The sequence below is a fragment of the Thalassotalea sp. Y01 genome (assembly GCF_012932945.1).
Lineage (GTDB): Bacteria > Pseudomonadota > Gammaproteobacteria > Enterobacterales > Alteromonadaceae > Thalassotalea_A.
Genome location: NZ_JABBXG010000001.1, coordinates 288,357 through 346,027, shown reverse-complemented (window position 1 = coordinate 346,027; position 57,671 = coordinate 288,357). Strand labels below are relative to the sequence as shown.

General features: G+C 43.3%; 44 protein-coding genes and 2 pseudogenes (2 of these 46 cut by a window edge). 35 read left to right on the top strand and 11 right to left on the bottom strand.

All coding sequences use genetic code 11. The features are described 5' to 3' along the window. The 14 genes and pseudogenes from galU to HII16_RS01265 form a co-directional block, all read left to right on the top strand. Window positions 1-693, top strand: partial view of a UTP--glucose-1-phosphate uridylyltransferase GalU gene (gene galU, locus HII16_RS01325; protein WP_169126743.1) — the 3' portion only. 219 nt of this gene lie to the left of the window's left edge; the window shows 693 of its 912 coding nt (coding positions 220-912); its start codon lies beyond the left edge, outside the window; its stop codon occupies window positions 691-693. Between the two features lie 268 nt (window positions 694-961). Then, complete coding sequence (locus tag HII16_RS01320) at window positions 962-1,510, top strand: acyloxyacyl hydrolase (RefSeq protein WP_169126741.1); 549 nt, start codon at window positions 962-964, stop codon at window positions 1,508-1,510. Between the two features lie 136 nt (window positions 1,511-1,646). Then, window positions 1,647-2,165, top strand: a complete 519-nt coding sequence (locus tag HII16_RS16740; protein WP_211183359.1) for a hypothetical protein — start codon at window positions 1,647-1,649, stop codon at window positions 2,163-2,165. Beyond that, window positions 2,113-3,195, top strand: coding sequence for a phospholipase D-like domain-containing protein (locus tag HII16_RS01315; protein WP_211183358.1), 1,083 nt, complete (start codon window positions 2,113-2,115; stop codon window positions 3,193-3,195). Before HII16_RS16740 ends, HII16_RS01315 begins: the two co-directional genes overlap by 53 nt. A 103-nt stretch (window positions 3,196-3,298) precedes the next feature. Further along, window positions 3,299-3,700, top strand: coding sequence for a hypothetical protein (locus HII16_RS01310; RefSeq protein WP_169126739.1), 402 nt, complete (start codon window positions 3,299-3,301; stop codon window positions 3,698-3,700). A gap of 99 nt (window positions 3,701-3,799) precedes the next feature. Further along, the gene (locus tag HII16_RS01305; protein ID WP_169126737.1) at window positions 3,800-4,309 is read left to right on the top strand and encodes a DUF411 domain-containing protein; all 510 of its coding nucleotides are present in this window, start codon (window positions 3,800-3,802) and stop codon (window positions 4,307-4,309) included. Between the two features lie 5 nt (window positions 4,310-4,314). Beyond that, window positions 4,315-5,664 (top strand): TolC family protein, encoded by a 1,350-nt coding sequence (locus HII16_RS01300; protein WP_248289481.1) that lies wholly within the window; start codon window positions 4,315-4,317, stop codon window positions 5,662-5,664. A gap of 13 nt (window positions 5,665-5,677) precedes the next feature. Continuing rightward, window positions 5,678-7,408, top strand: coding sequence for an efflux RND transporter periplasmic adaptor subunit (locus tag HII16_RS01295; RefSeq protein WP_169126733.1), 1,731 nt, complete (start codon window positions 5,678-5,680; stop codon window positions 7,406-7,408). A gap of 11 nt (window positions 7,409-7,419) precedes the next feature. After that, window positions 7,420-10,521: pseudogene (locus tag HII16_RS01290) on the top strand (efflux RND transporter permease subunit); the annotation flags it as partial. A gap of 758 nt (window positions 10,522-11,279) precedes the next feature. Continuing rightward, window positions 11,280-13,103, top strand: a complete 1,824-nt coding sequence (locus tag HII16_RS01285; protein ID WP_169126730.1) for a 2Fe-2S iron-sulfur cluster-binding protein — start codon at window positions 11,280-11,282, stop codon at window positions 13,101-13,103. Between the two features lie 109 nt (window positions 13,104-13,212). Beyond that, window positions 13,213-13,632, top strand: a complete 420-nt coding sequence (locus tag HII16_RS01280; protein WP_169126729.1) for a MerR family transcriptional regulator — start codon at window positions 13,213-13,215, stop codon at window positions 13,630-13,632. 25 nt (window positions 13,633-13,657) lie between these two features. After that, complete coding sequence (locus HII16_RS01275; protein WP_169126728.1) at window positions 13,658-15,889, top strand: heavy metal translocating P-type ATPase; 2,232 nt, start codon at window positions 13,658-13,660, stop codon at window positions 15,887-15,889. Between the two features lie 9 nt (window positions 15,890-15,898). Beyond that, window positions 15,899-16,252, top strand: a complete 354-nt coding sequence (locus tag HII16_RS01270) for a cupredoxin domain-containing protein (RefSeq protein ID WP_169126727.1) — start codon at window positions 15,899-15,901, stop codon at window positions 16,250-16,252. A 114-nt stretch (window positions 16,253-16,366) separates the two neighbouring features. After that, window positions 16,367-18,196 carry an ABC transporter ATP-binding protein gene (locus tag HII16_RS01265; protein ID WP_169126726.1) on the top strand — a complete coding sequence of 610 codons (1,830 nt, stop codon included), beginning with the start codon at window positions 16,367-16,369 and terminating at the stop codon, window positions 18,194-18,196. Window positions 18,197-18,199: 3 nt separating this feature from the next. Here the strand turns inward: HII16_RS01265 and HII16_RS01260 are convergent, their stop codons facing one another. Beyond that, window positions 18,200-19,087 carry a hypothetical protein gene (locus HII16_RS01260; RefSeq protein ID WP_169126725.1) on the bottom strand — a complete coding sequence of 296 codons (888 nt, stop codon included), beginning with the start codon at window positions 19,085-19,087 and terminating at the stop codon, window positions 18,200-18,202. Window positions 19,088-19,270: 183 nt separating this feature from the next. Here HII16_RS01260 and HII16_RS01255 point away from each other — a divergent pair, with 183 nt between their 5' ends. Next, window positions 19,271-20,800, top strand: coding sequence for a phospholipase D family protein (locus HII16_RS01255; protein WP_169126724.1), 1,530 nt, complete (start codon window positions 19,271-19,273; stop codon window positions 20,798-20,800). A 15-nt stretch (window positions 20,801-20,815) separates the two neighbouring features. Beyond that, window positions 20,816-21,745: a M14 family metallocarboxypeptidase gene (locus HII16_RS01250; protein ID WP_169126723.1), complete on the top strand. Its 930-nt coding sequence runs from the start codon at window positions 20,816-20,818 to the stop codon at window positions 21,743-21,745. A 114-nt stretch (window positions 21,746-21,859) separates the two neighbouring features. On the opposite strand, the gene HII16_RS17010 is transcribed toward HII16_RS01250, so the two are convergent. Then, window positions 21,860-27,205: a S8 family serine peptidase gene (locus HII16_RS17010; protein ID WP_169126721.1), complete on the bottom strand. Its 5,346-nt coding sequence runs from the start codon at window positions 27,203-27,205 to the stop codon at window positions 21,860-21,862. 427 nt (window positions 27,206-27,632) lie between these two features. On the opposite strand from HII16_RS17010, the gene HII16_RS01240 reads away from it, so the two are divergent. The 4 genes from HII16_RS01240 to HII16_RS01225 are packed head-to-tail and all read left to right on the top strand — an operon-like array spanning window position 27,633 to window position 30,770. Continuing rightward, window positions 27,633-28,436, top strand: coding sequence for a MipA/OmpV family protein (locus tag HII16_RS01240; protein ID WP_169126719.1), 804 nt, complete (start codon window positions 27,633-27,635; stop codon window positions 28,434-28,436). Next, complete coding sequence (locus tag HII16_RS01235) at window positions 28,436-28,855, top strand: DUF3019 domain-containing protein (RefSeq protein ID WP_169126717.1); 420 nt, start codon at window positions 28,436-28,438, stop codon at window positions 28,853-28,855. The genes HII16_RS01240 and HII16_RS01235 overlap by 1 nt, the downstream gene beginning before the upstream one ends. A 27-nt stretch (window positions 28,856-28,882) precedes the next feature. Next, a complete protein-coding gene (locus HII16_RS01230) occupies window positions 28,883-29,569 on the top strand; it encodes a response regulator transcription factor (protein WP_169126715.1) in 687 nt (228 codons plus the stop codon). 1 nt (window position 29,570) lies between these two features. After that, window positions 29,571-30,770 (top strand): ATP-binding protein, encoded by a 1,200-nt coding sequence (locus HII16_RS01225; protein ID WP_169126713.1) that lies wholly within the window; start codon window positions 29,571-29,573, stop codon window positions 30,768-30,770. Window positions 30,771-30,821: 51 nt separating this feature from the next. Here HII16_RS01225 and HII16_RS01220 read toward each other — a convergent pair whose 3' ends face one another. Continuing rightward, on the bottom strand, window positions 30,822-31,349 hold the full coding sequence (locus HII16_RS01220; protein ID WP_169126711.1) for a hypothetical protein: 528 nt from the start codon (window positions 31,347-31,349) through the stop codon (window positions 30,822-30,824). 386 nt (window positions 31,350-31,735) lie between these two features. On the opposite strand from HII16_RS01220, the gene HII16_RS01215 reads away from it, so the two are divergent. Next, window positions 31,736-32,623 (top strand): LysR family transcriptional regulator, encoded by an 888-nt coding sequence (locus tag HII16_RS01215; RefSeq protein WP_169126709.1) that lies wholly within the window; start codon window positions 31,736-31,738, stop codon window positions 32,621-32,623. 173 nt (window positions 32,624-32,796) lie between these two features. Further along, entirely contained in the window at window positions 32,797-33,807 is a 1,011-nt protein-coding gene (locus HII16_RS01210; RefSeq protein ID WP_169126707.1) for an oxidoreductase family protein, read from the top strand. 26 nt (window positions 33,808-33,833) lie between these two features. Here HII16_RS01210 and HII16_RS01205 read toward each other — a convergent pair whose 3' ends face one another. Continuing rightward, a complete protein-coding gene (locus HII16_RS01205; protein WP_169126705.1) occupies window positions 33,834-34,361 on the bottom strand; it encodes an NAD(P)H-dependent oxidoreductase in 528 nt (175 codons plus the stop codon). Window positions 34,362-34,514: 153 nt separating this feature from the next. On the opposite strand from HII16_RS01205, the gene HII16_RS01200 reads away from it, so the two are divergent. The 4 genes from HII16_RS01200 (at window position 34,515) to HII16_RS01190 (ending at window position 37,015) form a co-directional block, all read left to right on the top strand. Next, complete coding sequence (locus tag HII16_RS01200; RefSeq protein ID WP_169126703.1) at window positions 34,515-35,489, top strand: MipA/OmpV family protein; 975 nt, start codon at window positions 34,515-34,517, stop codon at window positions 35,487-35,489. A gap of 86 nt (window positions 35,490-35,575) precedes the next feature. Beyond that, entirely contained in the window at window positions 35,576-35,971 is a 396-nt protein-coding gene (locus HII16_RS16735) for an alpha/beta fold hydrolase (RefSeq protein ID WP_211183357.1), read from the top strand. Continuing rightward, complete coding sequence (locus HII16_RS16730) at window positions 35,941-36,486, top strand: hypothetical protein (RefSeq protein ID WP_211183356.1); 546 nt, start codon at window positions 35,941-35,943, stop codon at window positions 36,484-36,486. Before HII16_RS16735 ends, HII16_RS16730 begins: the two co-directional genes overlap by 31 nt. A gap of 100 nt (window positions 36,487-36,586) precedes the next feature. Further along, window positions 36,587-37,015 carry a hotdog domain-containing protein gene (locus HII16_RS01190; RefSeq protein ID WP_169126701.1) on the top strand — a complete coding sequence of 143 codons (429 nt, stop codon included), beginning with the start codon at window positions 36,587-36,589 and terminating at the stop codon, window positions 37,013-37,015. Between the two features lie 22 nt (window positions 37,016-37,037). Here the strand turns inward: HII16_RS01190 and rlmF are convergent, their stop codons facing one another. From rlmF to HII16_RS01170, 4 genes are all read right to left on the bottom strand, one after another. Continuing rightward, a complete protein-coding gene (rlmF, locus tag HII16_RS01185) occupies window positions 37,038-37,967 on the bottom strand; it encodes a 23S rRNA (adenine(1618)-N(6))-methyltransferase RlmF (RefSeq protein ID WP_169126699.1) in 930 nt (309 codons plus the stop codon). Between the two features lie 30 nt (window positions 37,968-37,997). Beyond that, window positions 37,998-38,471: a DUF2947 family protein gene (locus HII16_RS01180; protein WP_169126697.1), complete on the bottom strand. Its 474-nt coding sequence runs from the start codon at window positions 38,469-38,471 to the stop codon at window positions 37,998-38,000. Window positions 38,472-38,558: 87 nt separating this feature from the next. Next, window positions 38,559-39,068 (bottom strand): M48 family metallopeptidase, encoded by a 510-nt coding sequence (locus HII16_RS01175; protein WP_211183355.1) that lies wholly within the window; start codon window positions 39,066-39,068, stop codon window positions 38,559-38,561. A gap of 27 nt (window positions 39,069-39,095) precedes the next feature. Then, the gene (locus HII16_RS01170; protein WP_169126693.1) at window positions 39,096-40,271 is read right to left on the bottom strand and encodes a hypothetical protein; all 1,176 of its coding nucleotides are present in this window, start codon (window positions 40,269-40,271) and stop codon (window positions 39,096-39,098) included. 281 nt (window positions 40,272-40,552) lie between these two features. Here HII16_RS01170 and HII16_RS17105 point away from each other — a divergent pair. The 8 genes and pseudogenes from HII16_RS17105 (at window position 40,553) to HII16_RS01130 (ending at window position 53,367) form a co-directional block, all read left to right on the top strand. Then, window positions 40,553-41,715: pseudogene (locus HII16_RS17105) on the top strand (MFS transporter). Between the two features lie 317 nt (window positions 41,716-42,032). After that, a complete protein-coding gene (locus HII16_RS01160; RefSeq protein ID WP_169126691.1) occupies window positions 42,033-47,126 on the top strand; it encodes a response regulator in 5,094 nt (1,697 codons plus the stop codon). Further along, window positions 47,126-48,181 carry a two-component system response regulator gene (locus HII16_RS01155; RefSeq protein WP_169126689.1) on the top strand — a complete coding sequence of 352 codons (1,056 nt, stop codon included), beginning with the start codon at window positions 47,126-47,128 and terminating at the stop codon, window positions 48,179-48,181. The genes HII16_RS01160 and HII16_RS01155 overlap by 1 nt, the downstream gene beginning before the upstream one ends. 172 nt (window positions 48,182-48,353) lie before the next feature. Continuing rightward, complete coding sequence (dnaK, locus tag HII16_RS01150; protein WP_169126687.1) at window positions 48,354-50,282, top strand: molecular chaperone DnaK; 1,929 nt, start codon at window positions 48,354-48,356, stop codon at window positions 50,280-50,282. Window positions 50,283-50,399: 117 nt separating this feature from the next. Next, complete coding sequence (gene dnaJ, locus HII16_RS01145) at window positions 50,400-51,533, top strand: molecular chaperone DnaJ (protein ID WP_169126685.1); 1,134 nt, start codon at window positions 50,400-50,402, stop codon at window positions 51,531-51,533. 128 nt (window positions 51,534-51,661) lie between these two features. Then, window positions 51,662-52,123, top strand: a complete 462-nt coding sequence (locus HII16_RS01140) for an RNA methyltransferase (RefSeq protein ID WP_169126683.1) — start codon at window positions 51,662-51,664, stop codon at window positions 52,121-52,123. Between the two features lie 173 nt (window positions 52,124-52,296). Further along, on the top strand, window positions 52,297-53,019 hold the full coding sequence (locus HII16_RS01135) for a tetratricopeptide repeat protein (protein WP_169126681.1): 723 nt from the start codon (window positions 52,297-52,299) through the stop codon (window positions 53,017-53,019). A gap of 12 nt (window positions 53,020-53,031) precedes the next feature. Continuing rightward, window positions 53,032-53,367 carry a gamma-glutamylcyclotransferase family protein gene (locus HII16_RS01130; RefSeq protein WP_169126679.1) on the top strand — a complete coding sequence of 112 codons (336 nt, stop codon included), beginning with the start codon at window positions 53,032-53,034 and terminating at the stop codon, window positions 53,365-53,367. A 43-nt stretch (window positions 53,368-53,410) separates the two neighbouring features. Here the strand turns inward: HII16_RS01130 and dxs are convergent, their stop codons facing one another. Genes dxs through xseB form a run of 3 tightly spaced genes read right to left on the bottom strand, consistent with a single transcriptional unit; the run spans window position 53,411 to window position 56,432 of the window. Further along, the gene (gene dxs / locus HII16_RS01125; protein WP_169126677.1) at window positions 53,411-55,282 is read right to left on the bottom strand and encodes a 1-deoxy-D-xylulose-5-phosphate synthase; all 1,872 of its coding nucleotides are present in this window, start codon (window positions 55,280-55,282) and stop codon (window positions 53,411-53,413) included. A 14-nt stretch (window positions 55,283-55,296) separates the two neighbouring features. After that, window positions 55,297-56,184 carry a (2E,6E)-farnesyl diphosphate synthase gene (ispA, locus tag HII16_RS01120; RefSeq protein WP_169126675.1) on the bottom strand — a complete coding sequence of 296 codons (888 nt, stop codon included), beginning with the start codon at window positions 56,182-56,184 and terminating at the stop codon, window positions 55,297-55,299. Continuing rightward, a complete protein-coding gene (xseB, locus tag HII16_RS01115; protein ID WP_135437762.1) occupies window positions 56,184-56,432 on the bottom strand; it encodes an exodeoxyribonuclease VII small subunit in 249 nt (82 codons plus the stop codon). Before xseB ends, ispA begins: the two co-directional genes overlap by 1 nt. A gap of 167 nt (window positions 56,433-56,599) precedes the next feature. Here xseB and thiI point away from each other — a divergent pair, with 167 nt between their 5' ends. Then, window positions 56,600-57,671 carry the 5' portion of a tRNA uracil 4-sulfurtransferase ThiI gene (gene thiI, locus HII16_RS01110; RefSeq protein WP_169126673.1) on the top strand. Its footprint extends 392 nt past the window's final position, so the window shows 1,072 of its 1,464 coding nt (coding positions 1-1,072); it begins with the start codon at window positions 56,600-56,602; the stop codon falls past the right edge of the window.

Sequence of the window (57,671 nt, the reverse complement as noted above, 5' to 3'; positions counted from 1 at the left end):
TTTGATAAGCAATTTGAGCTTGAAACTACGTTGGAAAAACGTGTTAAACGCCAACTATTGGACGAAGTACAATCCATTTGTCCAAAAGGTGTCACTATCATGCATGTGCGCCAAGGCGAGGCGAAAGGTCTTGGGCATGCGGTATTAAAAGCCTTACCTATCGTTGGCAATGAGCCGTTTGCGGTTGTGCTGCCAGATGTACTAATTGATGACGTGGCAAGCAACCCTAAAACTGAGAACTTAGCAGCAATGCTAAATCGTTTTAATGAAACCGGCGTAAGCCAAATCATGGTTGAGCCGGTCGCGCAAGAATTGGTCAGCAGTTATGGTGTGGTTGATTGTGGCGGCAGGAGTGTTGCGGCAGGTGAATCTTGCACCATGACACAAATCGTTGAAAAGCCTGCTATAGAGGATGCTCCATCTAACCTAGCAGTTGTTGGTCGTTATATTTTATCGAGTAACATTTGGCAACTATTGGAAATGACACCACCGGGTGCTGGAGATGAAATTCAACTTACCGATGCTATTGCAACCTTGATGAAGTTGGAAAATGTCGAGGCATTTCATATGGCCGGTAAATCTCACGATTGTGGCTCTAAATTGGGTTATATGAAAGCAAATGTGGAATATGGTTTACGTCACCCAGAGCTAGGTGAAGAATATAAAGCCTTTTTAGAAAGTTTGTCGTTTTAGTTGTAAGTTACTAATTCATAAGAACAAACCAGAGTGATAACTCTCGTTTTTTTATGCCCGGTAGTTAATTTTTCTATTACCAATTTGCGCTGCAAGCCTTTGTTTACTAGGGTTAAAACTGTACCTACATGGAAGTCTAAGGGCGGTATTACTGGAGCCGTTTTTTGGTGATTGCTGCGCGGCATATCGCCATCTATCTTTACCTGTATATCGCAAAACAAATTTTTATTAGGGATTCATTCCAACAATAAGAATAGAGGTTTTGCATATGAAAGGTGTTATTCACACCACAAGACGGGTGTCTTGTATTTTACTGGGCCTATCAGGCCTTTTTTTAACGAGTGCTCATGCGATAGATGAGCATCAGGTTGCTGTGTCATACGGGTATCCAACAACAGATCAGAACTTGGATATACAAAAAGTAGAGGTCAGTTATTTGTTTCCTGAATTACCTGCATTAAAGCGAGAGCCACTGTATTGGTATCCTGTGGTCAATGCCGGTCAGATCCAAACTTCAGAAGGCGATAGCGAGATTCTCGGTGGTGGTCTTGGCTTAAGTTGGTATATGTCCAACGAGTTCAAAGTCGCTGTCGAAGGCGGTATGTATTGGTATAGCGATTACGAATTTGGCGAGCAAGGTGTTGCCTATAAAGACTACGGCGGGCCGATACAGTTTTATTACCGACTAGGTCCTGTCTACAGCTTTGATAAAGACACACGTGCCGGATTTGCATTTCAGCATATTTCCAATGCCAATCGTTACGATTCAAATCCAGCGTTTGATTCTTACCAACTTTATTTTGCTTACGACTTTTAAGCAAAGTAATATGTACTTCAAGTAAAAAGCGAGCTCTGGCTCGCTTTTTTTATATCTTTTTCCTATATTTTTCAGTGAACTAACGGATAGATTTAGGTGGTTTTTCGTTAGCGGTTTTCTCATTAGGATGTGATTTATGCCGCAAAAATCATTGTCTACTTCACTGCTACTTGTATTAGCCATGCTGATACTGGTCGCCTCTTGTTCCTATCCTAGCTTATCGTCATTGAGCGTGGATGAAGACTATTGTGCCTCTATTCCTGAAATTAAAAATGATGTTACTTTAACCGAGTTACTGCAAGACGATCTCGATAACATGCGGCAGAAAACCGGTGTTTATGTGCTTGAGCGTGGCAGTGAAGCGGTGCTATCAAGAGCTTGGTTATCAGCGCATGCGGAAAAGAGTATTGATGTTCAATATTTTATTTTTTCTGCCGACAACATAGGCTTGTTGGCTGCTCAATATATGGTTGCGGCGGCGGAGCGCGGTGTAAAAGTCAGAGTCATCATTGACGATATACTGGTTGATGCCAAAGCTAAGGATTTATTGATTGTCGATTCACACCCCAATATTGAGATTAAAATATACAATCCGGTCGCCAATGTCGGCAAAAACATTGTTGAGAAGTTTTTCAATATCACCAAAAATTTATAACCTCAATCAACGCATGCACAATAAAAGCTTTATCGTTGATGGGCGAGTCAGTATCACCGGTGGTCGCAACATTGCCAATGAATATTATGGCTTTGATCGTGAGTTTAATTTTCGCGATCGTGATGTGCTAATGATGGGTGGCGAAGCTCGTTCGGTGCAAAACTCATTCGAGCAATTTTGGTATAGTCCTTATTCGGTGCCAGTAAGTGAGCTGGTAAAACTAAGAGATGACATTAAAGTCCATCTCGACGTTGAAGCTTTGAAGCAATACGCCTGTAACCCGGAGGATTTTTATCCCAGCGTGCGAGAACGTATTAATCAGGTACCGGAATTTTATCAACGATTAAAACAGCAAAAGCAATTGCTTTGGCTCGATAAGGTAGAGTATTTATCAGATTTTCCAGGCAAAAATACCGATACCAAAGGCTGGTATGGCAGCGGCCACACCACAGATAAAATTAGGAAGCTGATCAGAGAGGCGCAACATTCTGTTGTTATTCATACCCCATATCTGGTTACTAAGAGCCGCACCAAAAAACTATACAAACAGCTCATTGAACGCGGCGTTAAGGTGTCGATTCTAACCAACAGCCTAGCGTCAACAGATAACATCGAAGCATTTAGCGGTTATCATCGTGACAGAGAGCGCTTGCTCAATATTGGAATTGAACTCTATGAATTCAGACCTGATGCGGCAATACGTGAGCAGGTAATGATGGAAGAAATCATGGCGGAAGAGCCGGAAATGCCGGTATTCAGCCTACACTCTAAGTCTATCGTTATTGATGACAAAATTGCCATTATCGGTACTCATAATCTCGATCCTCGTAGTGATAACCTTAATACTGAAGCGATCACCATCATTGAATCAGAAGACGTAGCGAAAAAACTGAAAAGTTATATGCAAGAAGAAATGCAGCCGCGAAACGCCTGGCGCATAAGTCATGATTTTAACCCGGATGATGAGTCCAGCTTGTTTAAAAGACTGCGCATGCGCTTGCGAAAACTGATCCCAAAATCAATTTTATAAAGATTTTCTTACAGTGTGAAATAATAGATTGCCTGTCAAGGTCTTTACAGATAGTGCGAGTGCCATTACACTTTGCAATGAAAATATATGAAAGGTAAGTAACTTGTCGTTTTTTAAGGTGTTTTTAGTATTGGTGTTGGTTGTTGCTCAATTAGGGCAGGCTGGTGCTATGCAAAAACATCAGTGTGAACATGAGGTTACACCACTAGCAGTTGGTGAAAATAGTCACCAACTGCATGACATGGGCATGTCTGAAGATGCTCATCATCAACATATGGGACATTCAGTTGATGAATCGCAGACCAGTCAATTAGCTACAGCGAATATGGATTGTTGTGGTGATGATTGTGTATGTCCTGCCAATGCCTGCTCAAGCACTTTATTTGTCGCCACCCAATTGCAACAAGACGAGGTGCATTTCCATCCATTAAAGATTGCTTTGACTGATTCTACTCAGTTATTACGTCAACAAAGCAGCCTGTTTCGCCCGCCTATTATCAGCTAAACACAGGGTAGATCTGCCCAAAATTTGACACGATTATCGTGTTTTTAAATTTTTTGTTTTGCAATTGGTCTTTAGACCACAATGAATAATAGGTTCGCAATGAATTATTCTATATTAAAGCCATTTTTACTTTTGTTGGCATGTTTTAGTTTCAACCTGGCTGTCGCTTCGGAAAACGCACAGGCGCCAGTTAACAAAAACACGGCTGATGCAGTGCAGTTGCTTGTTTTTAAATCGCCAAGTTGTGGTTGTTGTCAAAAGTGGATTGATCACATCAATAACAACCATTTTCAAACTCAAGTCGAAGATACCGACGCTATGGATTTAGTAAAAAATAAGCTTGGTATCACTCCCAATATGCGTTCATGTCATACCGCAGTAAGTCGCGATGGCTTTGCCTTTGAAGGACATGTACCAGCCAAATACATTCATAAATTCTTAAATGAGAGCCATGCCAATGCCATTGGCTTGTCAGTACCGGCTATGCCTGTTGGATCTCCTGGAATGGAAGTAGGCGATAAATTTATGCCATATCAAATAATGATCCTTTTCAAGGATGGTAGTAGCAAGGTATACGCTCGAATAAACAGTTACGAGGAGCAATTTTAATGCGTATGTTTAAACGGTTTGCTTGTCTTGGTGCGCTTGCGCCTATTTTTTCTCTGATGGCTGCAAATGCTAACGCAGAGCAAGGTATCAGCTTGGAACAAGCTGTTTCTTTAGCACAACAAAATGACCCCTGGTTACGTGGTAGTCAGTTACAGCAATCTGCAGTAGAGGCGCGAAGCACTGCGTCTGCGACTATGCCTGATCCGCAAATCTCCATTAGCGCGATGAACTTACCTACGGATAGTTGGGAGTTTGACCAAGAACCCATGACTCAGCTAAAGGTTGGCGTTAGTCAAATGTTTCCTCGTGGTGACACGTTAACGATTAAAAATTCGCAGCTGAAAACTGAGGCGACAAAATTCCCATTACTGCGTGAAAACCGCAATGCGCAAGTCAAACGTCAGGTTTCACAGTTGTGGCTCGATGCCTATTTAGCGCAAACGACAGTGGACTTAATTAATAAAGATAAAGCCTTATTTGAGCAAATGGTAGATATCGCCAAAGCCAGTTACTCTAGTGCTGTAGGGAAAACCAGGCAGCAAGATGTGATTCGTGCACAACTTGAATTATTGCGCCTTGATGATCGCCTTATGAGTGAGCAACAAAAATTAGAAGCAGCTAGTGCGGCATTGTCTGAATGGTTTTATCAATCAAATGAACAACAAAACAGCGCCTATTTTCAGCAAGCTTATGCGGAAATAACGCTATCAAGCGCCTTACCTAAGTTGAATGTTAATAACCCCCAGTTGTTAAAACAGCATCGCCCAACCGTTAATCAGCTTGCACAACTCTTGGCAACGCACCCGGCGGTATTGGCTATCGACGTAAAGGAGAAAGTTGCTAAAAAAGGGGTTGAGCTTGCTAATCAACAATATCAGCCGCAGTGGGGCGTAAATGCTAGCTATGGCTACCGAGATGATGCTCCGGATGGTATGGATAGAGCAGACTTTTTCTCGGTAGGTGTCACCTTTGATTTGCCTTTATTCACCGAGAATAGACAAGACCAGCAAGTTGCTGCGTCCATTGCGGAATCGGAAGCGGTTAAAACTGAAAAGCTGCTGTTAATTCGCAATATGATTGCTGAAGTCGATAAAGAGATGAATAACTTACAACGCTTGTCGCAGCGACAAGCTTTATATGATCAGCAATTACTTAAACAAACTCATGAGCAAGCTGAGGCAGCATTAACAGCCTATACCAATGACGATGGTGACTTTGCGGAAGTTGTTCAGGCAAGAATTGCCGAATTAAATACCACCATTGAAAAGGTGAAGATAGACGTAGACACATTAAAGACGGTGTCACGTTTGAATTATTTTCTTACCCAAGCGCAGCAGACGCAATCAGTCAGGTAATCGGAGAACCGTGATGTCAAATAATCAAAAAACATTAATCGCAGTCGTTGCTGGCGTAGTTATTGGCGCTGGCGCAATGGCCTTATTGCAACCTGTAGGTTCAGGCGATAGCTCAGCAGATGCGGACTCAGGAGAGAAGAAGCCGCTTTATTGGGTGGCGCCAATGGATTCAAATTATCGTCGAGATAAACCGGGCAAATCACCTATGGGCATGGACCTAGTTCCTGTTTATGAAGAAGATAGTGGTGCAGATGATTTTGGTCCAGGTGCGGTCAAAATTGCGCCGCACGTGGTTAATAATTTAGGTGTAAAAACCGCATTGGTTAAAACCGCTCCTTTGACTAAGATGATTTCTACCGTTGGTTATGTGCAATACGATGAAGACAAACTGCTGCATATACACCCTAGAGTAGAAGGTTGGGTTGAAAATCTTTATGTCAAAGCTGAAGGTGATCCGGTCGAGAAGGGCCAAGCACTCTACACCTTATATTCACCTGAGCTTGTTAATGCTCAGGAGGAATTTTTAATTGCTCTAAAACATAACAACGCGACATTAATCAAAGCCGCTACACAGCGTTTGGCGACGTTACAGCTGCCTGCTCAATATATCGCAGATATTGAGAAAACGCGTCGAGTGAAACAAAGCATTACCTTCTATGCGCCACAGTCTGGTGTTCTTGATGGCTTAAAAATTCGCGAGGGTTTCTATGTTAAGCCGGGTAATACGTTAATGAGTATTGGTCAGCTTGAGCAAGTGTGGGTTGAAGCGGAAGTATTCGAGCGCGATGCCACACAAGTTAAATCTGGTTTGCCAGTAATCATGACTCTTGATTATTTGCCAGGTAAGTCCTGGCAAGGCACGGTTGATTACGTATACCCCAGTCTGAATGAACAAAACCGCACCTTGCGTGTGCGTTTAAAATTCAACAATGAAGATTATCAATTAAAACCTAACATGTTTGCGCAAGTGTCTATTGCCACTGAAAGCAAACCCGATGCTCTCATTGTTCCTAAAGAAGCGGTTATTCGCACAGGAAAACAAGACAGAGTGGTACTTGATTTAGGTGACGGCCAATTTAAATCTATCGCCGTAGAGCTCGGTGCTATTGTTGAAGATCAAGCTGAGATATTAGAAGGGCTTGTCGAAGGAGATCGCGTCGTAACCTCAGCTCAATTTCTTATCGACTCTGAATCCAGCATTAACTCCGATTTTAAACGCATGGTACATGATGAAGAACCAGCATCTGTTTGGATGGAAGGTGAAGTTAATAGCGTAATGGCGGGGCATGGCATGGTAAATATTACTCATGGGCCAGCTGACGCTTGGGGTTGGCCGGAAATGACCATGGACTTTATGGTGTCGGGTAGTGTTGATATCAACGAATTAAACGCCGGCCAAATACTGCACTTCGAAGTCACTAAAACGGACGACGGTGATTATCAGGTTACTGGTATTCATATTATGTCTGAAGGCACGGTTTCCTCAGCGACAGTTAATGGGGTTATTAACTCTCTAAATGCGGATAGCCGAGTTGTGAATATCAGTCGTGATGCCATTAAAAAATGGGATCGTCCAGCAGCTACGATGGACTTTATTGCAGGCGATGATATTTCACTGACTGATTTTAGTGTGGGTGATGAGATTACTTTCACCTTTGAAGTACACGATGATTTGATTATCGTTGAGATGGCTCCTCGCGATGACTCAGCATCGCAAGACATTGATCACAGTAATCATCACTAAGCGAGACTGACATGATTGAACGTATTATTCATTGGTCGGTCTTTAATCGCTTTTTCGTATTACTGACCACCTTTATCTTAATTGGTGCTGGCTTGTTTGCCTTTAAAAACACGCCAGTCGACGCTATCCCTGATTTATCTGATGTTCAGGTGATCATAAAAACCTCGTATCCGGGACAAGCGCCTCAGGTTGTTGAGGATCAGGTCACATACCCTTTGACGACGGCTATGCTGTCGGTTCCTGGGGCACAAACTGTTCGTGGCTATTCATTCTTTGGTGACTCTTATGTCTATATCATTTTTGATGATGATACCGATATTTACTGGGCTCGTTCGCGAGTATTGGAATACTTGTCGCAAGTGGCACCGAGTTTACCATCCGCAGCCAAACCGCAACTAGGGCCTGATGCGACCGGTGTAGGCTGGGTTTATCTTTATGCACTCGTCGATAAAACCGGTCAACACGACTTAAGTCAATTGCGCAGTATTCAGGATTGGTTTTTAAAGTACGAGTTACAAACCGTCAATGGCGTGTCTGAAGTAGCAGCTATAGGTGGCATGGTTAAGCAGTACCAAGTGGTGGTTAACCCAGACAAATTGCGTGCTTATGATATTCCTTTGAGCCTTATCCAAACCGCCATAAAGCAAGGTAACCAAGAAGTCGGTGCTTCAGTTGTGGAAATGGCTGAAGCCGAATACATGGTGACGGCTTCAGGCTATATTCAATCCATCAGTGATTTAGAGTCAATCCCGCTTGGCTTGAATGTGAAAGGTACGCCTTTGCTGCTTGGCTATGTCGCTGAAATAAACCTTGGTCCGCAAATGCGCCGAGGTGTTGCTGAGCTTAATGGTGAAGGGGAAACCGTCGGTGGCGTGGTAGTCATGCGTTTTGGTGAAAACGCGCAGAAAACCATAGAAGGGGTTAAGAAGAAACTCACCGAACTTAAACGTGGTCTTCCTGACGGTGTAGAAATTGTCACTGTATACGATCGTTCTGGCTTAATCGAAAGTGCCGTTGATAACTTATGGTCAAAATTGATGGAAGAGTTAGCGGTTGTTGCCATCGTTTGTGTGGTGTTTCTATTCCACGTGCGCTCATCCATTGTTGCTATTGTCAGTTTGCCACTGGGTATATTGGTGTCATTTATCATCATGTACTTTCAAGGCATCAACGCCAATATAATGTCTCTTGGTGGTATCGCCATCGCCATTGGTGCAATGACTGATGGTGCTATCGTGATGATAGAAAATATGCACAAGCATATGGAAAAAACGCCATTAACCAGTGAGAACCGTTGGCAAATCGTCGCAAAATCCGCATCTGAAGTAGGCCCAGCTTTATTCTTTAGTTTGCTGATTATTACCGTCAGCTTCTTACCTGTGTTTATTCTTGAAGCGCAGGAAGGGCGCATGTTTGCTCCATTGGCGTATACAAAAACTTATGCCATGGCAGCATCAGCGGGTTTAGCTATTACCTTGATCCCGGTTCTAATGGGCTACTTTATCCGCGGTAAGGTGATTTCGGAACATAAAAACCCGGTGAATCGCGTCTTAATTGCCGGTTATAAACCTCTGCTTAAGTTGGTGCTCAGTTACCCTAAAGCAACTATTGTCGCGGCTTTAGTTGTGACCTGGATTGGCTTTTCACCTATCGATAAAATTGGTAGTGAGTTTATCCCACCTCTCGATGAAGGTGACCTTATGTATATGCCAACAACATACCCAGGTATATCTATAGGTAAAGCGAGGGAGCTTTTGCAGCAAACCGATAAACTGATTCGCACCGTACCCGAAGTTGAAAATGTTTTTGGTAAAGTCGGTCGTGCGGAAACAGCGACGGATCCGGCACCGCTTACCATGATTGAAACCTTTATTCAGTTAAAGCCGCAATCTGAATGGCGTGAAGGCGTAACGACAGATACCTTAAAACAAGAGTTCGATAATTTGGTGCAATTTCCGGGGTTGACTAATGCTTGGGTTATGCCGATCAAAACTCGTATCGATATGCTTGCTACCGGTATCAAAACTCCGGTGGGTATCAAGGTTGCAGGTGCCGATCTAGACGTTATTCAAGATATCGGACAACAATTGGAGACGGTACTTAAAGATTACCCGGGTACAGCATCCGTATACTCAGAGCGTGTTGCCGGTGGCCGTTATATCAAAGTAGATATCGACCGGGTAAAAGCGGCACGTTATGGTTTAAATATTGCTGATGTACAACAGGTGGTTGCCACCGCGATTGGCGGTATGAATGTGGCGCAGACGGTTGAAGGTTTGGAGCGTTATCCGGTCAACTTACGCTATCCACAGGATTATCGAGACTCACCGGAGCAATTGCAAAAATTACCGGTTATCACGCCAAAAGGTCAGCGTATTTCATTGGCCGATGTGGCAAACGTTTATGTTGAAGATGGCCCGCCTGGGATCAAAAGTGAAAATGCCCGTATCAATGGCTGGACCTTTATCGATATTGATGGTGTCGATATCGGTAGTTATGTCGAAGGAGCCAAAGCAAAAGTTGCCAATGAAATTGAGTTGCCTGCCGGTTACTCAATTAATTGGGCTGGCCAATATGAATACATGCAGCGAGCTCAGGAAAAGTTAAGTTACGTATTGCCACTTACGTTGGCCATCATTATCGTCTTGCTGTACTTAAACTTTCGCAGTTTTGCTGAAGTGGCCATCATCATGGGTACCTTACCGCTGGCAATGATTGGCGGTATTTGGTTGATGTATTTAGAAGGCTTTAATTTCTCGGTGGCTGTAGGGGTTGGTTTTATTGCCCTTGCTGGGGTTGCGGTAGAAATAGGCGTGATCATGCTTGTCTACTTAAACCAAGCCTATAAAGAGGCGGTTGAACGTGCTAAGCAAGAAAATCGTCCGTTCGATCACAGTGCGTTAATAGATGCCATTATGCAGGGGGCTGGCTTGCGTGTACGCCCAGTTATGATGACAGTTGCCACCATTATCATTGGTTTAATGCCTATTTTGTATGGCAGCGGTACCGGTTCTGAAGTGATGAGTCGTATTGCTGCGCCTATGGTTGGTGGTATGGCAAGTGCCGTTATTCTCACACTTTTGGTATTGCCTGCGGTATACCTGTTATGGAAAGCAAGGTCGTTGGACGATGCAAATAAAGCACCATTTAGCCTGTTAAAGTCGAGCCGTAAATACCATAAATGGTTAATGGCTTTTATTGGTATTCAGTTCATGATCTGGTCTATCACCGGTGCCTATATGGTGTTTTTTGACATCGATTACATCCACGGCGATTCTTTGGTAGAAAATCATCAAACCAAGATCCCTTATCAACAGGTGTCTGTTTCCATTGATGACTTACGTAATCAATATGATGAGATAAGCAATTTATCGGTTGCGATGTTAATGGATAAGCCGGTTTATCGATTTCAGGCCGGCGATAACAAGTATTTAGTGGACGCCAGCAATGGTGACGTATTGTCACCATTGGCTGAGCAACACGCAGTAAAGCTTGCCAAACATGAATATACCGGTGATGGCGAGGTATTATCCGCAACTTTAATCGAAGAAAATCCACCTTTTGAACTGAGCGAAAGGCGTTTACCTGCTTGGCGCATAGACTTTGATGACTTTGGTGCACCGGCAATTTATATCTCTGCGGTAAGTGGAGACGTGGTGGCAAAACGTCATGAATGGTGGCGTTTATTTGATTGGATGTTTCGCTTCCATGTCATGGATTATGAAGACAGTGAAATCGATAACAGCTTGCTTTTTTGGGTTGTACTTTTCGGCATCGTAGCGGGCGTTAGTGGTTTGTTATTAACCTTTTATCGCATATTCAAAAGCAATCCTGAACAACTGACTGCAGACCCTACTGGAGGACGTGCTTAATGATTTGGGTACGAAAGATCCACAAATGGGTATCATTAGTCGTTGGTATTCAATTTCTATTGTGGTTACTGTCGGGTTTTTACTTCAATTTGATGAACCATCATAAAGCGGGCGGCCATCAATATCGAGCTCATATGCATCATGAGAGTCAGCTCGATATAAGCAAGGTTGTTGATGTTAAAGAGATTTTATCGCAAGCCAAGCTGGCAACTTCTGCAACTTTGATTGAGCTACTTGGGCAACCTTATTATTTGCTTAACCACGAAAAGGGCTTATACCCGTATTTCCCCAATCGATTCAGCCTTTATCATGCCTACACAGGTGAGCCTACTGAAATTGATAAAGAATTTGCCAGTAAGCTTGCCTTGCAATCTTATAATGGTCCTGGGGAATTGATGTCAGTTTCATACCTTGCTGAAAAACTTGACGATATCCCGAAACAAAAGAATGCCAGTTGGCGAATTGATTTTAACGATGACGTAAATACCAGTGTCTATGTCGAAGCCGAGACAGGACGAATTGTCGGTCACAGCGATGATGACAAACGATTTGCTGACATTTTCTTTATGCTGCATTTCATGGATTACGGTAATCATGGCAACTTCAACAGCGTACAAATGATCCTGTTTGCTTTTGGCACGTTATGGCTATCCACTACCGGCATCATCTGGACCGTCGATTTAGCCTTACGAGGTCAATATAAGCTGAAGTGGTTATCAACAAATCGTAAGGTGAAATTATTTGATAAACATCAGCACAGTCTCGGTGAGGTGGTGCTATCGACACATGGAAATTTATTAAGTGAGCTTGAGCACGAAGGTATTATCTTACCGTCGAGTTGCGGCGGTGGTGGTACCTGTGGCCGTTGCCAAGTCATGATGAGTCCAAATAGTAAAGTGACATCAGCCGATATCGCCCAATTTAATCAAGAGCAGTTGGATGAAGGTTATAGATTGGCTTGCCAACATTTTGCCAATGATGTCGAACATATGACCTTAATGGACGTTACAGACGCGAAAAAAGTAATATTAGAAGTCCTAGAAAATCGCTTTGTCAGTCCAGATATCAAAGAGCTCAGGTTTAAAGTCAAAAACGCAGAATTTAACTATAAGGCTGGTGCCTTTATGCGTTTTTTGATACCCGCAGGGCAGGTTAAATCTTTACCCGTTAACATTCCTGAGCAATATCAATCACATTGGCAACATACGGAATATAACCTGTTTGACTTCGCGGCTTGCTCACGCAGCTATTCTATTGCTAATGTCGCTAATTGTGAAAACGAATTGAGTTTCATCATTAAAATGCAAAAGGCCTCCAGTAACTCACATTTGCCTGGTGTTGGCTCTAATTTTATGGGTAACTTGCAAGTCGGTGAAAGCATAGAAGCGCTGGGTCCTTTTGAAGACTTCTTTGTTAACAATGAACAGGCTAAAATAGTGGTGTTAGTCGGTGCAGGTTCTGGGATGGCGCCATTAAAAGCCATCATTGAGGAGCAACTGGCATTTGATGGCCATAAATCGATCGTATTTATATACGGTGCTCGCAGTGAGCAAGATTTGATTTATCAGGATGAGTTTTATCAATTGGCTAACACAGATGAACGATTCACTTACCTGCCGACGTTATCTCAACCTGGAGCCGATTGGTCGGGAGCTCAAGGGTATGCTCAGCAAATTCTTGAATTGAATTTATCGAGCTTTGGTGAGCTTGATGACTTGGATTTTTATTTATGTGGTCCTAAGGGCATGATGGAAGCTACTATCGATTTGCTTAAACGTCATAATGTTGACGAAGAGCGCATATCATTTGATGATTTTAGTTAATCCTCTCGAAAGTTTTCCTAGCAAAATTAAATAAATCTTGACCTGTGTCTTAGACACAGGTCTACACTCTAGTTCATAAAGTTTATTTTAACCAATACCGGGAACTAGAATGACCGTCACTGAACTTGCTAATTATCTGGCGACAACCGCGGATACCGTTAGATATTACACCCGCCTAAAGTTACTAAACCCCACTAAGTCTGCTAATGGATATAAAGCCTATTCGGGTAGAGATGTTAAACGATTAAAGTTCATTCTCAGTGCCCGTCATTTAGGTTTTACTGTATCTGATATCGAAACCATTCTTGCTGAAGCGGATCATGGAAAAACAGTTTGCTCATTGGCTCGAGAGCTTATTAAGCGTCGACTCGAAGAAACAGAGAAGCAATTTCAAGCGATGTTGCAATTGCGAGAAAGGGTGACATTAGCGCTGGAGAAATGGCAAGACATGGATAACCGTGCACCATCGTCCGACATGGTGTGCCATCTAATTGAAGGCTCAGATAAGTCTACGATTCAACAGCAATAACGAATTAAATTGTGCAGATAGTGATATGAAAACGATACAGTTAATGATTGACGGTGCAGGGTGCGCCAGTTGCGTTGGCAAAATTGAATCAGCATTAAAAGCTACTCCTGGCGTGGTAAGGGCAGAGATGAATTTTGCCGACAGGACGGTATTGGTTAGCGGCAGTGCTCAGACCGGCGAGCTTATAAAAGCGATAGAAGCAATAGGATATAGCGCAAGTGTATTACAGCATCAGGTGGGGACCGAAGCTCTTGAAACAAAAGAGTTAGCGGATAAGGCGTATCAGAGTAAGCTAATGAAGCATACCTGGCTGGCTTTAGGTTTAGGGATCCCGTTAATGGTTTATGGTTTATTTATCGGTGAAATGACTGTAAATACTCAGATTGAACGTGTTTCCTGGCTAACGGTAGGAATGCTGACTCTGGCGGTAATGTACTTTTCAGGCAAGCATTTTTATCTTGGCGCATGGAAAAGTTTTAAAAATCACAGTGCCAATATGGATACACTGATTGCTTTAGGAACCAGTACAGCGTGGATTTACTCCATGGTCGTCGTGCTTGTTCCACAGTTTATACCTATGATGGGGCGACATTTGTATTTCGAAGCCACGGCAATGATTATTGGTTTAATCAATCTTGGGCTAGCTTTGGAAGTTAAAGCTCGTGGAAAAACGTCTCAAGCAATTAAGCGGTTAATCGGGTTGCAAGTAAAAAAGGCTACAGTAGTGCGCAATGATGATGAAATAATCATCAATATTGAAGATGTTTTGCTAAATGATGTGGTTAAAGTTAGGCCCGGAGAAAAGATCCCCGTTGATGGTATCGTGCTTGAAGGAACGACCTTTGTTGATGAATCTATGTTAACAGGAGAGCCTATTCCGGTAGAGAAAAGCTCTGGCGATCAGGTCGTTTCAGGCACCTTAAACAAGTCAGGCCTTATTTACTTCAAAGCGAAAAGTGTCGGCAAAGATACTGCGTTGGCACGTATTATTACCATGGTGAAACATGCGCAAAACTCAAAGCCATCAATTGGCCGTTTGGCAGATGTGATTTCCGCATACTTTGTACCTGGTGTAATGATTATCTCCATATTAACCGTATTGGCATGGTTAAATTTTGGACCTGATCAGGCCGTTGTGTTTGCGGTTATTTGTGCGACTACGGTGTTGATTATCGCTTGCCCTTGTGCGCTTGGTTTGGCGACACCTATGTCGGTTATGGTAGGAGTCGGAAAAGCAGCTGAGTCTGGTGTATTAATCCGAAATGGTGAAGCGTTACAAACAGCTTCTAAAATAGACACCATGGTGTTAGATAAAACAGGCACAATTACCGAGGGTAAGCCAGAAGTGACTGACATCATCGCTCTCAATAATATGCAGCAAGCCGATATATTGCTATTGGCAGCTAGTTTGGAATCTGGCTCGGAACATCCTTTAGGAGAAGCCATTGTTGCCTGTGCTAAACAACAAAACATCAGCTTGCTACCAATTCATTCTTTTCATTCGATAAGTGGTCATGGGGTAGAAGCGACGTGTGACGGTAAACAATTAGTGTTTGGCAACGAGAAACTGATGAATTCCAAAGGGGTCGATATTAGCAATGCTAACAATAAAATTGAGCAATTAGCCGAACAAGCAAAAACCCCCATGTACTTTTCTGTGGATGGCATACTAGCAGCAATCATTGCCGTATCAGATCCAATTAAGGCAGATTCAATTTCTGCAATAGCGCGCCTTAAAGCCAATGGTATTCGCGTTATTATGTTAACCGGTGACAATCAAAAAACAGCCGACGTTGTCGCGAAACAAGCTGGTGTTAGTGAAGTGTTTGCTGAAGTATTACCTGAAGAAAAAGCACATAAAGTTAAAGAATTGCAGTCATTGGGGCATATTGTAGGAATGACTGGCGATGGCATAAACGATGCTCCGGCATTGGCGTTATCTGATGTTGGATTTGCCATTGGAACCGGAACGGATGTAGCGATTGAAAGTGCAGATGTTACGTTAATGAGAGGTTCATTACATGGGCTGGCTGACGCTATAGCAATAAGTAAAGCGACATTAAAGAATATAAAACAAAATCTTGTCGGTGCGTTCATGTATAACGTAGCAGGCATACCGATAGCCGCAGGTCTACTGTATCCAGTATTTGGTGTTCTCTTGAGCCCGGTCATAGCTGGGGCGGCGATGGCTTTTTCATCAGTTACTGTCGTTTCAAATGCCAATAGACTGCGCTTTTTTAAAGCGCAGCAGCATTAAGGAGGGCAGATGTTGTTAATTAATTTATTGGGTGTAACTCTTATCGGCTTTATCATTTGGTGGTTCTGGCTTTATAAGCCGGATTCTAAAGTAATGAGTGATGAAAATATTATTGTTGAAGTCAAAGATGGAGTATATACGCCGTCGTCAATTCGAATTCCAGCAGGTAAAAATATAGCCTTACGTTTCTTGAGAAAAGATCCATCGCCATGTTCTGAAATATTACAAATTCCATCGCTAGGTATCAGCAAGACCCTACCTCTGGATGAAATAACCAAAGTACAATTAAAGTCGGTTCAGGCTGGTGAACATGAATTTCATTGTCAAATGCAGATGTATCGTGGGGTCATAGTCGCTAAATAGATAATTAACCATTGAGTTAATAGAAAATATCTCGTAATAACAAAGACTTTATCTCATAATTAATTCGAAGTTTGCAGGCTAGCTGCAAAGCCTTTTCCTTAAAAGAGTTTTTCGATGTTCAAACTATTTGAATCTTGGGTAGCAGCTCTACCTGATAACAAAGTTAGTCAACCTCCGGGTAAACTTTGGAAGTTTTGTCGCCATTACACCAAAGGTTTTGAAATGCCTTTGGTGTTTATGTCTATTTTAACCGCAGCTCTGGCCATTCTTGAGGTGTCATTGTTTGGTGTGATGGGACAATTAGTCGATATGCTCTCTAGCAACAGTCCTGACACGCTGTGGCAAAACGAAGGTGGTAGGTTATTAACCTATGGCCTGATTGTTGTCGTGGTCATCCCAGTTTTGGTGTTGTTACACGCGTTGATAATCTATCAAGGTCTGCTTGGTAACTATCCGATGTCAATTCGCTGGTCAGCGCATCGTTATATGCTCAGACAAAGTGTGTCGTTTTATCAAGACGATTTTGCCGGACGAGTGGCCACCAAGGTGATGCAAACCGCACTCGCGGTGCGCGAAACCGTCACAAAATTATTGGATGTGTTGGTGTATATCACCATATACGTGGTCACTATGGCGGTGATGATGGCGGATGCTGATTTACGGCTACTGTGGCCAATGCTGATATGGATGGTGGCTTATGCGATATTGCAAGTGTATTTCCTACCCCGCTTAAAGCGAGTATCGACCGAACAGGCTGATGCGCGCTCGTTAATGACGGGGCGCATAGTTGACAGTTACACCAATATTCAAACCGTGAAGTTGTTCGCCCATACCGACCAAGAAGCAGCCTACGCTAAACAGAGTATGGAAGGTTTTCTTGATACCGTTTATCGACAAATGCGCATGGTAACTGGCATTAATTTTTCTGTGCAGTTAATCAATTACTTATTGATTTTCAGCGTTGCCGCGATAGCCATTTACTTATGGACTATTGAAGCGATAAGCGTTGGCGCGATAGCCGTTGCCATCGCGTTGGTATTGCGCTTAAGTAGCATGTCACAATGGATCATGTGGGAAGTCAGCGGTTTGTTTGAAAACATCGGCACAGTCGCTGATGGCATGAATACCTTGTCTAAACCAACGGCTGTGCAAGATACGGCGGACGCTAGCGATTTACACGTGAGCCAAGGGGCGATTTCATTTACCAATGTCAGTTTTCACTATGGTGAAAATGTCGGTGTTATCGATGGCCTTGATTTGCAAATAAAACCGGGGGAAAAAGTTGGTTTAGTAGGGCGTTCTGGCGCTGGCAAGTCAACCATGGTCAACTTATTGATGCGATTTTACGATCTGGAACAAGGTCGAATTAGTATTGATGAACAAGATATCAGTCAAGTAAAACAAGATTCATTACGTGCCCATATTGGTATGGTGACTCAAGATACTTCGTTATTGCATCGTTCTATTCGTGAAAACATTCTTTATGGCAAACCGGATGCCAGCGATGAAGAACTCATGGCCGCAATTGAGCAGGCGGAAGCAAGCGAATTTATTGCGACCCTGACTGACCCGCATGGCAATAAGGGCTTAGATGCGCAGGTTGGTGAACGCGGGGTTAAGCTGTCTGGTGGTCAGCGTCAACGTATTGCCATCGCTCGCGTGTTATTGAAAAATGCGCCAATATTATTATTGGATGAAGCAACATCGGCGCTTGATTCTGAAGTCGAAGCAGCGATTCAGGCAAGCTTATATCAATTAATGGAAGGTAAGACGGTGATTGCTATTGCTCATCGCCTGTCAACCATTGCCGCCATGGATCGTTTGATTGTACTGGATCAGGGTAAAATTGTTGAGCAAGGTAATCATCAACAATTAGTCGAGAAAAAGGGCATATATGCGCAATTATGGGCGCACCAGACCGGTGGTTTCCTCGGGGTAGAGTAATTGTTATCTGGTGTTAGTAGGCTGATTGTTTTGCTGATAATAACTGGCCACTTGCTCTATAAGTGTGTTATCGACAATCGGAAAGTCTTTGCGTAAATGATATTGCTCGAAAGTGGTGGAGAATAAGTCCGTCTTGCTGACCTTATCTAGCTGCCGAGCCAATGCTTCACCGGTTTGATAGGTTTGCAAACAGCACTGATAGTAATCGCGAACCACCTTCGCTAACGAGCTTCCTTGTTGTTGCAATTGATTGTCTATGGTCAGGTAGTAGGCCACACCTGACCAGTGTACTCGGCGGAACGCCCGTTTTTGCCACATATCATCACTGACTTCTGCCAATGTTCCTGGTGCGCGCTGCCAATTACTTTTACCACGCTTAAATCCGTCTTTTATCTTGTAGATAAAAGTGTCTTTATCATAAACATTGGCCTGCAACATAATGACGTTTTGCATATAAGACGCAAAGCCTTCGCTCATCCAAAATGACGGATAGTCCATGTAAGGGAGAAACAGGTGCGCCATCTCATGATACACGGTCCAGTCATTTTGCATTTGCGTCAAACTGGCACGGCCGCCGACAACAAAATTCAAGGTGTCATATTCTTGCTTACCACGAAAGGCCCGTTTTACTTCACCCCAAGGCACGGGCTCCGTACCCCAAGTGTTTACTTTCACGGTGATTGGTAATTCCGGTTGCTTAATCTCAGTTAGCGTTGATTCCGTCGCTGTCTTTGCAAACGTAAGCCACTGTTCGACTTTGGCATTTTGATTACTATTGCTGCTGTTACTTTTTATGGTGAGGGTGGCCGCCAGCGTCGAGCACGACAGCAGACATAGAAACGACAAAGCGCTGAATTGTGCTTTTAATGTGTGACACGAACCCTTGAACATAACTATTTACTCGGCAATCTGGTATACGACGATAATGTATCAACGCATAGGGAGCGTCTGTAGATCATAGTCGAGCATTTGCTAACTCAACAAGGTCGACATATGGATATCGCTCAGGCAATATGAGAACAATTACTGATTAAGTTAAACAAAAGTACAAAAATAATAAAGTGGGACCAGGCCATGCAAACCCTCGCCGTTAAACATATTCCTTTACTTGTTAAGCCCTTGCTTTTGCTAGGTTGTTCATTCGTTTCTTGGACGCTGAGCGCGCAACAACAATGCCAAACCCACCAACAAACCGATGCCAGTTTGTCGCAACTTGTTGCGCAACACGCTGACAAAATGGCAACAAAAACCGGTGTTTACGTATTGGAAAAGGGCAGTGAAGCCATGCTATCTCGTGCCTGGTTGACCTCTAAGGCTGAAAAAAGCATTGATATTCAATATTTTATTTTCACTGCCGACAATATAGGCCTGATTGCGTCTGATTATTTGGTGCAAGCAGCAGACCGCGGCGTTAAAGTCCGTTTATTGGTCGACGATATTATGATTGATGCCAGTGACGATGAGCTGCTAAAGATTGATTCGCACCCAAATATTGAGATCCGAATCTACAACCCGCTTGCCAATGTCGGTAAAAATTTAGCGCAAAAAGTTTATCACCTTGCTACCGATTTTCATGATTTTAATCAACGTATGCACAATAAAGCCTTTATCGTTGATTCGAAAATGGTGATAACCGGTGGTCGCAATGTTGCCGATGAATATTTTGGTTATGACCAAGAATACAATTTTCGCGACCGTGATGTATTTTTACTGGGCGGCGTCAGTAAGCAGATACAGTCCTCGTTTGATCAATATTGGCAACACGCGCTTAGCGTTCCTGTGGCTAAATTACTGGAAAAAAGTAAAAATTTTAACCAATTAAGCTTTAGTCAATTGCATCAATATGCCTGTGATCCTGAAAACTTTTTGCCCATTATTCGTGAACGGATTGGTAAAGTGCCTGAGGTGTTCGAGCAAGTGCAACATCAAGAAAAATTACATTGGCTCAACGGCGTGCAGTATATCGCCGATATACCGGGTAAAAACGATGCCAACACCTTTCTCGGTGGTTCAGGTAAATCAACGCAAAGCCTTATCGATTTGGTTAATAATGCCAAATCATCGATTTTGATCCAGACGCCGTATTTGATCACCTCAGACAAAGGTAAAAAATTAATGCAAGCGGCGGTTAACCGAGGTGTTGAGGTGAAAATACTCACCAACAGTTTGGCATCGACGGATAATCTAGAGGCGTTTAGCGGTTATAAACGGGATAGAAAAAAGCTATTGGCAACCGGAGTTGAGATCTATGAATTTAAACCGGATGCGCAAATACGCCAGAATGTCATGGCACTTGATTTAAAAGCTAATTCGCAAGCGGCGCCAATATTTGGTCTGCACGCGAAAACCATGGTCATTGACGATAACATTACCGTCATAGGTACTTTTAATATGGATCCTCGCAGTGCCAATCTAAATACAGAAAGTGTTACTGTGATCCCATCGAAACAAATCACCGCAGATGTCAGACAAGAAATCTTAACGGAAATGGCACCAGAGAATGCATGGCGTACTGATGAGGATTTTAATCCTGATAGTGAGGCAGGTATACTTAAGCGATTACGACTCACCTGGCGACGGGTGATCCCAAAAAGTATTCTATAAAAAGGTATACATGCGATGAGTTCAGAACAAGCATACGATATTGGTACAACTGGTGAAAAATGGGGCGAGGCGGAAGTCGCGCAATGGTTAGCAAGGCAACAAATTAAACGCAGCTATCAAGAGCAGGTAGTAGAAAAAATTAATGCATTAGCCGACACCTATTTGGTTGAACAATATGGCGAGCTTATCTACCCAGCCAACGATTACCCTCTCTATGCCATTAAAATCAGTGCCCTTGGCGAAAATAAGCCATGGGTTTTGGTTACCGGCGGTGTGCATGGTTATGAAACCTCTGGCGTACAAGGCGCCATTCGTTTTGTTGAGAGCAAGGCCGAGCAATATCGCCAACATTTTAACTTATTGGTGTTGCCATGCATCAGTCCATGGGGTTATGAAACGATAAACCGTTGGAATGTTGACGCCATAGATCCAAACCGTTCTTTTTATGCCAATTCACCAGCACCAGAGTCAGCACTGGTGATGAAATATGTACATGGCTTTGCCGAAGATGAGGCCCATGAATTTATCATGCACATTGATTTGCATGAAACGACGGACACCGATAATAGCGAGTTTCGACCAGCCTTAGCGGCGCGTGATGCGATAGTGCAAAAGACCTGGAATATTCCTGACGGATTTTACTTAGTCGGTGATACCACCAAACCTGAAGCGGACTTTCAAAAAGCCATCGTTGATAATGTTGCCAAGGTTACTCATATTGCACCGGCGGACGGCGAAAATAAATTAATTGGTGTCGATCTTGAGCAATTTGGTGTCATCAATTATGCCGCTCGAGAACTTGGGCTGTGTATGGGGCTTACCGATGCCCAATTTGTCACCACCACAGAAGTCTACCCAGACAGTCCATTGGTAGATGACGAGAATTGTATCCTTGCTCAAGTTGCCGCTGTAACTGGTGGCTTGGATTATATTCTCAATCAATAAACTGATTTTACATTTTTACATACAGTAATAAAAAAGGCCGATGTGACTGTCACATCGGCCTTTTCAGTTGACTGCGCTTAAGGGAGAATAAGCGCAGCCGTTTTGCACAAAGCGTTATGCTTTACGGCGCATTGCTAACGGAAGCAATAATAGTAAGAAGTAAAGCGCACCACCTGATGAGCCATCATCGTCTGATTTCTCTTGTAGGTTGTTTTGCTCAGCTTCGATCTCGACTTCAACTTCTAATACAGTTGTTTCGATACCATCACTGATGGTTAGCGTAAAGGTATGAGTCCCAGCACTCAAACCTGTTACTTCAGTCACTACCCATTCAGGGTTGTTAATCTCACCCGGACCTTCCCATAGGTAGGTTAGGTTGTCACCGTCAACGTCAGTTGAGTCTGAGGCATCAAGGTAAACTGTGGTGTTATCTTCAACTTCTGTAACGACTTCTGCTTTAGGCGCTGTATTCTTACCGTTTACAGTAAGCATAAAGCTTGCGCTGGCATCATCATTTGGATTTTCAACATCAGCAACGGTTACTGTTACTTCTGTTTCACCAATGAAGTTTTGCAGTGGCGTGATGGTAATAATTGAACCTGATTCGTGTGATTCAATTGAGTACTCGATACCTTCACCTGAAGCACTGATTTCGTTCACTGAGTTTTCTTCGTCTGCGTAGTAAACAGGGAAGCTTACAGCGACTTTACGATCAGTTTCCATGTCGTCTAGTGCACCAATCGTTAGGTTACCAGCTACTTCAAGCGTATGAGTCAATTCAATATCTTGCATGCCTTCAACACTTGATACGGCGTCAAATACCAACACGCTACCAGCGGCTGATGCAGCAACGTCAAACCAAGCTGTCACTTCAAACTGTGACGACTCAGGCCCAACATAGTCATAACAAACAACCAGGTCGTCAGAGACATTTTCTGAAAGGTTGTTAAAACTGTATTCAGCACCTAGGTACGCAGACAGTGGACCACGGTTATAAATTGGACCTTTAAAGCCTTGTAGACCAATTGAACCACGGTCGTCATAGCTACCAAAATCGATGTTGTCGTAAGCCATGTACATTTCGTATTGACCTTTGCCGAAGCGTGTATCCTTGTGGATAATCATCTCAAAGTCAAAGCTGTTGTCGGCTTTGGTCCAGCTGTAGCTGCGAGTCATACGATCGTATACAGGGTCGGTATAATCTGAGGCATTATCCCACTCGATGATGCTCCAGGTACCGGTACTTGCAATACTTACACCGGAATTAGCAGACAACTCGGTTGCGAAGAAGTCGTTGTTCCAGTTGCCGTCACTGTCTGGACCCCAACCACGCCATAGCACGCCAATACCTTCATAAGGGAATGAATCGTATGGGAATGGACGGAAGTCTGCCCAAAAGTTTGGTTGGCCCCACAAATCAACGAAACCATTTGAACGGATGCCCATAACTTTGTTATCTGCATTTAACTGGTCAAGGTTATTGAACAGATGGTAAGTATCTGTGCCGCCATTGAATACCAGTTCTGTTGGCAAAATGGTACCTGAGCGATAATCTGGTTGTTTGCGCTCGTCGAAACCACCGAATAGCGGTGGGATACCAAATTCAGACAAGTCGACATAACCGCCTGGAGTAGAATTACCAAAATTTGGTGTACGACACATAGCGTCAGTCAAATTTGTGGTCATCGCATAACCGGGCGTCATCATGCTGGTATCAGCTTGAATACCAGAGATGGTTAGCATATCACCGTCAATGCTTATGTCAGAAACACTGTCATTTGACGCTAGAACATCCTCAACCTTAATGCGTAATCCTTCTGGGATTTTGGCAGTAATGCTAAATGGACGATCAGCACCTGAGGCGTTCGGTAATACTGCAAAGGTATAAGGAACGGTTTGACCTGCTAAGGCTTTGTCTTGAGGAACGTCTAAAGTTACGTCATTCTTGCCACGAATTAGCTTGAATGGAATATTGCCCAAGTTACCAGCATTCACTTGTGATGTACCAATATCAAGCGTGGTGTAGTAGATATCACCTTCTTCCATTGGCATATCCCAGTTAACCGTTAGGTTAACCGTTTGCTCACCATCACTTGTAGGTGTTTCCATGCTCATGTTATCAGCAACATCACCCGTAACTACCGCAGTAGATACGTCGAATGTTTCTTCAACTTCATTAAAGGTACCGTTCTTTTTGCTGTTATAAAAAACAGCCCAGTATTGGCCTGGTTCAGGGTTGTTGATGTTACAGAAGTTGTTGTACATGATGTGGTTTGACACACATAACAATTCTTCAAACAAATCGGCTTCACCATTACCGTTGTAGTCTTTACCTACGTAAACCAACACATTACCTTTATCAAAGGTACCATTTGCAGGCGACTCAATTGTACCTAATGATTCAACAATCAATCGCTTGGCATTTTCAGGTACATCGATATAGGTAGTAAAGGTTGCTTCATCAAGGCGCTCAGCCATGTCGATAGACATATCTGCACTTGAACTCCACGGGAAGTAACCGTCGTTGTCCTTCGGTAGAACGATGCGTTGCTTATCGGCTTTTACTGGTTGGTAAACGCGAGAGTACGGCGTTTCAGCGTATGGCAAAGTTACGTCGTTGACCTGGTAAGTACCTTGATCTCGATGAGCCATTGCAGATAAGCGTGATGGTAATTCACCACGGTCATATTTGAATACTACCGGCCAGTGAGCTTCAGGAATATCGGCATTATCTGGGGTGAAGATTAGTTTTGAGTGTAATTCAACTTCAGAATTACTGAACCAATCTTGGGTATCCATAATTGACGCTTTGACAACGATGGTTTGGGTTTCACCAGCTTTTAGTGTGAACTCACGTGGCGTTACATCAATATTGACACCGTTTTGAGCACTTTGATTTTTCATATCAAAGTTCCAGTTCAATACGTCATCGTTGCTAACTGTCCAGCTACCGTCGCGAGTTGCTTTTACGGTACGGATCCACTGACACTCAGGGGCACAGCTAAAGTCTACCAAGTTAGGCATATTCAGCTTGTGAGGAGTACCACCGTTGAATGGGTTTGCCGCCATAAAGTTTTCAGCGGTTTCGTCCATAACCAAGCCCGCCTTTACAGCGTTAGCAACGTTAATACGACCAGCACCTGCACGGTATATTTGTGCATGTCCTACTAGATCAGAAGAGTTGTTAAGACGGTGATATTGCACCACGTCATCGGCTGTCATCGACAATGCTGATTGAATTTCAGAGGCTGACCAATCAGGTTGTGCTTGACGCAACAACGCCATCGCACCGGCAACATGCGGTGATGCCATTGAGGTACCACTGATAGCAGCAAAGTCTTGACCAAACGGAGTCGCTGTAAACGGTTGCTCATCTGAGTATGCCGCCATAATATTAACACCCGGTGCGGACATAGTCGGCGCTAAGGTTTCAATGTTTTGGAATGACGGGCCACGTGATGAGAAGGTTGCTAAGAAATCCGCATTAGCAGGGTCGACACGACGCTCAATAACGGTTTCTTTGATGGTGATCATATGACCTTTTTCAGAATAAGAATCAATCCAATCTTCTAAACCATCAGTGTTTTCAGGGTTGTTGTAACTGTAGTACTTACCGTTCCATTGCTCGTATGTAAAATGAACGCTAGGCAGGTCATACTTGGTTGGTACAGTGCCTTGGCTTTGGTTACGGTTAAACATGATGAAGCCATCGGCGCCACCAGCTTGAACGTTAGCTACTTTTGCAGTACGTGCATTGGCGTTTGGATCGGCAGGATCGTGACGCTGACAAACAACGATAACATTGGTTGTACCTTCGGCAGCACCAGAGATCGCGGTACCATCTTTAAAGTTATCAAAAGTACCGACTGGGTATTCGTCAACACAATATCCGTTGTAGTCTTTTGTACCGTTGATGTCGGCGTAATCTTTAGCCCAAACAACAACACCAGTAAGCTCAGTATCGTTAATTGCACCACCAACTAAACCAGTTTCTGACCAGCTCGGTAGCTCTGAACCAAGTGATTCATCGATAAAACCGGCGTAATCAATAGCGGTATCAACGGCGATTTCACGACCGTGCGTGGTTGCAGCAACTTGTGCTAACCAAGGTGAAGAGTTATCTAGAACGCCAAAACATTCAGCGCCACAAGCTTGGCCTGAGTTACCGGCAGCAGCGGCAACACTGATGCCTGCTTCACGGGCAGAAAGGAATGCAAGTTGCACTGGGTCAGCCCATACATTTGAGTCAGCACCACCGATTGAGAAGTTGATAACATCAACACCATCAGCAATAGCATCTTCAATACCAGCAACTAGCGCTTCACCAGGACAACCGCGGTAGCCTTGATCATTAGTCGGGTTACAAACCTGATAGGCAATGATGTTAGCGTGAGGTGCAACGCCAGAAACAACAGGGAATAGGTCTTCTTTTAATACGATACCATCGGCGTTTTCACCGGCTTCTGGAAGCAGCATATCTACGTCATACAACACGTTACCTGCAGCGGTTGCTGCAACGTGTGAACCGTGACCTTGATAGTCTTCAGCAATAGCCGGCCAGCCTGGGCGCATTGCTTCAAAGTTATCTGTGATCGAACTGTAGCTGCGCATACCGATTAATTTGTCATTACAGTTAACCAGCTCAGATACTTCAGGATCAGCACAGTTACCTACGTATACGCCTTCACCCCAAGGGTTGGTGTGGTCATAGCCGTCATCGCCGATATCGGCAAATGAAGGGTGATCAGAGTTGATACCGGTATCAATGATTGCCACGACTTGGCCTTCACCTTTGTAGCTCATGCCATCAAGTGGTGCTGTACCGTCCCACACTTTACCTGAACCTATATGCTCAGGGCCTGTATCTGACAGTAAATCATAGTTTTTCGAGCGCATTACCGAGGCAACATTTGATAGGTCAGCAATGCGACGTGCTTGCATTGGTGTCATGGTTACAGAGAAACCATTCATCGCTTTGGTAAACTGTTGTCTGACCTCAACTTTACCGGCAACACTTTCAATGCTACTTAGTACATGTTGTTGATAGGCAAGTAACTGATTTTCATAATCTGCAACTGCTTGTACACTGGCTTTACCGTGTTGGTAAAGTTTTTGTGTACCATTGGCAACTAAAGCTGAGTGCAAGCTAGAGTTGCTGTCTTTTGCTTGTGCAGACACGGCATTGGCATGCAAACGTACAAAATACACCTGCTCACCAGTTATTAACTCTTCTTCAACGAATTTAGTGCCTTGTAAGTTAACCTGAACATTCAGGCCATCATTTTGCATCATTGATGCTGGATTATTTACAAGCTGTTTTTGGAACTGCTGGATTTGCTCAGTGGTAACGTTTGGCGCGGTTAACTTACCGACCTCCTGTCCACCAAGATCAGCAGCTTGCGCGACACCAACACTATACAGTGCAGTGGCAACAGCGCTAAAAAGCATACTTCTTTTCATTAGAACTTCCATAATTGTTATATTTTTATTGTGCAATATTGACGTTTGCCGCCAATATGGAAGCTCGAATATAACGCTCAAAAATACTAGGATGCTCGATATTTGTTGTAGCGTTTTGTACAAAAAGGCAACGCTAATTGCTCGCTTTTAGTTCGCTAAACTATTGATGGCCAAGGTTCTTTATGGTGATCGCGGACAACTGTACAAAAGCAATTCCAACTGGGCAGACGAGTTGTAAACGTGTTTGAACGTCTTGTTATTAATAGGAAAATGTGGTGAATTGTTGTTAAAGTGACGAATTGTAGCTTTTTGTACGTTGGTGTTTATTTTTGTTAAAACTTGTTATTATCGGCTCAATTCAGTCTGTTTTATTTATTATTTTGCGTAGTTGATGTTGTATACGTTGTTTAGATTATGTTTTGTCCTTATGTTGCTCTGCTTGCCAACGACGGTAAGTGCTGTTGAGCAAGTTGAGACCGATAAGTGGACCTTCTCCATTTTTGCCGGTCAAGGTCAAATTGAAAACCCCGTTGTAAATCTTAAAGATATTGATACCAATGTCTTTCCTTCGATCAGCTATTATGGCGAACGTTTCTTTTGGGAAGGGACGACACTTGGCTACAGTTTACTGGAATCTGACGATGTTATCGTCGACTTAGTCGGCCTTCTTAACGAAGATGGCTTATTTCATCATTTTGAAGAACAAGAAGACCTGACGGTTATCGATGCACTTGGTTTTAATCCAAGTCGATTTCCTATTGATGGTGGCGAAGTTTTCAAACCGGTCGAACGCGACATTTCCTACTTAGGCGGCATAAGTGTCAGTGTGTTCAATGACTATTTTGAAACACGACTCGGTTACTTTCATGATCTCACCGCTGTCCACCATGGTTATGAAATTCACTTTAGCCTTGGCCGCGGCATCGAAACCAAATGGTTTAATATCTACTTCGAGGCGGGCAAGGTCATTAAAAGTGACGATTTGGTGCGCTACTACTATCAATTTCAAGATAAAGAGTTGGCATTTCTTGGTGGTATAAAAGATTTCTATACAGGCGGCCAAAGTCATAACCATTATTACAAAGTTGAGCTTGATGTACCGCTCACTGACTATTTGTCGCTAACGGGCTTTTTCAAGCATACCCATTTAGGGAATAACATCAGCAAAAGCTTGTTAGTTGAAGACAACAATTACCAAACGAGCTTCATTGGCGTGAGGTATAGCTTCTGATGAGTCTTGGGCTGTCAATCACAACAACGTATCGCACCACATTGCTGTTCTCAGCGGTGTTGGTATCTCATGTTGCGAAAGCTAAGTCGCCGGAGTTTATTCAAGCTGAACTGACTTTGACACCGTCGGTATGTGTTATGGCCGCAGAGCAAGGGAATTGCCAAAAACAAATCACCATGTCGTTAATTGGTCAGTTACCTGAGCGCTTTTGTGTCTTCGTCGAACACCAACCGCAAACCCGCCAATGCTATGTCAAACATCAAGCAAAGCAATTTAATTTCCCAATGGTAACGGAAAAAACGGCTACCATATTGGTAGAAGATACAACGCGCAGTCTTATTATTGCTAGGGCGCTGTTTAAAGTCGCAACCTATGTAGGCAAACGTAAGAAGCGACGTTATGGCTGGAGTATTTTTTAATGCAAACCTCAGTTTCAAGGTATGACAATGACTCAGTTATGTAAATTACTGTTGATTGAAGATGATCTGCCTTTAGCCAGCTTAATTTGCCAATATTTGCGAGCTAATCAGTGTGATGTGACCCATGTTAGCAGTGGCGAAGAGGTCGATATGCTGTTCAATATACAGCAATTCGACATCATTATTTGCGATGTTATGCTGCCAGATATCAGTGGTTTTGATTTATTTAATAATTTACGGGATCGCGTCGAATGTCCGGTGATTTTCTTTACCGCATTGGATGAAGATAAGGACCAGATTTATGGTCTAGAATTAGGCGCCGTTGATTATGTTGTCAAGCCAGTTGACCCCGCTATTTTGCTGGCCCGCATAAAAGCTCAGTTACGACGCAGTAAACCGCAACTCAGCACTCAGCTTCGCTTAGGGGAACTTGTGCTCGATGACAAACAAAAGACCTTATATTATGACGGTGATGTCGTGTCGCTAACTATTCAAGAATTCGATGTGCTCTATCTGATGGCAAAACACCACCAACAAGTGCTGCCTCGAGATGAATTGTTCCATAAAATTATTGGCCGTGAATACGACGGTCTTGACCGCGCCATTGATTTGATTATTTCCCGTATGCGTAAAAAGTTAATGGCTCTAGGTGTCGATTCAATTTCGATTCGGGCGATTCGTGGTAAAGGTTATATGCTGAGTTACGGAGGCTAACGTGCTGTCTCAGTTTACCCGCTTATACGCGTTAATCGTGTTGTTTGCTTGCTTGATTATCTATTTATTTAATCAGCTTTATCATAATGTTGTCGATAGTGGCACGAACTATCAAATTGATATCGAACAAGTTTTTCAAGAGTCAAAAAACACTGAGGTGGATATCATCTCAACAAGTAGCATTGCCTTACCGAATAATTTGCAACAAGAGCTCAGCTCTGGACGCGTTATTCAACTGGTCGATGATCAACAGCAGCATTATTTTTATCAAAAAAATTCGCAAGGCCAGTTATTGCGCTATGGGCCAATAGATAAGCAGTTTATTGCACAAGATGAAGATGGTTTTTACCTGATCATTATGTTCTATTCGGCACTGGCGATATTGGTGTTAAGTTTTATTTGGCCATTGTTTCGCGATTTAAGTCGGTTGCAGAAAAGTGCCTTACAATTTGGTCAGCACATCGACAGCCTTAATACGGGTATTAAGGCCAATTCAAATATATATCCGCTCGCCAAAACCTTTGAAAAAATGTCTCATCAAATCAGTGCCAGTGTCAAAATGCACCAAGATTTGTCTCGAACCATTGCCCATGAAATTCGTACGCCACTGGCAAGATTGAAGTTTTTGAGCGAGATTGTTGCCAAAGATATCGCCAGTGAACATCGCCAACGCTTGGTCAAAGATGTGCAGGAAATAGAGCAATTGATGGCTGAGTATCTGTCGTTTGAACGACTTGAACATGATCAGGTCATGGCGGATAAACAGTTACATAACGTCGATGATTTTTTTGCTGAGATTGCCGACAAGTTTAGTTATCAAAAGCATGGTATTGATATCGTATTTCGCTCTACTGCAGCGCAGGTCTATTTTGATCAACCGGCAATGGCGCGGGCGTTGCAAAATTTGATTAACAATGCCATTCGCTATGCTCAACATACCATCTCGGTGCAATTGCATATTGAGGATGGATTATGTCATTTAACGGTAGCAGATGATGGGCCAGGTGTTGGTAAAGAAGCCTATAAGCTTATTCAACCGTTTATTCGTAAACAACAAGCCGGTGGCGAGAAAACCGGTTTTGGTCTTGGCTTGTACATTGTCCGCAAGATCATGATTTGGCACCAAGGCCATGTTGAATTAACCAATTGTGAGCAGTTACAAGGGGCTAAAATCAGTTTGGTTTGGCCTAATAAAGCCTAGACGACATTGATTTTTTTCGTCGGCTAGGCTCTTATTTCAACCCGTCACTGACTAGAAACGAGCATTGATAATAGGGAATACCTTAAGGTTTTTATCGACAAAGGTACCTGACTCATCGTAGTTAATTAGACCAATCTGCACACCTTTATTGATGCGAGTCGTGGCATTAATCAAACCAAACTGTAAGCCGTTTAAGGTTCCTGCGTAATTAACTAAACCTAACTGGGCACCGGTTATGTTGTTTTTAGTATAATTTACCACGCCCAATACACCGCCGGTGGCGTTATTGTCGTGCCAGTTGGCGATAGACAAAGCAACACCTGTAAAGTCATTGCGAACACGCTGTGCACCATAAAGGCCAATATGTAAGCCGCTAAAGTTATTGCTTTCAGCTAGGCCAAATAAGGCGATTTCGAAGCCTTTAACGTTATCTGTCTTACCCCATAGTGTCGCCAGACGAGCGCCTTTAACATCCCCTTCAGGCAGGTTGGTATCTGGGAGCGAAAGTTGCGCGATGTTTTCGGCAAATACAGAGGTACTTAGCGCCAACAGTGATGCGGCGAGTAATGGTTTTTTCATGATCTTCCTTTATTGTTTTATGAGACTGCTATTGCGAGGCAAAAGGTTTTTTAACAGGCGTATAGTATGTTGTCGCTGCGCTAAATACTGTTATCAAAACGTAATAAGTGTTAACAAACTGTAATTGATGATGTATGTCGATGCTCGCTAATGGTGGGTAACGCTAGCCAATGTTTGGCAATGCAGTTATTGCTGGGTAATGTCTTTTTATGCTCATTGATATACCGCAGCGGTTGTACATCGTGGTCACTTTACCAGTCGATATGTGGTTCATGATTGAATACGTTGTAGCTTGCTTGGTGCAGGCATACTAGGTTGCGATTTGACAGCAAAATACTATGGTAGTAGACAACAGACGTTATAAAACACATATGGTTTGATTTGTCATGATCACCCGCTCTGATAATTTACATATATTACTCACTGTCGTTGACGCGGGAGGTTTTTCTGCTGCTGCGAAAGTACTGGATATGCAAGTTGCCAAAGTGTCGCGCTCCGTTGCCAAGATTGAAACGCAATTAAATACCACCTTGTTAAATCGCAGCACTCGTCGTGTTGAACTGACTGAAGAAGGTCGACTTTTTGTTGAACGTGTCAGGCAGGGGTTATATACACTACAAGAAGCGGAAGAGGAGTTGCTCTATAAGGGAGAGTTGCCATCTGGCGTATTACGAGTCGATGCGGCTAGCCCTTTCGTGTTTCACCAATTGGTGCCCTTAGTGCAGGAGTTTCAACAGCATTATCCAGCGATAAAATTGCAGTTAACCTCTAATGAGGGCTACGTTGATTTACTTGAAAAGCGCATCGATTTAGCGATTCGCATTGGTAAATTACAAGAGTCAAGCTTATATGCTCGTCCTCTAGGGAAAAGCCCATTGCATCTTGTCGCGAGTCCAGAGTATCTTGCTAAACGTGGTGTACCCGCTCATGTCGTAGATTTAAACGGTCATGATCTGCTTGGTTTTAACGATAACCGCGTGTTAAATCAATGGCCACTAAAAGGTCTTAAAGAAATCGAGCCTAGCATTACTGCCAGTAGTGGCGAAACGCTGCGATTGTTAGCTCTTGCGGGCAATGGCATCGCTTGCATGTCAGCATTTATGATCCGTGACGACGTCGCTGATGGTCGACTGATGTCCGTTCTATCCAAGCATAGAATCGCCGGTACGGAGCGTGAGCAGGTTAACGCGGTGTTCTATAAAGCCACGTCATTATCAAAACGCATTGCCGTCTTTATAGAGTTTATTCAGCCTCGTTTGCAGTTAGGTCTTTAATTGCAATAATGGTTTTTACGGATTCACCTTTAGCTTACACGCCTATATTACCCGTAGTATTCATATCTCCAAATTGTGCGGTTAATCTTTAGTCCGCGCCTAGCCGATGATATGATTTCACCGTCGTTTTTACTTTTCCTTTCACTTTATTTTGCCATTGCAACGGGTAATTAATGTCACAATCAACGCTATCTAGATACTTAAATCAAGCAGGCTTAACTGAGCATGAGCATATCCAGTCACTATGGAGTGGTTATGGTGAGATAGCCCGGTACAGCAATCCGCGCAACAATACCTCAATGGTTATTAAAAAAGTCGAGTTACCACAACAGGTTTTTCACCCAAGAGGCTGGAACACCCAAACCTCGCACCTAAGAAAGCTAAAATCGTATCAAGTGGAACGTGCTTTTTATCAATATATAGCGCCGTTGCTTGATCAACATTGTCGAGTTGCCCGCATGCACGAGTGTATTGGTGAGTTACCGAGTATGGCGCTGCTATTAGAGGACTTGGACGCATCTGGCTATGTCGTGCGACGTATGGATGACAACATCGATGCAATAACGCTCTGCTTGCGCTGGCTAGCGTTTTTCCATGCGAAAGGTCTTGCCTTAATTGAGCGCCAATCCATTTTCAGCAACCAGTTATGGCCTATCGGTTGTTATTGGCATTTGGCGACTCGCCAAGACGAGTTACAGGCCATGGAATCCGGTTTATTACATCAGAGCGCGGTGGCTATCGACAATGCGCTAAATACGGCCCGCTATCAAACGATTGTCCATGGTGATGCAAAAATCGCCAACTTTTGTTTTCATGTTAATGGACAACAAGTGGCTGCCGTGGACTTTCAATACCCAGGCCTTGGCGTCGGCGTAAAAGATGTTATGTATTTTTTTACCAGTTGCCTTGATGAACGAGGTTTACAGCAACACCATAATGATTTATTAGACCAGTATTTTGAGGATTTACAGCTTGCGATGGCGCACTATCAACTCGATATTGATGGGGTGCAAGTAGAACGAGAGTGGCGTGATTTGTACGATCTGTGTTGGGCCGATTTCCACCGTTTTTTAGCGGGATGGTCGCCGCAACACACCAAGCTAAATCGATTTATGTTGAACAAAACCGAACAAGCACTTAAATATTTCAAGGGGTCAGAGTTGTTGAAATTTCAACAACTCTGACCCCTTGAAACTTGACCCATTGCAAGCTATTGATTCAATTGGTTAACGGTTTTGTATAGCGCTGTGGCTAACTCGTCATCATTGATTTTTCCAGCTTGCATATCAAAGTTATCGTAAAAGCTTGGTAATGAAAATGTGCCTTTGACATCGCCATCAAAATAAGGCGCCGAGTTGCTTGCGCTCGCTAACACACTTTGCGCACCGCCTGGGCCTGGTGAGCTGGCTAAAAGGATCATTTTTTTATTTTGGTAGACTTTCATATTGATGCGTGAAGTCCAATCAAATAAGTTTTTGAAGGCCGCGGTGTAGCTACCATTATGTTCAGCGTAAGAAATCATAATCGCATCGCCACTGCCTAACTTGTTAAAGAATGCTTGAGCCAGTTCAGGTTTACCAAGTTTGGCTTCTCTATCTTCACTAAACAGAGGCAGTTCATAATCATTGATGTCGATAACTTCTACCGTTGCGCCTTCGACCAAATTTGCGGCGTAGGTCACCAATTGTTTGTTAATAGATTTTGAGCTTGATGTAGCTGCTAGCGCGATAATTTTCATAATAATTCCTTAAAGCAAATTGATTCGGCGTTGATGTAGGGTATGATGATTGAAAACGTTGTCTGTGAATAGCGGTTAATATAGAAAATCACGTTCGATTAAATCGAATAATGGCGCTTCAAATTTGACCTAATGTACTTTTAAAGCGAAAGAATGATCATCAACCTCTCAGCAGCAGTAGATAACTCAAGTCATAATAATAAGTCATCGTTCATGAAATCAATTTCAGCAATTTGTTCGGTATGTGTTGCCGCTTGTATGAGCCTTCTATCTACCATCAGTCTCGCCAATCAGGGCAGTGCCTTGTCTGTGGATGTGACCGAAGATAAGCCTCTTTGGGAAGCGGGTTTGTTCAGTGCCGCGTTTCGAGGTCCAATTTATCCAGCCGCTGAAGATTATCAAAATAAGTTTTTGCCAGTACCGTTTTTAATTTACCGTGGTGAAGTTATTCGTATCGGTGATGAATCGATTGTCAAAGCGGTCGCAGTAGAAAAAGAAACCTTCAAATTAGATGTCAGTATTGGTGGCGCATTTAACGCAGATTCTGATGAGTCGAAGATTCGAGATGGTATGCCAGACTTAGACTTTATGTTTGAAATTGGTCCGGAAGCGAGCTTTTTATTATCGGATTTTGGTACTGCAAGTAACAGTGATTCAGTGGCAAAAGGTAAGCCGACAGTCGACAAAGCTGAGTTGTGGCTGAATTTGCAATTACGCTCGGTATTCTCTACAGATTTTGAGCGCATCAATCATCGCGGCTACGTTTTCCAACCTGAATTTGCCTTCACCTTAGATAACCTTTTCTTTGACGACTCACGATTTTTCTTTAGTGTTGCTCCTACGTTCACCACGGATAAAACTCAACAATATTTTTACGATGTGCAAGAGCAATATGCGCGTCCAGATAGGCCGTTTTATGAAAGTGACGCGGGTTACCTTGGCTCCAAAGTGTCAATTGCTAACCGAGTAATGATCAACCCTGAATTGATGATTTTTGTCGGCGCGCAATTGGGCTTTTGGCATGGTGCTGAAAACAAAAACAGTGCGTTGTATCAGGATGAATTTACCTACGCCATCGCGCTTGGTGTTAAATGGACATTGTTTAGCTCCGAAGAAAAAGTGAAGTAATTACAAAGGTTTTCATCACAAAAGCTTTAATGCTCATTGATAACGCGCTACAATCTGGTCATACCAGTATTTAATTAAAGCAATCTATGTCTTTAGTGCCAGAGCAGGCGTCCTTGTATGTTGAAAGTCAGGGACAACAGATTCATTTGCGCCATATTCGCGCCAGTCATGTAAACAAAGATGCCATTGCCACACCGATATTTATGGTGCATGGTGCGATTGAAAATGGCCGCATTTTTTATACCGAATCCGGCAAAGGTTTGGCGTGTTTTTTAGCCAAACAAGGTTTTGATGTTTACGTCATGGACATGCGTGGCCGTGGAAAAAGTAAACCGACCATGAGTGCCAGTTCAGACTATGGCCAGTTTGAAACCATTAACCAAGACATTCCTGCCTGTATTGATTTTATTTTCGAGCGCAGCCGACAGCCGATGCATCTTATTTGTCATTCATGGGGGGGGTATTACTGGCCAGTCTATTGATTCGCCACCCACACTATTTGGATAAAGTCAGAAGCAATGTCTGTTTTGGTACCAAACGCAGTATCTATCGACGCAGTTTTGAAAAGTGGTTTAAGGTCAATCTAGTTTGGAATCGTTTTGCACCAATGATGGCAAAGCGGCATGGCTTTTTTGATGCAAAACGACTAGGAATTGGCGCTGATAGCGAATCAAAAATGTCGCTGGATGAGTGCATTGCTTGGGTCAATAAAGGCTCATGGATTGATCCTCGAGATGGCTTTGATTATGGCTCGGCCGCCGAACATACGCGCTGGCCTCCAACATGGCATCTCACCGGTATCAAAGACTTGGTGTTAGGTTATCGCGGTGATGTGCAACGCTTTATCGATGAATGTCGAAACGAGAATGCTAAGTTCTCTTTGTTGTCAAAACAAAACGGCAATATGGTCGATTATGATCACAATGATATTCTCACCCATCGACTTGCGGTCGATGATCATTTTCCGATGTTGTTAAATTGGCTTAAGCAACATTAATTGCTGCCATTATTTATAGGCAGATGTAGCCTACACTTATAAAAGTCCGTATAATTCGCAGCCGATTTTTCGCTGTATTTTATTAGTTATTGGAGTCGCTATGCGCTTTTTGTCTCGTCGTTTGGTTATGCCTAACGATCTTAATTACGCCAACTCGTTGTTTGGTGGTAGAGCATTGGAATGGATTGATGAAGAAGCGGCAATTTACGCTATTTGTCAATTAGAAACCAATTGCCTAGTGACCAAACATATTGGTGAAATAAGCTTTCAGTCACCAGCGTTGCAAGGTGATGTTGTCGAGTTTGGTTTAGCCACGAAAGCGGTTGGTCGCACCTCTATCACGGTGACGTGTTTGGTGCGCAATAAAGCCACCAAAAAGACCATTTGTCTAGCCGATGATATTGTTTTTGTTCAGGTCGACCCACAAACGCGTCAACCTATTGCGCATGGCAAAACCGAAGATGAATTGATTGGTCAAACCGAGCGTGAGCTGCGTTCATTGAACTTACTTGGTGGTCAACCAGAGTAACTTTTAATATTAACCTCAATGGTTAATTAAATCGTCTATCACACCAGTCGTTTTGTTGCTCTTGGCTAAGAAAGCTCCAAGCAATAAACCGGCTGGTTTTTTGTCCCTGCTGCATCGACACGGTTTTAACCTGGGTCGCATTTGCTTTTTTCAACGCTTGTTTCAATGCTCTTAGGTTATCTTTATTGGCGACCAGAGAGGTAAACCAAAAGACTTGATGGCCAAAATGTTTGCTTTCATTAATCATTCTGCGCACAAACTTTAATTCACCGCCTGGGCAACATAATTCGTCATTACTGCCAGCAAAGTTAAACCCTTGATTCCCTATCTTATTAACGTCTTTATTAAGGTTTTGCCACTTGCGTTTATTGGCGGCACGAGCCGACTCTATCGACTCGAAAAAAGGCGGGTTACACATTGTGATGTCGATAAATTCATTGCTGCGAATGATGTTATTAAAGCAATGCTTACTGTCGCTTTGATGGCGTAAATGAATAGCCTGCTGTATGCCATTTCGCTCTATAATGGTTTGCGCATTATCTAGCGATGATTGACTAATATCGCTGGCAATCACTTGCCATTGATACACCTTATGAGCGAGCAATGGATACACTACACTGGCACCGGTACCTATATCAAGTAGGCGAATATCTTTTGCGCGCTTAGGTATGCGATTATTGTTGCTGCTTTTTAGAAGGTCAGCGAGGTAGTGCAAGTAATCGACTCGACCGGGAATGGGCGGACACAAATGACCGTCAGGTAACTGCCAATAATCAAGCTCATAGTGCTGTGTTAATAATGCTTTGTTAAGACAAACCAAGGCCTTCGGATTACTAAAATCAATGCTTTGCTTGCCGTTTTTATTGTCAACAACAAATGCCTTAAGCGCTGGAACAGCAACACATAACTGTTTGAAGTTATAATCACCTTGGTGTTTATTGCGTGGGTGCATGAGGCTCGCTTTGCTTGATTAACGGTTGGCTTAAGGCATGGTGCCTAAACGAAATGTACCATCAGGAAAGAACTGAATCGCTTGTTTTTTCTTTTTTGCAATCAAGATAGGTCCGTCGTCCATCATTAAGAAATTTTTCCAACAACGTTGAAATACATCAAAACGGGTTTCAATGACCTGTTTGCGTGAATTACAGAAATACACCGTGGTATTGCCTTGCCAATCAAGAAAGTCCGCTATTTCATCGGGTAAGCTATCATCGTCACTTTCCCACGCATTTTGCCAGTTACCTTTATCATGCCAGCTATCATCTTTGCCAGGCCAATCGGCTTCACCGATAAAGTCTGGATGGTCAGCATTTTTGGCGATAAATTGGCCCCATAGCGTGGCGCAGCGAGCCGGTGCCATTGGTTTTATCAATTGCATATCTTGTTCGCTGATCGGCAATTGTTTAAAGCGAAATACCCACGCGTATTTGAGATCATCAATCTTGATGTAGTTCATATCATTGTATATTGACAGGATTTTGCCAGAGTATAACAAATTGCAGCCAAGGTTAACGAGCTAAAACCATGACAATTTGTTATTTCGTTATGCAGAGTATAAACGACCGTGTGTTTCGGTTTGCACTAAATATAGACGTAAATGCAGCTCGACTTGATGATAATCATGCATCATGTGCTGACACAACTGGTAAAACGCCTTGTTATGTTGTTTCTCTTTTATGTGCGCCAATTCATGCACACAAATCATGTTTAAAAATGGCTCAGGGCATTGTTTAAAAATACTGGCGATGCGGATTTCATTTACTCGTTTGATTTTACTGCCATGTACTTTGCTTATGTAACTGTGGGTACCTAAAGCGTTGTTAATGACATGAAGTTTATTATCAAAGCAAACTTTGCTTAGCGGAGCAGACTTTTTTAAAAATTGGTTTTTTAACGACTGTACATAGTCTCTTAGTTGCCCATCATTGCCTATCTGATGAGCGTCAGGATAACGCGCTAATAACCACGGCCCGAGCTTTTGCTGAGTAAGCAACTGTTGTGCTTGCTCAACAACTTGTTCCGGGTAACCTTGTAGGTATCTTAACGCGTTCATCATGCTATCTTAATGCGAAACAGGGGATTATCCAAAAATACTGCGCATCAACTGCATTGCCTGATCGACGCTTTTGCCTGCACTAACACTTTTTATTAAGGTGTCACGCATATCCAGTAAATACTCTTCAACGCCATCTTCTGCCAACGCTTTATCAACCAACATCTCTGCGGTTTCTTTGCTACGTTTGCTGGCTCTATTGGCACCGGCACTAATTTTCACTGTCTTTGGTTTGTCGCGCATACGGACATAATTAGAACGGCGTGCTTGGTCTTCATCAGCATAAAAGAACAGGTCGAACATCAATGCTCTATGTTGCCAGATAAAGGCTTGTTGCTCATCTTCTGGTTGCGCACAGCGGTACCAAGCATATATTGGAAGCACATTAATGAGTTCTTGATAATAGCCATCAAAATCTTGGTTGCCGAATTTACTAATGTTTAAACCTTTACATAAATTGGCCAAGTTGGCATTGGTAAGAGGCACAAATACATCTGGACGACGCATCGCTAATAATCGAGTTGCGGCGATTAATGGCGCTTTTTCACTGTCCGTATGTGTCGCAAAAATTTGCTTATAGGCATCAACAAAATCTTGATAATGTTGCTTTTCTACCTCGCCTTGCAACGGAATATGCGCAAGCGCCTGATCAAATAACTCGGTGTGATTGGTTAACAAACGATGAAATGTCTTTGCCGCTTTGGTTGACGCAAACCATTCCACATCAAACGGATAGTTATCAATGTCATGACATGCACCATGTTTACCACTAAATGCCTGCAAATCGGCTTGGCTTAATTGCGCTAATGGTAACTCTCGAATATTGGCGATGTAGTGTAATAGCTGTGTGCGCTCTTGCAAAGATTGCAATTCGGCCATGCTTTCAATGGCTTGATAAAATACTGGCCAAGGCGCGACACGCAACATTTTAAGCTGTATTTGCGAAATGCCTTGTTGCAGGGTGTCTTGCAACTTCTTTAATACCGGTAATTGCTTTTCTTCAAGCAAGTCAAAATTCAGATCGTGTTGGCAAATCTTCAGTAATTGTTGGCACCAACCGAGAAAGTCTTCTGGGTGATGCTCGACTTTAACTGCCATTAGGTTTAAGGCTAAGTCGGTTATACAGGTTAACGCATTTTGGTATATAGCGTCTTCAACAGAACAGGTGTTTAATTTTGCTGGAAGGGTAAGCAATTTTCTCATTTAAGGCACAGCTCCAATTCGGTGAATCGATTACGAGGGGCGCGATTTTACCGACCTAGCGGTCGATAGCAAGACAAACAATGTTGGTTTTTGTGATATTTTTTGCGACAGGTCAATTAACAACCAGTAAACAATGGGTTTACAGTAATAAACTGTAAAAATTTTGTATGTATCTTTGTGTTTAATGCAAAAATGAATTGCCATTTTTGGTGTTTTTGCAATTGAGATACTGTGGATAATAGTCGCCAACTTGAACATCTTAAATCATTTTGGAGTGGCTCATGCCATTAGCTTTATTTGCTTTGACTCTCAGTGCTTTTGCTATCGGCACAACCGAGTTTGTTATTGTTGGTTTGATACCGACTATCGCCAATTATTTATCCGCTATTTACCCTCTGACGGGCTATTAGTGAGTTTATATGCCTTGGGTGTTGCCATCGGTGCACCGGTGTTAACCGCATTGACCGGACGCTGGAATCGTAAGTATTTATTGATTGCGCTTATGGCGCTGTTTACTTTAGGCAACCTGGTTGCTTGGCAAGCGCCTGGATATGAACGCTTGATTGCCACAAGGATTTTAACTGGGCTTGGCCATGGTGTGTTCTTTTCGATTGGCGCAACCATTGCCACATCATTAGTGAGCAAAGATAAAGAAGCCAGTGCCATCGCCATTATGTTTACCGGTTTAACGGTCGCCTTAGTTACCGGCGTACCGCTGGGTACATTTATTGGTCAGGAATTTGGTTGGCGAGCAACGTTTCTAGTGGTGTCACTATTGGGTGTTATTGCCATTATCTGCAGCCTGCTCTGGTGCCAAAGGATTTGAAAAAATGCCAGTCAGCGAGTTTTAAAGAGCAATTGCTGGTTTTAGTTCACCCTAGATTGCTGCTGGTGTACATCATTACGGCTGTCGGCTTTGGCGGAACGTTCAAGGCATTTACCTAATTGGCACCGATTTTACAGCAAGTCAATGGCTTCGATGCGTCGATGGTCGGTGTTATCATACTGGTGTATGGTGTTTCGGTAGCGATTGGTAATCTTTACGGTGGCAAACTTGCCGACCGCAAAGGGCTTATATCAGCACTTACCTTTGTGTTTAGCGGCTTAGCATTGGTGTTATTGTTATTAAGTTTTGTTGCGGGTTCTAAACTAGCGGTACTGATCACGGTATTGATCACGGTATTGGTTTGGGGCTCCTTTGCATTTGGTAATGTTTCTGGGTTGCAAGTCTATGTAGTGCAATTAGCACAAAAATACACACCTAATGCCATGGATGTCGCCTCAGGTTTGAATATCGCTGCGTTTAATGTCGGCATTGCCTTAGGATCACTCAGTGGCAGGGTTATTGTTGAAACCGCCCAGCTTACCGATACGGCTTGGGTCGAACATTGTCGCTGTGGCGTTAGTTTTAACGCGTTTAGGTGGCGCATTGGATAAAAAATAGGCGCAAGACCAACAACTGTCAGTAGCCGGTAATAACTTATCGGTTATCAAGGAAAAGTGTTAGTGACGAGTGCCTGATTACTCTTAATGGCAAATGATGTTCTAATCGGCATCATTTGCTGTTTCTTGTATGGTCACCGTTTTTATAATCAAGCTCACATCTTAAGTTGTTGCTTTGATTACATATTGTTGCAATTTTAACAGCCCGTACGAGGCGAGGGCTAGATTCAAACATCAACATCTTGTTAACCCATGGCCGGTCGTAAATTTCTAATGTGATTATATACTTATAAGATCACTCTTTTTTGACCTGTTTGCATGAAGCTGATTAGGCCTGCATTTTCACTGTTAGTTACCTTAGTATTTGCCCTGTCGATGGCATTAAGAGCCTTCGCAGCTAACGATTTGCCGCCTGAACTCATAGATTGGGCGAATAAGCACCCCATTGTTAACGTTGGTATGGATGCCAATTTCCCACCATTTGATTTTGTCGATGAGCAAGGCCAAGTTGAAGGTATTGGCAAAATGGCGCGCTTGTCTCTCAATGAAGTGCTACCCATCACCTTACAAGTCACCTCGCAAACGACTTTCGATCAAGAATATAAAAGCTTAATGCGTGGCGATATTGATGTGTTATCGATATGCGCAAATAGCGAAGAGCGCCAAGGCGAGGTGTTATTTTCAAAACCCATTCAAACATTTACGCCAATTTTGGCGGTGCGCCAAGACAGTCAGGTGTTTAACGCCAAAAAAGACGGCAAATACCATGCAACATTAGGGGTCGTAAAAGGTTATGCGGCTCATGCCAAGGCAGAAGACTTGGTCGGCGCCAGCAATGTGATCACCACTGATAACATCGAGCAAGGCCTGCAGCAAGTGCGCGACGGTAAAATTGATGGCTTTATTTTATACCTATATAGCCTGAACTATTATCAAAAAAACAATCGAATTGCCGGGCTTAAACCGGTCAGTGTTGAAGAGTTAGAGCCTTTTGCTATTGGCTATTGCATCAATAAAAATTTACCTGAACTAAAAAATATCATTGATTGGGGCATAGACCAATTAGGGGCCGAGCACTTAAGTTCGATGCAGCGACAATGGGAGAGTCAATATTTTCAGGAGAAAAAAGACACCAATTTATCCGGTAATTATATCGCCGCAGGAGCCGCGATACTTGGCATGTTTTTGCTGTATATGGTTTGGCATGTGGCGCGAAAATATACCGATGAAATAGCGCGAAAATTTGGCACCGCGCGCTTTAAAAGTGTGTATGTGCTCATCGTCTTATTGATATTAGCTATCATGGTGTCCGGCATGTCTTGGTATTTGAGTGAGTTTAGAAAATATTCACAGCAAGAATACGATAAGTTGCTATCAATAACGCAAAAAAGTGTGCTCACCAACCTGAAAGGCTGGTACCAGTCGCGTAAACAATTAACAAACTCGGTTAGTGAACTGCCACAATTTATTGAATTAACCGAGCAATTATTGCTTGCCTACGATCGAAAAAGTTTAGAAAACATAACCTTATCTAACAATCAATTGGATCGGTTTTTTCGCGAACGACCGTCTACCTACATCTCTGGGCGAGCCGCATTTTTGATCTCAAAGCAAGGCTTAACCTTATACAGTACGGAAAAGGCGTTAACGGGCTTAGATCATGTAATCGCTGAACAACGACCAGAGCTTTTTGAGAAAGTGGTTAATGGTCAAAGCCAATTCATCCCTTCGGTGTGGTCAAAAGTCGATATCGATGGCAATTTATCAAAGCAAGATCAAGACGCCGTGGTGTTTGTAGCGACACCGGTAACCGATATTTGGGGCGAAGTTATTGCCATTATGGCGATGCGATTTGATCCTAAAGGCAACTTTGCCGCATCCTTTACCGATGTCGGTGTAGGCGACACCTTAGAAGCCTATTCGATTGATAGAAAAGGTCGCATGCTAACACAAAGCCGTTTTCTTTCTGACTTATACAATCTGGGGCAACTTGAATACGGCAAGTCGAATATCTTAAACGTTGTCTTACCCAATGGTGAAGATAACACCATGACCCAAAGCGCGTTATACCAAGTCGATACCGAAGACATTGTTGGCTATCGTGACTATCGTGGCAAATTGGTGGTCGGTAAAGCCACTTGGCTAAAAGAAATGAATAACTCGGTGGTGGTCGAAGTCGACATCGACGAAGTTTACAAGCGCTATTATCAATTACGCTTTTTATTTGCCGTTGTAACCATCACCATTGTCATTGTTGTCGCAGCCTTGTCGACCTTTATGTTTATCATATCGCAACGTGCTACAGACATTACTCGTCGCTCACAACAAGAGCTAGAACGTATTATTGATGAAAGGACACAGGAGTTGGTGGCGTCAGAGCGTACTAACCGTTCGGTTCTAGGCTCTGTTGCGGATGGTATTTTTGGTATCGATAAGCACGGTGTCTGTCGTATCTTTAATGAATCCGCGTCGAATCTACTTGGCTATCAAGAAGAGGACGTTATAGATCAGTCTTATTATCAACTATTCCACAAGCAAAAACCCAATGGCGACTCGTTAACCGATGACAATAACCCCATTTTAAATGCGGTGCGTGAAGGCAAAACCATACGCAATCCTATGGCGGTATTTGAGCACAAGAATGGCGAATCGATTCCGGTAGAGTATTCTGTTGCACCGATTAGCGATGACGACGAGCACAGTGAACTGGCAGCGGTTGTCGCGTTTCAGGATATTTCTGAGCGATTGGAAGAGAAAAACCGCATTAATACCATACTAGAGTCGATGCCAATTGCGATGTTACTGGTCAATACGGATGACGTTATTGAGCAAATTAATGCCACAACCACCCGCATGTTGGGCTGGGCGACTGAAGAGCTCGATGGCAAACCATTACACACCATAGTGCCGCACCATCGACGCAAAGAGCACCAGCTGTTCACCCAAGATTATTGGCAAGAGCCTTTTGTGCATCACAGCGGTAATGCCGATGTACCTTTAGATATTTTAACCAAAGATGGCGGCTGCATTGAAGTTGAATCGGTATATACGCCAATCGTGCTCGAGGACAAATCTTATGTGATTGTGTCACTGCGCGATGTAACTCAAGAGAATCAGGCGAAAAAAGCCTTACTGGAAGCAAAAGTGTTGGCGGATGAAGCCAGTCGCGCCAAATCTGACTTTCTTGCCAATATGAGTCATGAAATTCGTACGCCGATGAATGCAATCATCGGTATGTCTCATTTGGCGTTAGAGCATGAGTTGGATAGCAAGCCCAAAAACTACATTAAAAAAGTGCACAGAGCGGCAGAGTCGTTATTGGGGATCATTAACGATATCCTCGATTTTTCAAAAATCGAGGCTGGCAAACTCGAACTAGAGCGTATCGACTTTACTATCGATGACGTTATGGATGATGTGGCGAATATCATTGGTTTTCAGGCCCATGATAAAGGCATCGAATTATTATTTAATATCTCCCCAGATGTACCGGTGTATTTGAGTGGCGATCCGCTGCGTCTTAATCAAATACTGATTAATTTAGCCAATAATGCGATTAAATTTACCGAAGTAGGGCAAATTGTTATCTCCATTAAATTGGTGCCACATCACACCGATAAAGTGCGCTTGAGGTTTGCTGTTCAGGACTCTGGTATTGGCATGTCTCAACAGCAAATGGACAAGTTATTTCAGTCATTTTCACAAGCGGATTCGTCTACTACGCGCAAATACGGTGGTACCGGATTAGGGCTGACCATATGCCAAAAGCTGATTCATTTAATGCAAGGCGAGATTTGGATTGAGTCGGAAGTGGGCAAGGGCAGTGTGTTTTTCTTTGATGTGGTACTAGATTTACCGCAAGGTAAATTGGAGCCGAAATTTAGTGAGCAGCAACGTCACTTGTTAACCGGGAAAAAAGTGTTGATTGTCGATGACAATACCATTGCCGCAGAAGTATTGAGTAATATTATGAGCAGTTTCGGTTGTGACATTCAGGTGGCATACAGTGGTTTGCAAGCCATTGATTTAGTCTCCAATGGTCAAACAGATTTTGATTTTGCCATGATAGATTGGCAAATGCCTGGCTTAGACGGCCTCGATACCGTGGCAAAACTGCAGACCTTATTGTCTGATCAAACCAAGCACTTTGTGTTGATTAGTGCCTACGGTAAAGATCAGATAAAAAATCGCGCGCAATTGGATCAGCAACTGCATATTGATAGCTTTTTAAGTAAACCGGTAACCGCCTCGTCCATATTTGATGAAATGATGCGCTTAATGGGCCAGTCTTACATTGCCACAACGCGCAAGCTCGGCAAAGACGAAGTATTGCAGCAAGATTATCGCAAGCTTAATAATGCCAAAGTGCTGTTGGTGGAAGACAACGAGCTTAATCAGGAATTAGCAATCGGTTTATTGCAGCAGGCGAAGATTCGATATGATGTTGCCGACAATGGTCAACAAGCGGTCGAAATGGCAGCCTTAAATCGTTATGACGGCATATTAATGGATTTACAAATGCCGGTTATGGATGGGTACACCGCCGCCGGCATTATTCGTCAAGAGCAGCCGGATATGCCTATTATTGCCATGACCGCCAATGCCATGGCTTCCGATAAGGAAAAAGTCTTATCGGCGGGCATGAATGCGCATATTGCCAAACCAATTAATGTCAATGATATGTTCTCTACTATGGCGAAGTGGATCAGCTCACAAGGGCCATTTGCAGTCGAGCCAATTACAGACGTCGGTGAGTCTCAATCAACTGATGGCGATGATATTGCACTGCAACAACAAGACTTATCTTACGTTAATATTGATAAAGGCCTAGCAACCTGTGCGGGCGATAAAAATTTATACCTGCGTTTGCTGCGCAAATTTGTCGCCAGTCAAAGTGATTTCTATATTCACTTCAGTGAAGCCTGGGGGGAACATAAATTAAATAAAGCGACACGTTTAGCGCATACCTTAAAAGGCACCGCGGGTAATATCGGCGCAAACTTATTGCAGGCGGAAGCCGATAAGCTGGAGACGGCATTAAACGGTAATGCTGGCAACGAAGTCATTAGCACCCAATTGCAACAAGTGACCAGCAAGCTGCAGGATGTATTATCGGAGCTAGGGCAACTGCTGAATAGCAGCAAAGTCAAAGATAACATCAACGATGATCGCGACGAAACTGCTATCGATATGAGCCAATACGGCCAACAGTTAAATTATTTATTGTCATTGATAGAAGATTTTGAAACCGACGCCACCGATGTCGCTGAAGACTTGCAGCAACAGTTTACTGCCAGCCGTTATGAATTTGCGTTTAAGCGAATATTAACTAGCATAGAAAATTATGACTTTGATAACGCCCACGCATTATTAAAGCAGTTCATTAGTCAAAACCTCGCCAAGGATACTTGATGACAGATAACTCAGCCACCATATTGGTTGTCGATGACAACCCCGCCAACATTGACGTACTCAATGGTATTTTACGCCCTACGTATAAGGTTAAGGCGGCGGTTAACGGTGAATTGGCGTTAAAAATAGCTCAAGGGCAGCCGAAACCTGATCTTATTCTGCTCGATGTTATGATGCCAGGTATGGACGGCCATGAAGTGTGTCGGCGCTTAAAATCAAACCCTCGGACATCGGATATTCCGGTGATTTTTGTCACGGCGAAATCACAAGTGGAGGATGAAGCCATTGGCTTTAAACTCGGCGCGGTTGATTATATTACCAAACCGGTAAGCGTGCCCATTGTTCAGGCCCGGGTGCGAACTCAATTGGCTTTGTACAATCAGCAACGAGAATTATCCCATATGGTGGCGCAACGTACTGCGGAGCTAGAAACCACTCGTGTGGAAATCATTCGCCGCTTAGGGCGTGCGGCAGAATACAAAGACAATGAAACGGGCATGCATGTTATCCGCATGAGTTATTATTCTCGGATGTTGGCCCAAAAGGTACATGCCAACCAGGATTGGGTTGAACTGCTTTTTGATGCCGCGCCAATGCATGATATCGGTAAGATAGGCATTGCCGATGCAATCTTAATGAAACCGGGCAAACTCGACCATGGTGAGCGACAAGAAATGCAGCGACATGTTGAATACGGCGCTGATATTCTCGGTAGCAATGATTCTCCGTTATTATCATTAGCGCGAGAAGTCTGCCTTTATCATCATGAAAAATACGACGGCAGTGGTTATCCACACGGCACCAAAGGTGATGATATTCCATTGAGTGCGCGAATTGTTACCATCGCGGATGTGTTCGACGCGCTAACGTCAGAACGACCATACAAACAGGCGTGGAGTTATGAGCAGGCGATTGAGTATCTGCAACAAAACGCAGGCAATACATTTGATCCGGCTTTAGTTGTTGCTTTTAGTCAATGTGAGCCGCAAATTAGGCAAATTATGAGCCAATATAATGACGCACACGAGGATGAGATATACGGCAACAACTTATAGTTTTTTGTTATCTTGAGGTGATTTAGCCCTAAGTGAGGCAAAATCGAGCGTTCCAGCAACAGAAAAATAATTTTTTTTAAATTTTTTTCACTTTTCCTATTGAAAACATATCCGCCGTCCCCCACTTATCAAATTATCTAAGATGTAACTATTTTTTTCGGAGATCCTCAAGATGGGCAAAATAATTGGTATTGACCTAGGGACAACTAACTCATGTGTTGCTGTACTAGACGGTGACAACGTTCGTGTAATTGAAAATGCAGAAGGTGATCGTACGACCCCTTCAATCATTGCATATACTGCTGAAGGCGAAACTCTTGTTGGTCAGCCAGCTAAACGCCAGGCTGTGACTAACCCTGAGAATACTTTATTTGCTATCAAGCGTCTTATTGGTCGTCGTTTTGAAGACAAAGAAGTTCAGCGTGATATCGACATCATGCCTTTCGGTATCAAAAAAGCCGACAATGGCGATGCTTGGGTTGAAGCAAAAGGCGAAATCATGGCGCCGCCACAAGTATCAGCTGAAGTTCTTAAGAAAATGAAGAAAACGGCTGAAGACTTTCTTGGTGAAGAAGTAACTGAAGCGGTTATCACTGTTCCTGCTTACTTTAATGACTCTCAACGTCAAGCAACCAAAGATGCAGGTCGTATCGCTGGTTTAGAAGTTAAACGTATTATCAATGAGCCAACAGCCGCAGCACTTGCTTACGGTATGGACAAACAACAAGGTGAGCGCGTTGTAGCTGTATACGACCTTGGTGGTGGTACATTTGATATTTCAATCATCGAAATTGATGAAGTTGAAGGCGAGCATACGTTTGAAGTTCTAGCGACTAATGGTGATACACACCTTGGTGGTGAAGATTTTGATAACCGCATGATCAACTACCTTGTTGAAGAATTTAAGAAAGATCAAGCGATCGACTTAACTAACGATCCTTTGGCAATGCAGCGTCTTAAAGAAGCGGCAGAAAAAGCCAAATGTGAGCTTTCATCTGCACAACAAACCGATGTTAACTTACCGTACATCACGGCTGATGCAACGGGTCCTAAGCACATGAACATCAAAGTTACTCGTGCCAAGCTAGAGTCTTTGGTTGATGATATGGTTAAAGCAACACTAGAACCATTAAAAATGGCTCTTTCGGATGCAGACTTGTCGACCTCTGATGTAACCGACGTTATTTTGGTTGGTGGTCAAACTCGTATGCCACTAGTACAAAAAACGGTAACAGACTTCTTTGGTAAAGAGCCACGTAAAGACGTAAACCCAGATGAAGCTGTTGCTTCAGGTGCTGCGGTACAAGCTGGTGTTCTTGCGGGTGACGTTACTGACGTATTACTTCTTGATGTTACACCTCTGTCTCTTGGTATTGAGACCATGGGTGGCGTAATGACCAAAGTTATTGAGAAAAATACAACGATTCCTACTAAGCAATCGCAAACATTCTCAACCGCTGAAGACAACCAAGCTGCTGTAACCGTTCACGTTGTTCAAGGTGAGCGTAAGCAAGCATCTTTGAACAAATCTCTTGGTCAATTTAACCTTGAAGGCATTGATGCAGCGCCACGTGGTGTGCCACAAATCGAAGTGACCTTCGATATCGATGCTGATGGTATCTTGCATGTAACGGCAAAAGATAAAAACACTGGTAAAGAACAGAAGATCACTATCAAAGCGTCTTCAGGTCTTTCTGATGATGAAGTAGAACAAATGGTACGTGACGCGGAAGCAAACGCTGATTCTGATGCCAAGTTCGAAGAGCTAGTAAATGCTCGTAACCAAGCTGACGCAATGGCACACGCAACACGTACGCAAATTACCGAAGCCGGTGACGACTTACCAAGCGAAGACAAAGATAAGATCGAAGCGGCACTTACTGAACTTGAAGAAGCAATCAAAGGCGACGACAAAGACGCCATTGAAGCCAAGTCTCAAGCGGTTATTGAAGCCTCTGCAAAACTTATGGAAATCGCTCAAGCTAAAGCGCAAGCACAAGCCGGTCCGGCCGGTGGTGCAGAGCAAGCTGAACCACAAGCAAACCCTGCTGAAGATGTAGTTGATGCAGAGTTTGAAGAAGTTAAAGACGACAAAAAATAATTAACACCTCGGTTAGTTATTGATATAAAGCGCTGCTGTCAATTTCTGATGTCAGCGCTTTATTATTTTATCTGCAAGCTGAAAATTCAGCGGGCCTAAACAGAAGTAAATACAGGTATGTCAAAACGCGATTATTATGAAGTGCTTGGTGTGGCAAAAGACGCCGGCGAGCGCGAAATCAAGAAAGCCTATAAACGTTTGGCGATGAAATATCATCCAGACCGTACCAAAGGCGACAAGGACAAAGAAGAACAGTTCAAGGTCATTAAAGAAGCCTATGAAGTGTTAAATGACTCGCAAAAGCGTGCTGCATATGACCAGTATGGTCATGCTGCTTTTGAGCAAGGCGGTATGGGCGGCGGTGGCTTTGGCGGCGGTGCTGACTTTGGCGATATCTTTGGTGACGTATTTGGTGACATATTTGGCGGTGGTCGCGGTGGCCAGTCTCGTGCCCGTCGTGGTTCTGACTTACGTTACAATCTTGATATGACATTGGAAGAAGCGGTTCGCGGTAAAACTGTTGAGCTTAAAGTACCAACCTATGTCAATTGTGAACCATGTGGCGGCTCGGGTGCTAAGAAAGGGTCTTCAGCGACGACCTGTCAAACCTGTCATGGTCATGGCCAAGTGCAAATGCGCCAAGGCTTGTTTGCGGTACAGCAAACTTGTCCAACGTGTTCTGGACGAGGTAAAGTAATCAAAGACCCGTGTAACTCATGTCATGGTCAAGGCCGTGTGCAGAAAACCAAAACCTTATCGGCAAAAGTACCTGCAGGTGTAGATACTGGTGACAGAATTCGTTTATCAGGCGAAGGGGAAGCCGGTGAAATGGGCGCTCCAGCCGGAGATTTATATGTACAAGTAAATGTTCGAGATCATGATATCTTTGTTCGTGATGAGAATAATCTGTATTGTGAAGTGCCAATCAGCTTTACTAAAGCCGCGCTTGGTGGCGACATTGAAGTGCCAACTCTTGATGGTAAAGTGAAACTGAAAATTCCTCGCGAGACGCAAACCGGTAAGCTATTCCGTATGCGTGGCAAAGGGGTTAAGTCGGTACGCAGTTCGGCAACCGGTGATTTATTGTGTAAGGTCGTCATTGAGACCCCTGTAAACCTTAACAGTGAACAAACCGAGTTATTGGAAAAGCTACAAGAGAGTATGGGTGAAGGCGCCGATGCGGCCAAATACCGACCCAAAGAGCAGGGCTTTTTTGACGGTGTGAAAAAATTCTTTGATTCGCTAAAATAAGCGTGTATTGAATGGAAAGGCTGCGATTGCAGCCTTTTTTGTCACTATTTTTAGGCACACTCTTGCTTCACTAGGTTGCGGCTTGCGCCGCAATGACGTCGCCATTGAGTATAGAAAACTGAGGTATAATGGCTCGATTAAAACAAACATATCCCACCGATGGCTTCTTTGGTATTGGTATTTATAACAACAAAGAACAAGTTAACTTGGGAACCTTATGGCGCAGCGCGTATATACTTGGCGCCTCATTTATTTTTACCGTGGATAGTAAGTATAAAAAGCAAGGTACTGATGTGGTCAATGCATGGCAAAAAATTCCGTTGTTTCACTATCGGGACATGGATGACCTTATTACTCATTTACCCTATGACACGCGCTTGGTTGGGGTAGAACTTGACGACAAAGCGATGGACATCATCGATTACCAACACCCGTTTCGCTGTGTCTACTTACTCGGTAATGAACAATCAGGATTACCAAGTGACGCAATTAGTCGTTGCCATGAGTTGGTGAAATTACCGGGAGATTACAGCCTAAACGTTTCTGTTGCGGGCTCCATTGTTTTGTATGACAGACTAGCAAAACAGTAAATTTTTCAGTAACGTAACAGATAAATTTAAACTAAACTTAAGTTAACTATTTAGGCGCATTTAAGCTGTATTGAACTTTATGGTTTAAAAGCTAATCAAACATTATGCGCTGACATTATTGCTGACCAAATGTTTAATCAAATTGGTATCATCAGTTTTCACTGAGGCAAATTATGAACAGAAAAATTTTAGTCGTATTGTTCTCTGCAATGCTTGCAAACACGGCAATGGCTGGTATGGAAGAAGCGGTAGAGATGATGAATCGCGGTGATTTTATCGCTGCGGTAGAAGAGTTAAAACCTATGGTTGATTTGGGCCACCCACAGGCCTTGTACCATCAGGCAACGATGTACGAACGTGGCTTGGGTGTTAAGAAAAGTCAAACCAAAGCGTTTGAACTATACCAAAGAGCTGCGAAACGCGGTATTCCTGAAGCACAGTTTAATATCGCACAAATGTACCTTGAAGGTCGTGGCACCATTGTGGATAAGCGCCAAGGCTTTGAATATACCAAGAGAGCAGCGGATAAAGGTTTAGCTGCGGCCCAATTTAATTTGGCCTTGATGTATCAAGAAGGCGTTAATACCACGCAAAATTATGTCAAAGCAGCAACTTGGTATGAAGATGCCGCAATGCAAAATTACGCCTTGGCACAGTTTAATCTAGCGATTTTGTACTATGACGGCAAAGGGGTGTCTAAAAATGTGGAGCAATCCTACATTTGGAACCGTATCGCCGCCTACAATGGCTACGGACCGGCAGAGCAAAGCATGGATATGGATGCGCAAGGCTTATCCCGTGATCAAATAAAGCGTTGCCGAGCCCGAGCCGATGAGCTGTACTTAAAAATAGCGCCAAAAATTGATGAATATAAGCCTTATAGTTGGAATCAATGACGAGCCTGATGAATGAGTAAACACCTATTTGTTTATGGTAGCCTGTGCCCAGAACAGTCTAATGAACATATCTTGACAGCGATCGGTGGCCGCTATGAAAAGGCAAAAGTCAAAGGGCATTTATATCAACAAGACAGGGGTGCTTGGCTAGGTTATCCTGGCATAGTCTTAGATAAAGAAGCCGAGCCAGTCTCGGGCTATTTGTTTATATCTGATAATTTACCGAGTAGTTGGACTTTGCTTGATGACTTTGAAGGCGAGGGTTACCAGCGTGTTGAAACCGATGTGTTAACCGAGCAGGGGCGTATCGTTAAAGCGTTTGTCTACCAGCTGAAATTTGAACAATAAAAAAGCCGCGAAAGCGGCTTTTTTATTGTCAATACTGCGATTATTAACTGCTGGCGTTAATAAAGCCCTTGGCTTTCATCAATATACCCTCGCCATCAATCAACAACTCTTTGTGGATCTCTGGTTGTGTACCGTGCTTGATAAACTCATCAGGCAAACCAATGTTTAATACTTTATTTGTGTAGCCTTTGCTTATTAGGTATTCAATCACCGCTGAACCTGCGCCACCGGCAATGGCATTGTCTTCGATGGTGATGATGTATTCATGCTCAGCCACTAATTGATCGATTAAGGCGGTATCAAGTGGCTTAACGAAGCGCATATCGGCAACCGTGGCGTTAAGTTCATCGGCGGCATACTGACCCGCTTGCAACATGGTGCCAAACGATAGTATCGCTAATCTGTCACCTTGGCGACGAACAACGCCTTTACCTATTTCAATCACTTGCTGCAAATCAGGGAGTTCGACACCGACTGCGTTACCGCGAGGGTAGCGAACTGCGGCAGGACCATTGTGCTTATGACCTGTGGTCAACATCAATCGACATTCTGCTTCATCCGACGGACACATGATCACCATGTTAGGTACACAACGCATAAAACTTAAATCGTATGCACCTTGATGGGTCGGACCATCCGCGCCAACAATACCGGCGCGATCGATGGCAAACAAAACCGGTAAGCTTTGAATGGCCACATCGTGGATCAATTGATCATAGGCACGTTGTAAGAAGCTTGAGTAAATGGCAACAATGGTGTTGTTTCCACCTATTGCCAAACCTGCACCAAATGTCACCGCATGCTGTTCAGCTATGGCAACGTCAAAGTATTTGTCTGGAAAACGCTGACTGAATTCGACCATGCCAGAGCCCTCACGCATCGCCGGGGTAATGGCGACTAATTTGTCGTCTTGTTCGGCCATGTCACATAACCAGTCACCAAATATTTTTGAATAGGTTGGTAGACTTGGTGGGCTCTTTGGCAGAGACTGACTGGCAGGATCAAATTTAGGTACGGCGTGGTATTTGATCGGGTCTTGCTCAGCTTGCTCGTAACCTTTACCTTTTTTAGTGACCACATGCAAAATCTGTGGGCCTTTAAGGCTTTTCATATTGCGTATGGTGTCAACCAAACCGTCAACATCATGACCGTCAATCGGGCCAATGTAGTTAAAACCTAACTCTTCGAAAAACGTTGATGGCACCACCATACCTTTAAGGTGCTCTTCCGCTCGTGATGCCAATTCTTTGATTGGCGGAATGGAATTCAGAATTCGTTTTGAGCTTTCGCGTAAACCGGTATACAAACTGCCGGACAATAATTTCGCCAAATGGTTGTTTAATGCACCAACGTTTTCAGAGATACTCATCTCGTTGTCGTTTAGCACAATCAACATATCTTTGTGGATATCGCCACCGTGGTTTAATGCTTCAAAAGCCATACCTGCGGTCATTGCGCCATCACCGATCACGGCAACGGTTTGACGACCTTTACCTTCTTTTTCTGCGGCAACCGTCATACCAAGGGCGGCGGATATTGAGGTACTCGAATGGCCGACGCTTAGCACATCGTATTCGCTTTCTTCACGCCACGGAAATGGGTGTAAACCATCTTTTTGACGAATGGTATGCAATTGATCGCGACGACCGGTTAGGATTTTATGAGGGTAGGCTTGATGACCCACATCCCAAACAACGTTATCAAACGGTGTTTCGTAAACATAATGCAGGGCGACGGTTAACTCTATCGCACCGAGGCCCGAAGCAAAGTGACCACTGCTCTTACTAACAGAGTTTAGTAAGTAGCTACGCAATTCATCACTGATCTGCTTAAGTTTCTCCTGAGGGTAATCTCTCAGTTGACTTGGTTCGTCAATGGTTGCCAATAATGGGTAGTCAGACAATTCTATAGTCATAGTAATCAATAATATTAATGAGCACGTTTAATGATAAACGTGGAAAAATCAGCCAAGTTTCGGGTGTTGTACGGCAATGCCGTGAGCGCAGTGAGAGCTTGCTCAAATAATTGCTGCTCTTTTTTTAAGGCGCCATCGAGTCCAAGTAAAGAAGGATACGTAGATTTGTTCGCTTCAAGATCAGATCCGGCAGGCTTTCCCAGAGTTTCTTCGCTACTGGTGATGTCGATGATGTCATCATGGACTTGATACGCAAGGCCGATTTGTTCAGCAAATTGCTGCAAACCGGCAAAAGTTTGCTCGGGTAAATCTTCGCGACAACTTGCCGGCATCAATATTGAGGCTTTAAGTAAGGCGCCAGTTTTTAATTTATGAATGGTTTGCAAATGCGATAACGATACTTGCTCACCGGTCGCGGCTAAATCCATGGCCTGACCACCGCACATCCCTTGATAGCCAGTGGCATGGGATAACTGCTGCATCAATTTGACATGGGTTTGTGCACTGATATTGTTAAAGCTGTGATTGGCAAGAATATCAAACGCCAATGATTGCAAAGCATCACCCGCTAAAATGGCCGTCGCTTCGTCAAATTTAATGTGACACGTCGCTTGACCACGACGTAAATCGTCATCGTCCATGGCAGGCAAATCATCGTGAATTAATGAATAAGCGTGAATGCACTCAAGTGCCGCGGCAATAGGGTCGATGTCATCTAAATCCAAGTGCAACATATTGGCGGTGACATAAGCCAAATATGGGCGCATGCGTTTTCCACCAATCAATAAACCATATTGCATGGCATCAAATAGACGTTGATCGTTAATCTCAAGGTTATCTAATTGCAGCTGCAGATAGGCATCAATGCGCTGCTGATAATGTGCAAGGTTTTCCAGTTGCATTAAAGTTCGCTATTGTCATCTTGAGTGAAGTTGGCAAGGGTTTGGTCGCCATTTTTGTCCAATAAAATTTGGATCTTTTGTTCGGCACCATCAAGCTTTTGTTGGCTTGCCTGACTTAAAGCCAGACCGCGTTCAAACAGCTTCATCGAATCTTCCAGTGACAAATCGCCTTGCTCTAGGCTGGTTACGATTTGTTCAAGTTCGTTGATAGACTCTTCAAAGCTTTGATTTTCAGGCTTTTTCACCATGCATACCCTTGTCATGTCGAGTAATACTCGAGCGAGTTCATTATTAATCGGCCATTTTAACCTGTATTTGCCATAAATGGTATAGACTTTAAATACATAGATGCATTAGCACATCGTGTACGCCATAGTGTATAATGCGCCAGTTTTTTAGTCGCCCGGTTTTAATAATGAAGTTTATCGTAAAATTACAACCTGAAATTACCATAAAGTCGCGCCCAGTGCGCAAGCGTTTCACGAAAATCCTTGAATCGAATATTAAAAACGTATTGCGCCGCGTTGACGAGCAAGTCCGTACCAAAATGAATTGGGACAATATTGAGGTTACCAGCACGGATACCAGTGAAGAAAACCGTATTAAGATCGTTGAAACTTTAAAATGTGTGCCTGGTATTACGCATTTTTTAGAAGTTATCGAATACGACTTCGACTCGGTACAAGACATTTTCGAAAAAACCTTAGCAGTGCATGCCAAAACTATTGAAAATAAGAGTTTTTGTGTGCGTGCTAAACGTACTGGTGAACATGATTTTTCGTCGCTGCAAATTGAGCAGTACGTCGGTGGTGGTCTAAACCAAAACGTTGAGTCGGCGCGGGTGAAACTAAAAAAACCTGATGTCACTATTCGTCTTGAAATAAATAAAGACAGACTGTTTATTGTCAGTGAACGTCATCAAGCGCTAGGTGGCTTTCCGATTCCTACCCAAGAAGATGTGTTGTCATTAATGTCTGGCGGTTTTGATTCCGGCGTTGCCAGTTATCAACTGATCAAAAAGGGCGCGCGAACACATTTTTGTTTCTTTAATCTTGGTGGTTCTGCCCATGAACTTGGGGTTAAACAGGTCAGTTATTATCTGTGGAATAAATACGGTGCATCTCACAAGGTGAAGTTTATCGCCGTTGATTTTGAACCTATCGTTGCCGAAATTCTGGAAAAAATCGAAAACGGCCAAATGGGCGTGGTGCTAAAACGCATGATGATGCGTGCTGCGACCAAAGTTGCTGACAAAATGGGCGTTGAGGCGCTCGTTACCGGTGAAGCGCTTGGCCAAGTATCGAGTCAAACGTTGACGAACTTAGGGGTTATAGACCGAGTTACCGAAAAGCTGATTTTACGTCCACTAACGGTGTATGACAAACAAGATATTATTGATATTGCTCGTCAAATCGGTACCGAAGATTTTGCTAAAGTGATGCCAGAATATTGTGGTGTTATATCGCAAAAACCAACGGTAAAAGCGG

Excerpts from the sequence above, each read along its gene's own strand:
- HII16_RS01320 (WP_169126741.1), top strand. The coding sequence starts at position 962 with ATGAAAGGTGTTATTCACACCACAAGACGGGTGTCTTGTATTTTACTG.
- HII16_RS16740 (WP_211183359.1), top strand. The coding sequence starts at position 1,647 with ATGCCGCAAAAATCATTGTCTACTTCACTGCTACTTGTATTAGCCATG.
- HII16_RS01315 (WP_211183358.1), top strand. The coding sequence starts at position 2,113 with ATGTCGGCAAAAACATTGTTGAGAAGTTTTTCAATATCACCAAAAATT.
- HII16_RS01305 (WP_169126737.1), top strand. The coding sequence starts at position 3,800 with ATGAATTATTCTATATTAAAGCCATTTTTACTTTTGTTGGCATGTTTT.
- HII16_RS01300 (WP_248289481.1), top strand. The coding sequence starts at position 4,315 with ATGTTTAAACGGTTTGCTTGTCTTGGTGCGCTTGCGCCTATTTTTTCT.
- HII16_RS01295 (WP_169126733.1), top strand. The coding sequence starts at position 5,678 with ATGTCAAATAATCAAAAAACATTAATCGCAGTCGTTGCTGGCGTAGTT.
- HII16_RS01285 (WP_169126730.1), top strand. The coding sequence starts at position 11,280 with ATGATTTGGGTACGAAAGATCCACAAATGGGTATCATTAGTCGTTGGT.
- HII16_RS01280 (WP_169126729.1), top strand. The coding sequence starts at position 13,213 with ATGACCGTCACTGAACTTGCTAATTATCTGGCGACAACCGCGGATACC.
- HII16_RS01275 (WP_169126728.1), top strand. The coding sequence starts at position 13,658 with ATGAAAACGATACAGTTAATGATTGACGGTGCAGGGTGCGCCAGTTGC.
- HII16_RS01270 (WP_169126727.1), top strand. The coding sequence starts at position 15,899 with ATGTTGTTAATTAATTTATTGGGTGTAACTCTTATCGGCTTTATCATT.
- HII16_RS01265 (WP_169126726.1), top strand. The coding sequence starts at position 16,367 with ATGTTCAAACTATTTGAATCTTGGGTAGCAGCTCTACCTGATAACAAA.
- HII16_RS01260 (WP_169126725.1), bottom strand. The coding sequence starts at position 19,087 with ATGTTCAAGGGTTCGTGTCACACATTAAAAGCACAATTCAGCGCTTTG.
- HII16_RS01255 (WP_169126724.1), top strand. The coding sequence starts at position 19,271 with ATGCAAACCCTCGCCGTTAAACATATTCCTTTACTTGTTAAGCCCTTG.
- HII16_RS01250 (WP_169126723.1), top strand. The coding sequence starts at position 20,816 with ATGAGTTCAGAACAAGCATACGATATTGGTACAACTGGTGAAAAATGG.
- HII16_RS17010 (WP_169126721.1), bottom strand. The coding sequence starts at position 27,205 with ATGAAAAGAAGTATGCTTTTTAGCGCTGTTGCCACTGCACTGTATAGT.
- HII16_RS01240 (WP_169126719.1), top strand. The coding sequence starts at position 27,633 with ATGTTGCTCTGCTTGCCAACGACGGTAAGTGCTGTTGAGCAAGTTGAG.
- HII16_RS01235 (WP_169126717.1), top strand. The coding sequence starts at position 28,436 with ATGAGTCTTGGGCTGTCAATCACAACAACGTATCGCACCACATTGCTG.
- HII16_RS01230 (WP_169126715.1), top strand. The coding sequence starts at position 28,883 with ATGACTCAGTTATGTAAATTACTGTTGATTGAAGATGATCTGCCTTTA.
- HII16_RS01220 (WP_169126711.1), bottom strand. The coding sequence starts at position 31,349 with ATGAAAAAACCATTACTCGCCGCATCACTGTTGGCGCTAAGTACCTCT.
- HII16_RS01215 (WP_169126709.1), top strand. The coding sequence starts at position 31,736 with ATGATCACCCGCTCTGATAATTTACATATATTACTCACTGTCGTTGAC.
- HII16_RS01210 (WP_169126707.1), top strand. The coding sequence starts at position 32,797 with ATGTCACAATCAACGCTATCTAGATACTTAAATCAAGCAGGCTTAACT.
- HII16_RS01205 (WP_169126705.1), bottom strand. The coding sequence starts at position 34,361 with ATGAAAATTATCGCGCTAGCAGCTACATCAAGCTCAAAATCTATTAAC.
- HII16_RS01200 (WP_169126703.1), top strand. The coding sequence starts at position 34,515 with ATGATCATCAACCTCTCAGCAGCAGTAGATAACTCAAGTCATAATAAT.
- HII16_RS16735 (WP_211183357.1), top strand. The coding sequence starts at position 35,576 with ATGTCTTTAGTGCCAGAGCAGGCGTCCTTGTATGTTGAAAGTCAGGGA.
- HII16_RS16730 (WP_211183356.1), top strand. The coding sequence starts at position 35,941 with ATGGGGGGGGTATTACTGGCCAGTCTATTGATTCGCCACCCACACTAT.
- HII16_RS01190 (WP_169126701.1), top strand. The coding sequence starts at position 36,587 with ATGCGCTTTTTGTCTCGTCGTTTGGTTATGCCTAACGATCTTAATTAC.
- rlmF (WP_169126699.1), bottom strand. The coding sequence starts at position 37,967 with ATGCACCCACGCAATAAACACCAAGGTGATTATAACTTCAAACAGTTA.
- HII16_RS01180 (WP_169126697.1), bottom strand. The coding sequence starts at position 38,471 with ATGAACTACATCAAGATTGATGATCTCAAATACGCGTGGGTATTTCGC.
- HII16_RS01175 (WP_211183355.1), bottom strand. The coding sequence starts at position 39,068 with ATGAACGCGTTAAGATACCTACAAGGTTACCCGGAACAAGTTGTTGAG.
- HII16_RS01170 (WP_169126693.1), bottom strand. The coding sequence starts at position 40,271 with ATGAGAAAATTGCTTACCCTTCCAGCAAAATTAAACACCTGTTCTGTT.
- HII16_RS01160 (WP_169126691.1), top strand. The coding sequence starts at position 42,033 with ATGAAGCTGATTAGGCCTGCATTTTCACTGTTAGTTACCTTAGTATTT.
- HII16_RS01155 (WP_169126689.1), top strand. The coding sequence starts at position 47,126 with ATGACAGATAACTCAGCCACCATATTGGTTGTCGATGACAACCCCGCC.
- dnaK (WP_169126687.1), top strand. The coding sequence starts at position 48,354 with ATGGGCAAAATAATTGGTATTGACCTAGGGACAACTAACTCATGTGTT.
- dnaJ (WP_169126685.1), top strand. The coding sequence starts at position 50,400 with ATGTCAAAACGCGATTATTATGAAGTGCTTGGTGTGGCAAAAGACGCC.
- HII16_RS01140 (WP_169126683.1), top strand. The coding sequence starts at position 51,662 with ATGGCTCGATTAAAACAAACATATCCCACCGATGGCTTCTTTGGTATT.
- HII16_RS01135 (WP_169126681.1), top strand. The coding sequence starts at position 52,297 with ATGAACAGAAAAATTTTAGTCGTATTGTTCTCTGCAATGCTTGCAAAC.
- HII16_RS01130 (WP_169126679.1), top strand. The coding sequence starts at position 53,032 with ATGAGTAAACACCTATTTGTTTATGGTAGCCTGTGCCCAGAACAGTCT.
- dxs (WP_169126677.1), bottom strand. The coding sequence starts at position 55,282 with ATGACTATAGAATTGTCTGACTACCCATTATTGGCAACCATTGACGAA.
- ispA (WP_169126675.1), bottom strand. The coding sequence starts at position 56,184 with ATGCAACTGGAAAACCTTGCACATTATCAGCAGCGCATTGATGCCTAT.
- xseB (WP_135437762.1), bottom strand. The coding sequence starts at position 56,432 with ATGGTGAAAAAGCCTGAAAATCAAAGCTTTGAAGAGTCTATCAACGAA.